Annotated in this window: 40 protein-coding genes, 1 tRNA gene and 1 pseudogene; 26 read left to right on the forward strand and 16 right to left on the reverse strand. The window is 73.7% G+C overall.

Annotated features, from left to right (window positions below; all coding sequences use genetic code 11):
• Positions 1-51 precede the first annotated feature (51 nt).
• From GJV82_RS11940 to GJV82_RS11950, 3 genes are all read right to left on the reverse strand, one after another.
• On the reverse strand, positions 52-1,377 hold the full coding sequence (locus tag GJV82_RS11940; RefSeq protein ID WP_155099394.1) for a glycosyltransferase: 1,326 nt from the start codon (positions 1,375-1,377) through the stop codon (positions 52-54).
• Entirely contained in the window at positions 1,374-3,617 is a 2,244-nt protein-coding gene (locus GJV82_RS11945; protein WP_318657576.1) for a glycoside hydrolase domain-containing protein, read from the reverse strand. The genes GJV82_RS11940 and GJV82_RS11945 overlap by 4 nt, the downstream gene beginning before the upstream one ends.
• A gap of 160 nt (positions 3,618-3,777) precedes the next feature.
• Positions 3,778-3,851, reverse strand: a tRNA-Leu gene (locus GJV82_RS11950).
• A 190-nt stretch (positions 3,852-4,041) separates the two neighbouring features.
• Here GJV82_RS11950 and GJV82_RS11955 point away from each other — a divergent pair.
• Together GJV82_RS11955 and GJV82_RS11960 are read left to right on the forward strand one after the other, a co-directional pair.
• Positions 4,042-4,662, forward strand: coding sequence for an ANTAR domain-containing response regulator (locus tag GJV82_RS11955; protein ID WP_051471549.1), 621 nt, complete (start codon positions 4,042-4,044; stop codon positions 4,660-4,662).
• A 231-nt stretch (positions 4,663-4,893) separates the two neighbouring features.
• The gene (locus tag GJV82_RS11960; protein ID WP_155099395.1) at positions 4,894-5,559 is read left to right on the forward strand and encodes a GNAT family N-acetyltransferase; all 666 of its coding nucleotides are present in this window, start codon (positions 4,894-4,896) and stop codon (positions 5,557-5,559) included.
• A gap of 31 nt (positions 5,560-5,590) precedes the next feature.
• Here GJV82_RS11960 and GJV82_RS11965 read toward each other — a convergent pair whose 3' ends face one another.
• Positions 5,591-5,974: a hotdog fold thioesterase gene (locus GJV82_RS11965; RefSeq protein ID WP_034604059.1), complete on the reverse strand. Its 384-nt coding sequence runs from the start codon at positions 5,972-5,974 to the stop codon at positions 5,591-5,593.
• Positions 5,975-6,071: 97 nt separating this feature from the next.
• Between GJV82_RS11965 and polA the strand changes: the two genes are divergently transcribed.
• On the forward strand, positions 6,072-8,777 hold the full coding sequence (gene polA, locus GJV82_RS11970; protein WP_155099396.1) for a DNA polymerase I: 2,706 nt from the start codon (positions 6,072-6,074) through the stop codon (positions 8,775-8,777).
• A 10-nt stretch (positions 8,778-8,787) separates the two neighbouring features.
• Here the strand turns inward: polA and GJV82_RS11975 are convergent, their stop codons facing one another.
• Positions 8,788-9,675: a class I SAM-dependent methyltransferase gene (locus GJV82_RS11975; protein WP_024840211.1), complete on the reverse strand. Its 888-nt coding sequence runs from the start codon at positions 9,673-9,675 to the stop codon at positions 8,788-8,790.
• Between the two features lie 227 nt (positions 9,676-9,902).
• Between GJV82_RS11975 and GJV82_RS11980 the strand changes: the two genes are divergently transcribed.
• Entirely contained in the window at positions 9,903-10,925 is a 1,023-nt protein-coding gene (locus tag GJV82_RS11980; RefSeq protein ID WP_024840212.1) for a 6-phosphofructokinase, read from the forward strand.
• Positions 10,926-11,134: 209 nt separating this feature from the next.
• Positions 11,135-12,613 carry a 30S ribosomal protein S1 gene (gene rpsA, locus GJV82_RS11985; RefSeq protein ID WP_155099397.1) on the forward strand — a complete coding sequence of 493 codons (1,479 nt, stop codon included), beginning with the start codon at positions 11,135-11,137 and terminating at the stop codon, positions 12,611-12,613.
• A gap of 185 nt (positions 12,614-12,798) precedes the next feature.
• Here the strand turns inward: rpsA and GJV82_RS11990 are convergent, their stop codons facing one another.
• Positions 12,799-14,706: an ABC transporter ATP-binding protein gene (locus GJV82_RS11990; RefSeq protein WP_155099398.1), complete on the reverse strand. Its 1,908-nt coding sequence runs from the start codon at positions 14,704-14,706 to the stop codon at positions 12,799-12,801.
• Positions 14,707-14,861: 155 nt separating this feature from the next.
• Between GJV82_RS11990 and GJV82_RS11995 the strand changes: the two genes are divergently transcribed.
• From GJV82_RS11995 to GJV82_RS12005, 3 genes are all read left to right on the forward strand, one after another.
• The gene (locus GJV82_RS11995) at positions 14,862-15,434 is read left to right on the forward strand and encodes a MarR family winged helix-turn-helix transcriptional regulator (RefSeq protein ID WP_318657577.1); all 573 of its coding nucleotides are present in this window, start codon (positions 14,862-14,864) and stop codon (positions 15,432-15,434) included.
• A gap of 171 nt (positions 15,435-15,605) precedes the next feature.
• A complete protein-coding gene (gene coaE / locus GJV82_RS12000) occupies positions 15,606-16,247 on the forward strand; it encodes a dephospho-CoA kinase (RefSeq protein ID WP_024840216.1) in 642 nt (213 codons plus the stop codon).
• The gene (locus GJV82_RS12005) at positions 16,244-16,861 is read left to right on the forward strand and encodes a pyroglutamyl-peptidase I (protein ID WP_024840217.1); all 618 of its coding nucleotides are present in this window, start codon (positions 16,244-16,246) and stop codon (positions 16,859-16,861) included. Before coaE ends, GJV82_RS12005 begins: the two co-directional genes overlap by 4 nt.
• A gap of 84 nt (positions 16,862-16,945) precedes the next feature.
• On the opposite strand, the gene GJV82_RS12010 is transcribed toward GJV82_RS12005, so the two are convergent.
• A complete protein-coding gene (locus GJV82_RS12010; RefSeq protein ID WP_155099401.1) occupies positions 16,946-18,283 on the reverse strand; it encodes a choice-of-anchor A family protein in 1,338 nt (445 codons plus the stop codon).
• Positions 18,284-18,547: 264 nt separating this feature from the next.
• Here GJV82_RS12010 and uvrB point away from each other — a divergent pair, with 264 nt between their 5' ends.
• The 3 genes from uvrB (at position 18,548) to GJV82_RS12025 (ending at position 23,108) form a co-directional block, all read left to right on the forward strand.
• Complete coding sequence (gene uvrB / locus GJV82_RS12015) at positions 18,548-20,656, forward strand: excinuclease ABC subunit UvrB (RefSeq protein WP_024840219.1); 2,109 nt, start codon at positions 18,548-18,550, stop codon at positions 20,654-20,656.
• Positions 20,657-20,952: 296 nt separating this feature from the next.
• Complete coding sequence (locus tag GJV82_RS12020; protein WP_024840220.1) at positions 20,953-21,957, forward strand: TerC family protein; 1,005 nt, start codon at positions 20,953-20,955, stop codon at positions 21,955-21,957.
• Positions 21,957-23,108, forward strand: coding sequence for a TerC family protein (locus tag GJV82_RS12025; RefSeq protein WP_115942618.1), 1,152 nt, complete (start codon positions 21,957-21,959; stop codon positions 23,106-23,108). Before GJV82_RS12020 ends, GJV82_RS12025 begins: the two co-directional genes overlap by 1 nt.
• A 65-nt stretch (positions 23,109-23,173) precedes the next feature.
• On the opposite strand, the gene GJV82_RS12030 is transcribed toward GJV82_RS12025, so the two are convergent.
• Both GJV82_RS12030 and GJV82_RS12035 read right to left on the reverse strand, forming a co-directional pair.
• On the reverse strand, positions 23,174-23,473 hold the full coding sequence (locus tag GJV82_RS12030) for a YciI family protein (RefSeq protein WP_024840222.1): 300 nt from the start codon (positions 23,471-23,473) through the stop codon (positions 23,174-23,176).
• An 85-nt stretch (positions 23,474-23,558) separates the two neighbouring features.
• Positions 23,559-24,266: an MBL fold metallo-hydrolase gene (locus tag GJV82_RS12035; protein ID WP_155099402.1), complete on the reverse strand. Its 708-nt coding sequence runs from the start codon at positions 24,264-24,266 to the stop codon at positions 23,559-23,561.
• Between the two features lie 132 nt (positions 24,267-24,398).
• Between GJV82_RS12035 and uvrA the strand changes: the two genes are divergently transcribed.
• A complete protein-coding gene (uvrA, locus tag GJV82_RS12040) occupies positions 24,399-27,389 on the forward strand; it encodes an excinuclease ABC subunit UvrA (protein ID WP_024840224.1) in 2,991 nt (996 codons plus the stop codon).
• A gap of 46 nt (positions 27,390-27,435) precedes the next feature.
• Here uvrA and GJV82_RS12045 read toward each other — a convergent pair whose 3' ends face one another.
• A complete protein-coding gene (locus tag GJV82_RS12045; protein WP_024840225.1) occupies positions 27,436-27,921 on the reverse strand; it encodes an OsmC family protein in 486 nt (161 codons plus the stop codon).
• A gap of 119 nt (positions 27,922-28,040) precedes the next feature.
• Here GJV82_RS12045 and uvrC point away from each other — a divergent pair, with 119 nt between their 5' ends.
• From uvrC to GJV82_RS12090, 9 genes are all read left to right on the forward strand, one after another.
• Positions 28,041-30,170, forward strand: a complete 2,130-nt coding sequence (uvrC, locus tag GJV82_RS12050) for an excinuclease ABC subunit UvrC (RefSeq protein ID WP_115942615.1) — start codon at positions 28,041-28,043, stop codon at positions 30,168-30,170.
• Positions 30,171-30,190: 20 nt separating this feature from the next.
• Complete coding sequence (rapZ, locus tag GJV82_RS12055; protein ID WP_051471551.1) at positions 30,191-31,177, forward strand: RNase adapter RapZ; 987 nt, start codon at positions 30,191-30,193, stop codon at positions 31,175-31,177.
• The gene (locus GJV82_RS12060) at positions 31,174-32,148 is read left to right on the forward strand and encodes a gluconeogenesis factor YvcK family protein (RefSeq protein WP_024840228.1); all 975 of its coding nucleotides are present in this window, start codon (positions 31,174-31,176) and stop codon (positions 32,146-32,148) included. Before rapZ ends, GJV82_RS12060 begins: the two co-directional genes overlap by 4 nt.
• Positions 32,149-32,232: 84 nt before the next feature.
• Complete coding sequence (gene whiA / locus GJV82_RS12065) at positions 32,233-33,213, forward strand: DNA-binding protein WhiA (protein ID WP_024840229.1); 981 nt, start codon at positions 32,233-32,235, stop codon at positions 33,211-33,213.
• A gap of 386 nt (positions 33,214-33,599) precedes the next feature.
• Positions 33,600-34,604, forward strand: a complete 1,005-nt coding sequence (gene gap, locus GJV82_RS12070; RefSeq protein ID WP_024840230.1) for a type I glyceraldehyde-3-phosphate dehydrogenase — start codon at positions 33,600-33,602, stop codon at positions 34,602-34,604.
• Positions 34,605-34,760: 156 nt separating this feature from the next.
• The gene (locus tag GJV82_RS12075; protein WP_024840231.1) at positions 34,761-35,960 is read left to right on the forward strand and encodes a phosphoglycerate kinase; all 1,200 of its coding nucleotides are present in this window, start codon (positions 34,761-34,763) and stop codon (positions 35,958-35,960) included.
• A gap of 74 nt (positions 35,961-36,034) precedes the next feature.
• Entirely contained in the window at positions 36,035-36,832 is a 798-nt protein-coding gene (gene tpiA, locus GJV82_RS12080; protein ID WP_318657578.1) for a triose-phosphate isomerase, read from the forward strand.
• 207 nt (positions 36,833-37,039) lie between these two features.
• A complete protein-coding gene (secG, locus tag GJV82_RS12085) occupies positions 37,040-37,282 on the forward strand; it encodes a preprotein translocase subunit SecG (RefSeq protein WP_024840233.1) in 243 nt (80 codons plus the stop codon).
• Positions 37,283-37,400: 118 nt separating this feature from the next.
• A complete protein-coding gene (locus GJV82_RS12090; protein WP_024840234.1) occupies positions 37,401-37,748 on the forward strand; it encodes an RNA polymerase-binding protein RbpA in 348 nt (115 codons plus the stop codon).
• Between the two features lie 97 nt (positions 37,749-37,845).
• Here the strand turns inward: GJV82_RS12090 and GJV82_RS12095 are convergent, their stop codons facing one another.
• The 6 genes from GJV82_RS12095 to tkt form a co-directional block, all read right to left on the reverse strand.
• On the reverse strand, positions 37,846-38,553 hold the full coding sequence (locus GJV82_RS12095) for an O-methyltransferase (RefSeq protein WP_155099404.1): 708 nt from the start codon (positions 38,551-38,553) through the stop codon (positions 37,846-37,848).
• Entirely contained in the window at positions 38,550-39,341 is a 792-nt protein-coding gene (pgl, locus tag GJV82_RS12100) for a 6-phosphogluconolactonase (protein WP_024840236.1), read from the reverse strand. Before pgl ends, GJV82_RS12095 begins: the two co-directional genes overlap by 4 nt.
• A complete protein-coding gene (gene opcA / locus GJV82_RS12105) occupies positions 39,338-40,255 on the reverse strand; it encodes a glucose-6-phosphate dehydrogenase assembly protein OpcA (protein WP_155099405.1) in 918 nt (305 codons plus the stop codon). The genes pgl and opcA overlap by 4 nt, the downstream gene beginning before the upstream one ends.
• 109 nt (positions 40,256-40,364) lie before the next feature.
• Entirely contained in the window at positions 40,365-41,906 is a 1,542-nt protein-coding gene (zwf, locus tag GJV82_RS12110) for a glucose-6-phosphate dehydrogenase (RefSeq protein WP_318657579.1), read from the reverse strand.
• A 144-nt stretch (positions 41,907-42,050) separates the two neighbouring features.
• Entirely contained in the window at positions 42,051-43,190 is a 1,140-nt protein-coding gene (gene tal, locus GJV82_RS12115) for a transaldolase (protein WP_155099406.1), read from the reverse strand.
• A 115-nt stretch (positions 43,191-43,305) separates the two neighbouring features.
• Positions 43,306-45,468 carry a transketolase gene (tkt, locus tag GJV82_RS12120; protein ID WP_162288807.1) on the reverse strand — a complete coding sequence of 721 codons (2,163 nt, stop codon included), beginning with the start codon at positions 45,466-45,468 and terminating at the stop codon, positions 43,306-43,308.
• A 403-nt stretch (positions 45,469-45,871) separates the two neighbouring features.
• Between tkt and GJV82_RS12125 the strand changes: the two genes are divergently transcribed.
• The 5 genes and pseudogenes from GJV82_RS12125 to scpB form a co-directional block, all read left to right on the forward strand.
• Entirely contained in the window at positions 45,872-46,834 is a 963-nt protein-coding gene (locus tag GJV82_RS12125) for a heme o synthase (RefSeq protein WP_081772283.1), read from the forward strand.
• Positions 46,835-46,864: 30 nt separating this feature from the next.
• The gene (xerD, locus tag GJV82_RS12130; RefSeq protein ID WP_155099407.1) at positions 46,865-47,818 is read left to right on the forward strand and encodes a site-specific tyrosine recombinase XerD; all 954 of its coding nucleotides are present in this window, start codon (positions 46,865-46,867) and stop codon (positions 47,816-47,818) included.
• A gap of 184 nt (positions 47,819-48,002) precedes the next feature.
• Complete coding sequence (locus GJV82_RS12135; RefSeq protein WP_318657580.1) at positions 48,003-48,998, forward strand: ParA family protein; 996 nt, start codon at positions 48,003-48,005, stop codon at positions 48,996-48,998.
• Complete coding sequence (locus GJV82_RS12140; protein WP_318657581.1) at positions 48,982-49,908, forward strand: segregation and condensation protein A; 927 nt, start codon at positions 48,982-48,984, stop codon at positions 49,906-49,908. The genes GJV82_RS12135 and GJV82_RS12140 overlap by 17 nt, the downstream gene beginning before the upstream one ends.
• 80 nt (positions 49,909-49,988) lie before the next feature.
• Positions 49,989-50,555, forward strand: a pseudogene (scpB, locus tag GJV82_RS12145) (SMC-Scp complex subunit ScpB); the annotation flags it as partial.
• Between the last annotated feature and the right edge of the window lie 319 nt (positions 50,556-50,874).

A 50,874-nucleotide genomic window follows, 5' to 3' on the forward strand; every position in this document is an offset into this window, starting at 1 on the left:
TCGCGCGGTACGGCCCGGCCGCGCCGCGGGCCGGCACGGCCCGGGGCGCGCTCACGCCCGCACGGGGCGCAGGTCGCTGACCCACCGCGGGGCCGTGGGCGCGGTGGCGAGGCGCGCGAGCATCGCGTCGAGCACGGCGGTCCGGTCGAACTGCAGCGCGTAGGCGCGGGCCGCGGCGGCGCGGGACCGCCGGGCGTCGTCGTCGAGCGCGAGGACGTCGTCGAGCGCGCGGGCGATCGCGGCGGGGGAGCGCGGCGGGACGATCGTCGCGTGCGGCCCGACGGCCTCGCCGATGCCACCCGTGTCGGTCGTGACGACCGGTCCGCCGCCCGCGAGCATCGCCTCCGCGAGCGCGATGCCGAAGGTCTCGACGAACTCGGGGCGCGGCTTGCTCGGCAGGACGAACGCGGCGCTGCCGGCCATGAGGTGCGGCTTCGTGGCGTCGTCGACGTCGTCGAGGAAGACGACGCGGTTGGCGGCCGTGCTCGCGGCGGCGCGGGCGCGGAGCTGGGCCTCGGCCGGACCGCGCCCCGCGACGACGAGCCGGGCACCGCTCGCGGCCGACGAGCGGGCGAAGCCGTCGACGAGGTCGTCGACGCCCTTCGCCGCGGCCAGACGCGAGAGGAAGAGCACGTAGGGCCGGTCGTCGAGCCCGCGCCGCGCGAGCACGTCGTGCGTGACCGCCGGGTCGAGGTCGGTGTACGCGCTCGTGTCGATCGCGGGGTAGGACACCTGGACGCGCTCCGCGCACTGCTCGGCGAAGAACGTGCCGTGCCGGTCGTCGACCTGGCGCGCGCACGCGACGAGGAGGTCGCGCGTGTACCGCGAGACGGCGACGCACAGGTCGTTCGCGAGGTAGCCCGCGAGGACGTGCGCGGCGGCGCCGAACCGCCCCTCCGCGACGCACGAGCGGACGACGTTCGTCACGTCGGAGCCGACCGCCTCCGCGACGGTCGCGACCTCGACGGGCAGCCCGGTGCTCCGGGCGACGCGGACGGCGTCGGTCACGGCGGTCGTGTGGGGGCTGAGGTAGAGCGACAGGCAGACGGTGGGCACGCCGTCCGTGAACAGCTCGACGAGGCGGCCGGTGAGCCCGGCGAGGTACCGGCCGTCGGGCACCTTGTCGTCCCCGACGGGCTCCGGCCGCTCGACCTCGATGCCGGGGCTGTAGGGCAGCACCGAGTCGAGGGGCTTGAGCGGGAGGCCGGCGGTCGCGAGGCGCTCGACGGGCCAGGTGACGATCCGGACCTCGGTGAAGCCCTGGCGCAGGGCGGCCTCGGCGAGGTTGCGCGCCTCCCCGGAGTGGCCGCAGATCACGGGGTCGGCGCGCACGACGACGACGAGGCGGCGCGGGGCGGCGTGGGGCGTGAGGGTCATGGCGTCTCCGAGGTCGGGTCGGTCGGGTGGGGTGCTGCGGTCCCGTCGGGGTACGACGGCGGTCGGTGCTCGGGCGCGGTTCCCCACCCGGCGGGTTCGGGGCCGAGCTCGAGGAGCAGGCGTCCGCCGCGGCGCACGCGCGCGGCGGGGAGCCAGGTCCGGTCGAGGGGCTGCCCGTCGAGCCACGCGGCGCGGACGTACCGGGGCGAGGTGCCGGGTCCGGGCTCGGCGAAGCCGGTGGTCTCGACCGTCAGCACGCCGCCCGGCACGTGCAGGTGGGACTCGGCGAAGGACGGTGCGTTGACGAGGAAGAGGGACTGCCCGGCGACGGGGAACAGCCCGAGGGACGCCCAGACGTACCAGGAGCTGAGCGCGCCGGAGTCGTCGTTGCCCGGCAGACCGCCCGGCCCGGTGCCGAAGCGCTGGTGCACCACGCCGTGCACGACCTCCGCCGTCCGGTCGGGCCGGCCCGCGTAGTGGTAGGCCCAGGGCGCGTCCATGTCGGGCTCGTTGTTCAGGCCCTCGAAGCGGTCGAGTGCATACCCGGCGGCCATCTCGGCCGCGTCCGGCCGCTCGCCCGGCTGGACCACCGGCGCCGCGCCGAACCCGAAGAAGCGGTCGAGCAGCGCGACGAACGCCTCGTCGCCGCCCGCGAGCGCGATCCGCCCCGCCATGTCGTGCACGAGCCGGAACGAGTAGTTCCACCGCCCGCCCTCGTAGAACGTCGAGTCGCGCAGGAGCCCGGTCGCGGGGTCGAACGCGGCGGTCCAGCCGCGCGCGTACCGCGCGAGCTCGTCGGCGAGCGCGTGGTCGCCCACGCGGCGCGCGACGCGCCCGGTGCACCAGTAGCCGAACGCGAGGTCGAGCGTGTGGCTGACCGGGTGCGCCACGCCGTGCAGGAGGTAGTCCTCGCCGTAGGTGCGCCGCAGGTCGTTGTGCATGTGCACGAGCGCCCAGTCCCAGTCGACGCCGGGCGCGTCGAGCGCGCACAGGTCCGCGAGGAACGTCTGGGCGAGCGCGCTCGCCTGGCGCGAGAACCGGTCGGCGCCCCGCGCCATCCGGTACCCGATCGGGAAGTTCCCCTCCTCCTCGCAGACGTGCAGCAGGGCCGTCGCGAGCTCGACGGCGCGGTCCGGCCAGAACGTCGTGAGCAGCGGGAGCTGCGTGCGGTAGACGTCCCACATCGTCGACAGGTCGAACGCGAACGGGGTGTCGCCGGGCCAGAACGGGCTCTCGCCGGGCGCGAGGCACGGCTTGAGCAACGCGTGGTAGAGCGCCGTCGCGAACACCGAGCGGCGCGCCGGGTCCGGGCACTCGACCTCGATCCGGCCGAGGTGCTCGTCCCACGCCCGGGTCGTGGCCGCGTGCCGCGCGTCGAAAGACGCCGGGCCAGGGCCGCAGTCGGCGGCGAGGTTGGTGCGCGCCTGGCCGGGCCCGCGCAGCGAGAAGCCGAGCCGGACCTCGACGACCTGGCCCGCCGTCGTCGGGCCGGCCCACAGCAGCCCGAACGGCCGGAGCGTCGTGGGCCGGATGCCCCCGAGGTCGAGGCGCGTGCTGCCCGGCATGAGGCGGCGGTCGTACCAGAGCATCTGCCGCCAGCGGTGCGCGTCGCACTCGACATGGACGGCGAGGGGCGCTCCCTCCACGACGACCTCGCCCGCCGCGGTCCCCGGGCCGAGCGTCGCGAGGTGGGCCCGCAGCGGGACCGTGGCGCCGTGCGCGATCGCGAGCCCCCCGAGCGACAGGTCGACGACGAGCCGCGCGTCCGCGTGCGCAGGGAACGTGTAGCGGTGCACCGCGCTCTTGGGACCGACGGTGATCTCGCACCGCACGCCGTTGCCCAGCGTCGCCGCGTACCGGCCGGGGGACGCCTCCTCGTCGAGCAGGTCCCACCGCGCCCCGAGCGCGTCGAGCGGCTCGAGCATGGGCGTGACGCGCACGTAGTTGTAGTACTTGCGGATCGCGCCCGTGCCGGACTGCTGGAAGTGCGTGAACCCGGACGCGACGGGATTGTCGAAGAGCGTCGAGGGCACGCCCTCGGTGCTGAGGTCGTAGCGGCCGTACCCCGTCGGGTAGGCGCCCGAGTAGGCGCACGCGGAGACCATGCCCAGCGGGTAGGTCGCCCCCGGGTGCGTGTTGCCGACGAGGGGCTTGGGCGACCACCACGTGGCCGCGAGCCCGGTCGGCGGCGGGAGGTCGGTCGCGGCCGTGCCGACGAACGGGTCCACGTCCTCGAGCACCGTCACCTCCCGGCGGGCGTCCGGGCGCGCCCCTGCTCGGGACGCTAGGCGCGGGGTGTGTCGTCCGTGTTTCCGCCCGCTTCCGGGTGCGTGACGGTCCGGGCGGTGCTCGACGGCGGCCGTGCGCGAGCCGCGCGACCGACGGCCGGGTGACGAGGGGTGCCCCGGGTGGGATTCGAACCCACACTGGATCGGGTTTGAGCCGAACGCCTCTGCCGGTTGGGCTACCGGGGCCGCGCGCGAGGACGTCGTCCGACGGGTCCGTCGCGCGTGCACCATCGAACCACACGCCCGCGCCTTCACGAGAATCACACTCCTCGGAGGGCGAAACGCGGGGCGGCGCCCGGTGCGGCGCACTACGATGAGTCCCGTGAGTGACCAGACAGCGCAGCCCGAGGACAAGCAGCCGCTCGACCTGCCCCCGATGATCGAGCCCGAGCCCGCAGCGACCCCCGCACCGTCGGGCCGTCCCGCGCGCCGCGCCGTCGTCGCGGAGGACGAGGCCCTGATCCGTCTCGACGTCGTCGAGACGCTGCGGGACGCGGGCTTCGAGGTCGTCGGCGAGGCCGGCGACGGCGCGACGGCGGTGAAGCTGGCGCTCGAGCTCAAGCCGGACGTCGTCGTCATGGACGTGAAGATGCCCGAGCTCGACGGCATCTCCGCGGCCGAGCAGATCGGCAAGGCGCACGCCGCGCCGGTCGTCCTGCTCACCGCGTTCTCGCAGGCCGAGCTCGTCGAGCGGGCGCGCGACGCGGGGGCGATGGCCTACGTGGTCAAGCCGTTCACGCCGGCGGACCTGCTGCCCGCGGTCGAGATCGCGATCTCGCGCTACTCGCAGATCACGGCGCTCGAGTCCGAGGTCGCGGACCTCGCGGAGCGCTTCGAGACGCGCAAGCGGGTCGACCGCGCGAAGGGTCTGCTCATGACGAAGATGGGCCTGTCGGAGCCGGAGTCGTTCCGCTGGATCCAGAAGACGTCGATGGACCGCCGCCTCACCATGCGCGAGGTCGCGGACGCCGTCATCGAGCAGGTCGGCGGCGCCTGAGCCGCCCCGGCGCGCCCGGTGCGTCGCGCGAGGTCCTGAGCAGGACCTTTGTCACGCCGCTCCGGGCGGGCTATCGTCTTGGACTGGCGTCCAGTCGTTCCGGGGCGGTGAACACGGTCGCCACGTAGTGCTCAGTCGACGGCCGACGGCGCTGTCCGAGCGACGTGGACCACATCACGCCCCACGTCCCTCGGTGCCGCCGGTCCCACGGTGCGAACGAGGAGGAGCGCAGTGCGCCCAGCAGTGGAGGTCAGGCCAGCGGTCGGTGACGACCTGCCGGGTATCGCCGTGCTGTGCTCGGAGGCACGGCGCGAGTCGGCGTCCGGGGCGCAGATCTGCGCGCCCGACGAGGACCGCCTCGTCCGGCACCTGTCGGTCCTGCTCACGCTCCCCGGGGGCAACGTGCTCGTCGCCCTGCACGACGGCCGTCCCGTCGGCTTCGTCCTCGCGCGCGTGCTCGAGCCGCACCTGTTCGCCGACGAGCCCAGCCTCTACGTCGAGGCCGTCTACGTGGGCGAGGACGCGCGCCGGCGCGGCGTGGGCCACGCGCTGCTCAGCGCGACGGCCGACCTCGCCGCCTCCTCCGGGGCGACGCACGTCTACTCCGTCCCGATCCCCGGGTCGCGTGGGGTGCAGCGCTTCCTCGCGCGGCTCGGCTTCGGCCCCGTGGCCGGGCACCGCGTCGTCTCGACCGCGGTGCTGCAGCGCCGCCTCGCGGCCGACCTCGCGCCCGCGCGCCGCGGTGCGCGCTCGCTCGAGGACCTCATCGCCCGCCGCCGCCGCGCCCGGACCGAGACCATGTCCGGGCCGGTCGACCTGCGCGACTTCCAGGCCGAGTACAGCCGTCGCGCGGGCGTGGTGACGCCGGCCGAGACGCGCGAGACGCTGCCCGGCTGAGCAGGCCCGCCCGCCGGCCGGCGCCCTCCGGTCAGCCCGTGGCGAGGATCATGCACGTGAGGCGCGCCGTGCACACGCGCCGGCCCGCGTCGTCGGACACGACGATCTCGTAGCTCGCGGTGGTGCGCCCGCGGTGGACCGCGACCGCCTCCCCGTGCACCCACCCGTCGCGCACGCCCCGGTGGTGCGTCGCGTTGACCTCGATGCCCACCGCGGCGCGGCCGGGTCCGCCGTGCAGCTGCGCGGCGATCGAGCCGAGCGTCTCCGCGAGCACGACCGACGCGCCGCCGTGCAGCAGTCCCGCCGGCTGCGTGTTGCCCGCGACGGGCATCCGCGCCGTGACGCGCTCCGCGCCCACCTCCTCCAGCTCGATCCCCATGCGCTCGATGAGGGTGCCCTCGGTGCGCAGGCCCATGGCCTCGTAGGCGTGGCGGGGGACGTCGGGGCTGGGCGGGGCGTCGGCGGCGGGCCCGGCGGGCCGGGCCTCGGGGTCGAGGCCGTGCGTGTCGGTCATGGGCGATAGGTTGGCACCCGTGACGACCTCCGCGCGACCCCGCCTCCTGCTCATCGACGGACACTCCATGGCCTACCGCGCGTTCTTCGCGCTCCCGGCGGAGAACTTCTCGACGACGACGGGGCAGCACACCAACGCGGTCTACGGCTTCACGTCGATGCTCATCAACCTGCTGCGCGACGAGGAGCCGACGCACGTCGCGGTCGCGTTCGACGCCGGGCGCCAGTCCTTCCGCACCGAGATCCTCCCGAGCTACAAGGGCACGCGCGAGTCCACTCCCGAGCCGTTCCGCGGCCAGGTGCCGCTCATCAAGGAGATCCTCGAGACGCTGAACATCCCCACGCTCGAGCGCGAGGGCTACGAGGCCGACGACATCTTCGCGACGCTCGCCACGCAGGGCGCGGCCGCGGGGATGGAGGTGCTCGTCTGCTCGGGCGACCGCGACTCGTTCCAGCTCGTGGGCCCGGACGTGACGGTGCTCTACCCCAAGAAGGGCGTGTCGGAGCTCGCGCGCATGGACGCCGCGGCCGTCGTCGAGAAGTACGGGGTGCCGCCCGAGCGCTACCCCGACCTCGCCGCGCTCGTGGGCGAGACGTCGGACAACCTGCCGGGCATCCCGGGGGTCGGCCCCAAGACGGCGGCCAAGTGGATCAACGCCTACGGCGACCTCGACGGCCTGCTCGACCACGCCGACGAGATCAAGGGCAAGGCGGGGGAGAACCTGCGCGCGCACCTCGAGCAGGTGCGTCTCAACCGGCAGCTCAACGCGCTCCTGCGCGACCTCGAGCTCCCCGTCGGGCCCGACGACCTCGCCGCGCGCCCGTGGGACCGCGAGGCCGTCCACCGGGTCCTCGACGCGCTCGAGTTCCGCGTCCTGCGCGACCGCCTCTTCGCGATCGCGCCCGAGGGCGAGGTCGAGGCGGAGGCCGGGTTCGACGTCGACGTCGCCGACGTCCTGCCGGGCGGGCTCGGCGCGTGGCTCGCCGAGCACGGCGACCGGCGCCTGGGCGTCGAGGTCGCCGGCAAGGCCGTCCGCGGCGGCGGCGACGCGTGGGGCCTCGCCCTGTCCGACGACGCGGGTGCGGCCGTCGCCCTCGAGCTCGCGGAGGTCGCGGGCGCCGACGACGAGGCGCTCGCCGCGTGGCTCGCGGATCCCGCGCGGCCCAAGGTCGTGCACGGCGCGAAGGCGGCGTGGCACGAGCTCGCCGCGCGCGGGTACGACCTCGCGGGCGTCACGTTCGACACCGAGCTCGCGGCGTACCTGTGCCACCCGGACCAGCGCGGCTACGACCTCGGCGACCTCGTCGTGCGGCACCTGCACCGCGAGCTGCGCCCGGACACCGAGTCGGGCAGCGACGCGCAGGGCGCGCTCGACCTCTCGCTCGACGGGGGCGGCGAGCAGGAGCGCGACGCCGTGCGCGCGCTCGCGGTCGCGCAGCTCGGGGACGTCCTCGCGGGCGAGCTCGAGGACCGCGGCGCCACGACGCTCCTCACCGACCTCGAGCTCCCGCTGTCCGGGGTGCTCGCGCGCATGGAGCAGCGCGGCATCGCGGCCGACGTCGAGTACCTGCGCGAGCTCGAGCAGCACTTCGGGGACCTCGTCGCCACGGCGGCGGGCGAGGCGTACGCCGTGATCGGGCGGGAGGTGAACCTGGGTTCGCCGAAGCAGCTCCAGGAGGTCCTGTTCGACCAGCTCGGCATGCCGAAGACGAAGAAGATCAAGACGGGGTACACGACGGACGCCGCGGCGCTCGCGGACCTGTTCGCCAAGACGCAGCACCCGTTCCTCGAGCACCTGCTCGCGCACCGTGACGCGTCGCGCCTGCGCCAGACGGTCGAGGGCCTGCTCAAGTCGGTCGCCGACGACGGCCGGATCCACACGACCTTCCAGCAGACGATCGCGGCGACGGGCCGCCTCAGCTCGACGGACCCCAACCTGCAGAACATCCCGATCCGCACGGAGGCGGGGCGCCGGATCCGGCGCGCGTTCGTCGTGGGCGAGGGCTACGAGACGCTCATGACGGCGGACTACAGCCAGATCGAGATGCGCATCATGGCGCACCTCTCCGGCGACGAGGGCCTCATCGAGGCGTTCCGCTCGGGCGAGGACCTGCACTCCTACGTCGGCTCGCGCGTCTTCGAGGTCCCCGCGGCCGAGGTCACGCCCGCGATGCGCTCGAAGATCAAGGCGATGTCCTACGGACTCGCGTACGGGCTGTCGGCGTTCGGGCTCTCGCAGCAGCTCACCATCGAGGTGGGCGAGGCGCAGAAGCTCATGGACGACTACTTCGAGCGCTTCGGCGGCGTGCGGGACTACCTCACCGGTGTCGTCGACGAGGCGCGCGCGACCGGGTACACCGCGACGATCCTCGGCCGCCGGCGCTACCTGCCCGACCTCACGAGCGACAACCGCCAGCGACGCCAGATGGCCGAGCGCATGGCGCTCAACGCCCCCATCCAGGGCAGCGCGGCGGACATCATCAAGGTCGCGATGCTCAACGTGCAGCGCGCGGTCGACGAGCGCGGGCTGCGGTCGCGGCTCCTGCTGCAGGTGCACGACGAGCTCGTGGTCGAGGTCGCGCCGGGCGAGCGCGACGCGGTCGAGGAGGTGCTGCGCACGCAGATGGGCGCCGCCGCGGACCTCGACGTGCCGCTCGACGTGTCGGTGGGCGTCGGCGCCACGTGGCACGACGCCGGCCACTGACGCCCGGGGGTCAGCCCGGCAGGCGCGTGCGGAAGATCGCCGTGCCGGGCAGGTAGGCGCCGCGCACGGGGCCCCACCCGCCCCACACCTCGGTGTTGCCCGCAGGCCACTCCGGCTCGACGACGTCGTGCAGCTCCAGGCCCGCGGCGACGACCTCGCGCACGTGGTCGCCCAGCGTGCGGTGGTACTCGGCGTACACGACACGTCCCGCGGCGTCGGTCTCGACGTACGGGCGCCTGTCGTAGTACGAGCGGTTCGCGGTGAGCCCGTGCTCGCTCGGGTCGTCGGGGAACGCCCACCGGGTCGGGTGCGTCACCGAGAACGTCCACGTGCCGCCCGGGCGCAGCACGCGCGCGACCTCGCGGTGGACGGCGTCGGCGTCGGGCACGAACGGGATCGCGCCGAACGACGTGAACGCGACGTCGAACGTCGCGTCCGCGAAGGGGAGCCTCCGGGCGTCGGCCTGCACCATCGGCACCCGGACGCCGGTCGCCCGGTCGAGCGCCGCCCCGGCCGCGAGCATCCCGCCGGACACGTCCGTGGCCACCACGCGGGCTCCCTGCGTCGCGAGCCACCGCGAGCACTGGGCCGCGCCCGCCCCGACCTCGAGCACGCGACGCCCGGCGACGTCGCCGAGCAGGCGCGCGTCGCGCTCGCGCAGGCCCTCCGGGCACCAGCAGAAGTCGGCGGCGCCGAGGAACGCCCCGTGCTCGTCGAGGTACTCGTGGGCGTTGGCGTCCCACCACGCGCGGCCCGCGCGCCCACCCTCGGTGGCCGGGACGTCCCGGTAGCCCGCGTCCGCCGTCGGCCCCGGCGCGGTCGCGTGGGGTCCGGGCTCGTGCCCTGCCGCACCGGGCGCGGCCGGCTCGTGCGGTGCTGGCGAGGAGGGTGCGCTCATGCGGCCATTGTCCCGGTCGCGCGGGCGCGGCAGGTCCCGTGCGCGCCGCACGGCCCCCAGGACCGGGACCTTGGTCGTCGGCCTGCCCGAGGACCGGGACGGACGATGACCTGCGTCGCGGCGATGACTAGGGTTGACGCTGACGCGGCGCCGCGGAGGTCGGTGCCTCCGTCGACGCCGGGCGCGTGCGCGAGGACGCGCGACGACGACGAGACGGAGGAACATCGGTGCGCATCGGACTTCTCACCGGCGGAGGCGACTGCCCCGGGCTGAACGCGGCGATCCGGGCCGTGGTCAAGCAGGGGACGGGGGAGTACGGGCACACGATCATCGGCTTCCGCAACGGGTGGCGCGGCGTCGTCGACGGCGACGTGCACCCGCTCGGTCGCCAGGACATCCGCAACGTCCTGCCGGTCGGCGGCACGCTCCTCGGGACGGCGCGGTTCCACCCGCGACAGGAGGACGGCAGCATGGACGCCGTCCTCGCGACGGTCGAGGCGGAGCGTCTCGACGCGCTCATCTGCATCGGCGGGGACGGCACGCTCCACGCCGCGAGCCGCGTCGCGGAGGCGGGCGTGAAGATCGTCGCGATCCCCAAGACCATCGACAACGACGTCGAGGGCACGGACCTGTCCATCGGGTTCCACACGGCCGTGAACATCGCGACCGAGGCGCTCGACCGCGTGCACACGACGGCGGAGAGCCACAACCGCGTCATGGTCGTCGAGGTCATGGGCCGCCACGCGGGCTGGATCGCCGTCAACGCGGGCATCGCCGGCGGCGCCGAGGTCGTGCTCGCGCCGGAGGAGCCGTTCGACATCGACCAGGTCGTCAAGTTCCTGCGCCACCGCCACCGCGCGCACGCGAACTTCTCGATCGTCGTGGTCGCGGAGGGCGCCGTGCCGCGCGAGGGGTCGATGGAGTTCACGCAGCAGCTCGGGCGGTTCGGGGAGATCGTCGCCGGGTCGGTCGGCGAGCGCGTGAGCGCCGAGATCGCGGAGCGCACCGGGTTCGACACGCGCCTCACCGTGCTCGGCCACGTGCAGCGCGGCGGCGAGCCGACGCCCACCGACCGCATCCTCGGGAGCCGGTTCGGGGTGGCGGCCGTCGACGCCGTGAGCGCGGGGACGTCGGGGGTCATGACGGCGCTGCGCGGGGAGCGCGTCGAGCTCGTCCCTCTCGCGGAGGTCGCGGGCCGCCCCAAGCGGGTCCCGGAGGAGCTGCTGCGCGTCGCGCGCGTGCTCGCCTGACGCCCTGCCGCGTGCGCCGGCCGCGGCGCACGCGGCCGCGTTGACCCGCGGGGTGACACGCGGATAAGGTGGACGCCGGTGCATTGCGCCTGCCTTCATCCCGGACCACGACGACCACCAGGACGTCGCCGCACCGGGGCGTCGGGGGGCGGTGCGCCGAGAACCCTACCCGCTCGACTACACCTGTCCGCATCGGAGCATCGAACTCAATGACCATCTCTACCCCCGCGAAGTCCGCACCCCAGGTTGCCGTCAACGACATCGGCACCGAGGAGGACTTCCTCGCCGCCGTTGACGCGACCATCAAGTACTTCAACGACGGCGACATCGTCGAAGGCACGATCGTCAAGGTGGACCGCGACGAGGTCCTCCTCGACATCGGCTACAAGACCGAGGGCGTCATCCCCTCCCGCGAGCTGTCCATCAAGCACGACGTGGACCCCGGTGAGGTCGTCAACGTCGGCGACGCGGTCGAGGCCCTCGTCCTCCAGAAGGAGGACAAGGAAGGCCGTCTGATCCTGTCCAAGAAGCGCGCCCAGTACGAGCGCGCCTGGGGCACGATCGAGAAGATCAAGGAGGAGGACGGCGTCGTCACCGGCACCGTCATCGAGGTCGTCAAGGGTGGTCTCATCCTCGACATCGGCCTCCGTGGCTTCCTCCCGGCCTCCCTGGTGGAGATGCGTCGCGTCCGCGACCTCCAGCCGTACGTCGGCAAGGAGATCGAGGCGAAGATCATCGAGCTCGACAAGAACCGCAACAACGTCGTCCTCTCGCGCCGTGCGTGGCTCGAGCAGACGCAGTCCGAGGTCCGCTCCACCTTCCTGCAGACGCTGCAGAAGGGCCAGGTGCGCCCCGGTGTCGTCTCCTCGATCGTCAACTTCGGTGCGTTCGTGGACCTCGGCGGCGTCGACGGTCTCGTGCACGTCTCCGAGCTGTCCTGGAAGCACATCGACCACCCGTCCGAGGTCGTCGAGGTCGGCCAGGAGGTCACGGTCGAGGTCCTGGACGTCGACTTCGACCGCGAGCGCGTCTCGCTGTCGCTCAAGGCGACGCAGGAGGACCCGTGGCAGACGTTCGCCCGGACCCACGCGATCGGTCAGGTCGTGCCGGGCAAGGTCACCAAGCTCGTCCCGTTCGGTGCGTTCGTGCGCGTCGAGGACGGCATCGAGGGTCTCGTGCACATCTCCGAGCTCGCCGTCCGCCACGTCGAGCTGCCGGAGCAGGTCGTCAACGTCGGTGACGAGGTGTTCGTCAAGGTCATCGACATCGACCTCGAGCGTCGCCGCATCTCGCTCTCGCTCAAGCAGGCCAACGAGGGCGTGGACCCGGAGTCGGACGACTTCGACCCCGCGCTGTACGGCATGGCCGCCGAGTACGACGAGCAGGGGAACTACAAGTACCCCGAGGGCTTCGACCCGGAGACCAACGAGTGGCTCGAGGGCTTCGAGGCGCAGCGCGAGGCGTGGGAGGCGGAGTACGCCAAGGCCCACGAGCGCTGGGAGGCGCACCGCAAGCAGGTCGCCGAGGCCGTCAAGGCCGACTTCGACGCCGCGTCGGGCGACTCGGGCTCCTCGAGCTCGTCGTCCTCGAGCACGTCCTACTCGTCGGCCCCGGCCACCGAGGCCACGGGCACGCTCGCGTCGGACGAGGCGCTCGCCGCGCTCCGCGAGAAGCTCACCGGCAACTGATCTCCTGACGCTCCGCCGCCTGGCGGAACCGTCGCAGGTCGCACGAAGGCCCGCCACCCCTCGGGGTGGCGGGCCTTCGCCGTGTCATGACGCCCCCCGCTCCGCCGAGCATGTGGTTGCCTCCCGCCACGAGCCCGTGACGGGAGGCAACCACATGCTCGGCGGGAGGTAACCGCATGCTCGCGTCAGGCGACGGGCACGGGGGACTCGGCGAACTGGGTCCGGTAGAGGTCGGCGTAGCGGCCGCCGCGGGCGAGCAGCTCGGTGTGCGTGCCCGTCTCGACGACCTCGCCCGCGTCGAGCACGACGATGAGGTCGGCCTCGCGGACCGTCGAGAGCCGGTGCGCGATGACGAGCGACGTGCGACCGCGCAGCGCCTCCGCGAGCGCGGCCTGGACGGCCGCCTCGGAGCCGGAGTCGAGGTGCGCCGTCGCCTCGTCGAGCACGACGAGCTGCGGCGCCTTGAGGAACACGCGGGCGATGGCGAGGCGCTGGCGCTCGCCGCCGGACATCCGGTAGCCGCGGTCGCCGACGACGGTGTCCATCCCGGACGGGAGGGCCGCGACGACGTCCCACACGTGCGCGCGCCGCAGCGCTGCCTCGAGCTCGGCGTCGCTCGCGTCGGGCTTCGCGTACCGGAGGTTCTCGGCGATCGAGTCGTGGAAGAGGTGGGCCTCCTGCGTGACGACGCCGACGGCGTCGTGCAGGCTCTCCTGCGTGACCTCGCGCAGGTCGCGGCCGGCGATGCGCACGTGGCCCGCCGTGGGGTCGTACATGCGCGTGACGAGCTGGGACACGGTGGTCTTGCCCGCACCGGACGACCCGACGAGCGCGACCATCGCGCCGGCGGGCACGGAGAACGACACGCCGCGCAGGGTGTCCGTGGTCGGGTCGGTGCCCTCGACCGCGACGGACTCGAGCGACGCGAGCGACACCTCCGACGCGCTCGGGTAGCGGAACGTCACGCCGTCGAGCTCGAGGCTCGCGCCCCGCCGCTCGATGTCGTCGGCGAGGTCGGTCGCGTCGGGCGCGTCGGTGACGGTCGGCTCGAGGTCGAGCACCTCGAGCACGCGCTCGAAGCTCACGAGCGCGGTCATGACGTCGACCTGCACGTTGGACATCGCGGTGAGGGGTCCGTAGAGGCGCCCGAGGTAGGCGGTGAGTGCGACCACGGTGCCGACGGTGAGCGTGCCGGAGATGGCCATGACGCCGCCGAGGCCGTAGACGATCGCGACCGCGACGGACGCGACGACCGTGAGTCCGACGCGGAACACCGTGCCGTACATCGCCTGCTTGACGCCGATGTCCCGCACGCGGCGGGCCTGCGCGGCGAAGCGGGACGACTCGCGACCCGGGTCGCCGAAGACCTTGACGAGGTGGGCCCCGGCGACGTTGAACCGCTCGTTCATGGTCTGCGCCGCCTCGGCGTTGAGCTCGTAGCTCTCGCGCGTGATCGCGGCGAGGCGCTTGCCCACCCACCGGGCGGGGAGGACGAACGCGGGCAGGAGCGTGAGCGCGAGCAGCGTGAGCTGCCACGACATGGACAGCATCGCCGCGAGCACGAACACGACCGTGAGCAGGTTGGAGAAGACGTTCGACAGGGTCGACGTGAAGGCCTGCTGCGCGCCGAGCACGTCGCCGTTGAGGCGCTGCACGAGCGCGCCGGTGCGGGTGCGGCTGAAGAACGCGAGGGGCATGCGCTGCACGTGGTCGAACACGGCGGTGCGCAGGTCCACGATGAGGCCCTCGCCGATGCGCGAGGAGAACCAGCGCTGCGCGACGCCGAGGCCGCCCGAGAGGACGGCGAGGCCTGCGGCGACGAGCGAGAGCGCGACGACGACGCCGACGTCGCCGGCCGCGATGCCGTCGTCGATGATCCGCTGGAACAGCAGCGGCGTCACGGCGCCGGCGGCCGCGTCGATCGAGATGAGCACGAGGAACGCCGCGAGCGCGCGGCGGTAGGGACGGGCGAACGCGAGGACGCGGCGGATCGTGCCGCGGTGCAGGCGTCGCGAGGTGACGGTGGAGTCCTGGCGGAACGAGCGCATGCCGCGCCCGCCGCCGGAGCCGGGGAAGGATGAGGGGAAAGACATGGGGCCTCCTGAGTGGGGGAGGGGCGCGTCGTCCGCGGGGGCCGTGAGCCTGCCGGCGGGCGCGGTCTCGTGGACCGCTCGCGCGACTACGATAGTGAGTCTACCTCACAATGAGCCAATACCACAAGTCCCGGATTCCCCGGTACGCTCGCCTCGTGACGAGCGATGCGAGCCAGCGTGCCACGACCCGAGCGCGCACGGCGGACGAGACGGCCCCGTCCGACGAGGCGGGGGAGTTCCTCACGCTCCTGCACGCGGCGCTGCGCAGCGTGCGGCGCGAGGCGAGCGAGCGGCTTGAGCCCGCCGGGACCACGCCCGGGCAGTTCCGCATGCTGCGCTTCCTCGCCCGGTGCGACGGCCCGTGCCGGCTCGGCGCGGTCGCGTCGGCGCTCGACGTCGCCCCGCGCTCGGTGACGTCCAAGGTCGACGACGCGGAGCGCGCCGGCCTCGTCCGGCGCACCCCCGACCCGCACGACCGCCGCGCCACGCTCGTCGAGCTGACCCCGCAGGGCCGCGACGTGGTGGAGCAGGTGGGGGCCGAGCGCTCGTCCAGCGCGGGCACCCTCCTCGCACGTCTCGACGCCACCGAACGCGCAGAGCTCCTGCGCCTCCTGCGCGTCGTCGCGGGCGAGGGCGCCGACGGCGACCGCGGCGCCGGACCGGGCGCGCCGCCGGGCGGCCGCCCGGAGGGCGAGAAGGGTGCGGCTGCGGCCGACGCGCGCGGCTGAGCAGCCCGACGGGCGCGAGGCTGGGCCGCTCGCCGGGCGCGCGTGAGGCAGGGCTGCCCGCCCGCTCGACGCGCTCGTGCCGAGGAGGGTGCTCCGAGCGGGACCGAGGTGCAGCGGGTCGAGCCGGGCACCCCGGCGCGAGGTCGTCCGCCGGCTGGCAGGATGGAGCGCATGTTTCGCATCGGCCTGACCGGAGGGATCGCGGCGGGCAAGTCCGTCGCGCTGGCGCGCTTCGCCGAGCTCGGCGCCGTCGTCATCGACTACGACACGCTCGCGCGCGACGCCGTCGCGCCCGGCACGGTCGGTCTGGACGAGGTCGTCGAGGCCTTCGGGCCCGGCGTGCTCGGGCCGGACGGCACCCTCGACCGCGCGGCGCTCGGCCGGCTCGTCTTCGGCGACGACGCCGCGCGCGAGCGCCTCAACGCGATCGTCCACCCGGAGGTGCGCCGGCTCGCGGCCGAGCGCGAGGCCGCGGCGGGCGCGGCCGACCCCCGGGCCGTCGTGGTGCACGACATCCCGCTCCTCGTCGAGACCGGCGACCCGGCGCGCTTCCACTGCGTCGTGGTCGTGCACACGCCCGCGGACGTGCGCGTGCGGCGCCTCGTCGAGGGTCGCGGCCTGGACGAGGGTGAGGCCCGTGCGCGCCTCGCGGCGCAGGCCGACGACGACGCGCGCCTCGCGGCGGCCGACGTCACCCTCGACGGGTCCGGGACGCCGGAGTCCCTCCGGGCGCAGGTCGACGCGCTCTGGGAGCGCGTGCGCGCGGAGGTCGACGCCGAGGTCCGCGCGGAGATCGAGGAGCACGAGGCGTGACGGTCGTCGTGAGCGGGTTCGAGCCCTTCGACGGGGCGGCGACGAACCCCTCGTGGGAGACCGCGGCCCGGCTCGCGGAGCGTGGCGAGGAGCTCGTCGGCGAGCGCGTCGTCGCCGTCCGGCTCCCGGTGACGTTCGACGGCGCGTGGCCGGCGCTCGAGGGCGCGATCCGCGAGCACGACCCCGACGTCGTCGTCGCGCTCGGGCTCGCGGGCGGGTCCGCGCGCGTGCGACTCGAGCGCGTGGCGGTCAACGTGCGCGACGCGCGGATCCCCGACAACGCGGGCGCGCAGCCCGTCGACGTCCCGGTCGTGCCGGGCGGCCCGGTCGGCTACTTCTCGACGCTCCCGCTCAAGGCGTCGCTCGCCGCGGTCCGCGAGGCGGGCGTGCCCGTCGAGGTGTCGAGCACCGCTGGCACCTACGTCTGCAACGACGTCTTCTACGCGCTCCAGCACGGCTGGGGCGCCGCGCCCGGGCGGCGCGCCGGGTTCGTGCACGTCCCCGACGCCGGCGCCGTGCCGGTCGAGGACCAGGTCGCGGCGGTCGCGGCCGTCGTGCGCCAGGCGCTCCGGGGCGCCGCCGAGCCCGTCCTCGCGGCGGGCACCGAGAGCTGAGGCCCGCGCGGCGGGTCCAGCAGGGTACGGCCCGACGGGGCCTGGCAGGTGCGGCCCGCCGGGCCCCCGCGCGTGCGCCCGTCGTCAGGCCGCCGCGCGTCGGCGTGCGACCACGAGGATCGTGGCGCCCGCCGCGAGCAGCAGGGCCGCCACCACCGCGAGCACGGCGACCGACGCGCCGGTCGTCGCGAGGCCGCCGTCCGACGCCACGCCGGTGGGCACCGCCGTCGGCGTCGCGGCCGCGGTGGGCGTCGCGCCGGTCGCGGCGGCGGGCGTCGCCTCCGCCGTGGGCGCACCGGGCTCCTCGGCGGGCGGGTTCTCCGCGGTCGTCGTCGGCGGCACGGTCACGCCCTCGCCCGGGTTCGGCCCCTCCGGGGACGGCTCGGGCTTCGGCTCCTCGACGAGCGGGGTGGCCTCGCACGGCCCGGCGAACGGGTAGTTGTGGTGCTCGATGCCCGCACCGCCGGTGTAGGCGACGGCGCCGTTCGCGAAAACGCGGCCGTTCGTCGACGTCGCGACCGTGAGCGTCGAGTCCTCGCGCGGCACCACGACGGTCCCGGGGAACTGGTCGTTCGTGCCGAGCCGCACGTGCGTCGCGTCGGGGAAGCTCCACAGGAAGTGCGCCGCGAGGTGCTGCGTCGCCTGGTAGACCCGCACGCCGTCGTACGCGACGTACGTCAGGCCGGGGACGCTCACGTCCTCGCCGGTCACCGTGAGCAGCACCGGGCCGGTGCCGGTGACGTGCAGCTCGCGCAGGGTGGCGGCGGCGTCCGCGGTGAGCACGTAGCGCTCCCCGGCCTCGACGGTCAGCGCACCGCCCGTCGGCGTCGCCGCGACCGCGCCGTCCGCCGCGTCCGCCGCGATCCCGGCGGCGAGCGCGGGGAGGTCCGCGTACGGGGCGAGCGCCGTCGCGCGGCCCACGCCCTGCGTCACGGTCCCGCTCGGGCCGTGCACGCTCTCGGTGCTCGGCGCCGGACCCGTGACCGCCCCGCCGACCACGACGTTGCCCCCGCGCGACGCGTGGAGGCCCACCTGGGTGCTCGCCGCCGTCGCGAGGTCGCCGCCGACGACGAGCATGTCGGTCCCGCCCGCGGGCGTGATTGCGGAGCCCCCGCCGCCGGCGGTCCCGACGTTGAGCGTGCCTGCGCCCGAGAGGTCCGCGTCGCCGCCGACCACGACGCGACCCTCGAGCTCCGTCGCCGTCGTGACCGTGAGGCCGCCGCCCGCCCAGATCCCGACGCCGTTGTCCTCCACGGCGGTGAGCTCGTACACGCCGACGGGACGCGTGGTGGGGTCGGTGGCGCAGACGTCGTCCGCGCCGACGGTGGTCGTGGCGCTCGCGGGAGCGGCGAGCCCGACCGTCGTCAGAGCGACGGCGGCGAGCAGGGCGGTTCCGCGGGGGCGCGCGGGGTGCAGGCGCATGGTGTGGGCTCCAGGTCGAGTGCTTCGTCGGTTCGCTAGCGGTGCTGACTAACTCGCCGCAGACGTCGTCGCCTGCGCCGCGGTCGTCGTGCCGTGCTCCGCGGACGTCGAGGAGCACGGCTGGTCGAGGCCAACCTAGAGGTTCGGCACCACGCCTTCCAAATCGCCTCCTGGTCCCTGGTGACGGCGGGCGTCGTCCGTCGGTCGCGCGGGCACCGACCGGCCCACGACGTTCGTGTGGGCGCCGCGACGTACCGTGGAGACATGCGTCCCGTGACCGATCTCCAGCGCGCCACCGCCCCGTTCGAGGTCATCTCCGAGTACGAGCCGTCGGGCGACCAGCCCACGGCGATCGCGGACCTCGCCCGCCGCGTCCGGGCGGGGGAGAAGGACGTCGTCCTGCTCGGCGCCACCGGTACCGGCAAGTCCGCGACGACCGCATGGCTGATCGAGGAGCTCCAGCGCCCGACGCTCGTCATGGCACCCAACAAGACCCTCGCAGCGCAGCTCGCCACCGAGTTCCGCGAGCTGCTGCCGAACAACGCGGTCGAGTACTTCGTCTCGTACTACGACTACTACCAGCCCGAGGCGTACATCGCGCAGACGGACACCTACATCGAGAAGGACTCGTCGATCAACGACGAGGTCGAGCGCCTGCGGCACTCGGCGACGAGCTCCCTGCTCACGCGGCGCGACGTCGTCGTGGTCGCGTCCGTGTCGTGCATCTACGGCCTCGGCACACCGCAGGAGTACGTGGACCGCATGGTGCGGCTCGACGTCGGCATGCAGGTCGAGCGTGACGACCTGCTGCGCCAGTTCGTCACGATGCAGTACACGCGCAACGACATGGCGTTCACGCGCGGCACGTTCCGCGTGCGGGGCGACACGGTCGAGATCATCCCCGTGTACGAGGAGCTCGCGGTCCGCATCGAGTTCTTCGGCGACGAGATCGAGAGCATCCAGACGCTGCACCCGCTGACGGGTGAGGTCATCCGCTCCGAGCCGAGCATCCACGTGTTCCCCGCGACGCACTACGTCGCCGGGCCCGAGCGCATGGAGCGCGCGATCTCGTCGATCGAGGCCGAGCTCGCGGAGCGGCTCGACGAGCTCGAGCGCCAGAACAAGCTCCTCGAGGCGCAGCGCCTGCGCATGCGCACCACCTACGACATCGAGATGATGCGCCAGATCGGCACGTGCTCGGGCATCGAGAACTACTCGCGGCACATCGACGGCCGCGAGTCGGGCTCGCCGCCGAACACCCTGCTCGACTACTTCCCCGAGGACTTCCTCCTCGTGATCGACGAGTCGCACGTCACCGTGCCGCAGATCGGCGCGATGTTCGAGGGCGACATGTCGCGCAAGCGCAGCCTCGTCGACCACGGCTTCCGGCTCCCGAGTGCGATGGACAACCGTCCGCTGCGCTGGGAGGAGTTCGTCGAGCGGATCGGCCAGACGGTCTACCTGTCGGCGACCCCCGGCGACTACGAGCTCTCGATGGCGGACGGCGTCGTCGAGCAGATCATCCGCCCGACGGGCCTCGTCGACCCGGAGGTCATCGTCAAGCCGACCACCGGGCAGATCGACGACCTTCTGCACGAGATCCGCGAGCGCGTCGAGCGCGACGAGCGCGTGCTCGTCACGACCCTGACCAAGAAGATGGCCGAGGACCTCACGGACTACCTGCTCGAGAAGGACGTGCGGGTCCGGTACCTGCACTCGGAGGTCGACACGCTGCGCCGCGTCGAGCTCCTGCGCGAGCTGCGCCTCGGCGAGTACGACGTGCTCGTCGGCATCAACCTCCTGCGCGAGGGTCTCGACCTGCCCGAGGTCTCGCTCGTCGCGATCCTCGACGCGGACAAGGAGGGCTTCCTGCGCTCGCCCAAGTCGCTCATCCAGACGATCGGCCGCGCGGCCCGCAACGTGTCCGGCGAGGTGCACATGTACGCGGACAAGATCACGCCCGCGATGGCCGCGGCGATCGAGGAGACCGAGCGTCGCCGCGAGAAGCAGATCGCGTACAACACCGAGCACGGGATCGACCCGACGCCGCTGCGCAAGCGCATCTCCGACGTGACGGACATGCTCGCGCGCGAGGACGTCGACACGGCCGAGCTCCTCGCGGGCGGGTACCGCCAGCCGGGCAAGGCGGCGAAGGGCAAGGCCCCGGTACCGGGCTCGCCCAAGGAGGGCGCGTCGTCGGGCAACCGCCTCGCGGGCGCGGCGGCGAGCGACCTCGCAGAGCTCATCCAGGAGCTCAGCGACCAGATGCACGCCGCCGCGGGCGAGCTCCAGTTCGAGCTCGCGGCGCGGCTGCGCGACGAGATCTCCGGGCTCAAGAAGGAGCTGCGCCAGATGCAGGCGGCCACGGCCTGAGGCCCGCCCGCCCCTGAGGGCGGCGCACGGGGTCCCCGGGCGGGGACGCGGCGGGGCGTCGTGGTGTCCGAGCGCGCCGCGCGGTGTCGAGCGCGAGGACCATGGCCTATGCTGGCTCCTCGTGTGAAGGGGAGTATTCCTCGTGCGGTGATGTCGTCATCACGGCCGGCGCAGTCGTCGGCCCGGTGTCACCGGTCCCACAACCATCAGCCCGCGTCCCGTGCGGGTGCGGGTGGCGGTGCGTGGCGGAAGAGACCTTCGGTACATCGTGCTCCCCACGTACCGGAGGAATCTTCATGGACGTACCCGTCTGGGTCTGGCTCGTCACCGTCGGCGTCATCCTCGCGATGCTCGCCGTGGACTACGTGGGGCACGTGCGCACACCGCACGCCCCGAGCCTGCGCGAGGCCACGTGGTGGTCCGCGGGTTACGTCGCCGTCGCGGTGCTCTTCGGCGCGATCGTCTGGGCCGTGTGGGGGTCGACGTACGGCGGCGAGTACTTCGCCGGCTACATCACCGAGAAGAGCCTGTCGGTCGACAACCTCTTCGTCTTCGTCCTCATCATGACGAGCTTCCGCGTCCCGCGGCTGTACCAGCAGAAGGTGCTGCTCATCGGCATCACGATCGCGCTGGTGCTGCGCACGATCTTCATCTTCCTCGGCGCCGCGCTCATCGAGAACTTCAGCTGGGTCTTCTACGTCTTCGGCGCGTTCCTGCTCTACACGGCGTGGACGCAGGTCAAGGCCGGCTCCGGGCACGACGAGGAGTTCCACGAGAACGCCGCGCTGCGGCTGACGCGCCGCCTGTTCCCGACGACCGAGTCGTACGTCGAGGACCGGATGACGACGAAGGTCGACGGCAAGCGGTACATCACCCCGATGCTCATCGTGATGATCGCGATCGGCAGCGCCGACCTGCTGTTCGCGGTCGACTCGATCCCCGCGATCTTCGGCCTCACGCAGGAGACCTACCTCGTCTTCGCGGCGAACGCCTTCTCGCTCCTGGGCCTGCGCCAGCTCTACTTCCTCATCGACGGCCTCCTCGACCGTCTGGTGTACCTCGCGTACGGCCTCGCCGCGATCCTCGGGTTCATCGGCGTCAAGCTCGTGATCCACGCGCTGCACACCAACGAGGTGCCGTTCGTCAACGGCGGTGAGCACATCACCGTCGTCCCGGAGATCCCGACCGCGCTGTCGCTCGGGTTCATCGTCGTCGTGCTCGCGATCACCACGGTCGCGAGCCTGGCCAAGGACCGCGCCGACCGCCGGCGCTCCGTCGAGAGCTCGGAGGGCTCGCACTGATGGTTCACGAGCTCCCGCTCTGGTTCGAGTGGGCGGCGCTGTCCGCGCTCGCCGTCCTGCTCCTCGTCGACCTGCTCGTCGTGGGGCGTCGTCCGCACGTCCCCTCGATGCGCGAGAGCGCGCTGTGGGTCGGCTTCTACGTCGCGCTCGCGCTGGTGTTCGGGGCGATCGTGGGTGCGGTCGGGGGAGCGGCACCGGCGGGCGAGTTCTACGCCGGGTGGCTGACCGAGTACAGCCTGTCCGTGGACAACCTCTTCGTGTTCGTCATCATCATGGCGAGGTTCGCGGTGCCGCGGGACCAGCAGCAGCGCGTGCTCATGGTCGGCATCATCGTCGCGCTCGTCCTGCGCGGCGGGTTCATCCTCGCGGGCGCGGCGATCATCGCGCAGTTCGTCTGGGTGTTCTACCTGTTCGGCGCGTTCCTCATCTACACCGCGGTCAAGCTCGTCGCGGGCGGGGACGAGCCCGAGGAGTACCGCGAGAACGGCGCGGTGCGCGCCCTGCGGCGCGTCCTGCCGCTCGGGACGCAGTACGACGGCGGCCGGCTGCGCACGGTCGAGGACGGCAAACGCGTGTTCACGCCGCTCGTGGTGGTGTTCCTCGCGATCGGGAGCACGGACCTGCTGTTCGCGTTCGACTCGATCCCGGCGATCTTCGGTCTCACGCAGGACCCCTTCATCGTGTTCACGACGAACGTGTTCGCGCTCATGGGCCTGCGCCAGCTCTACTTCCTGCTGGGCGGGCTGCTCGAGCGGCTCGTCTACCTCCCGATCGGGCTGGCGGTGATCCTCGGGTTCATCGGGGTGAAGCTCATCCTCGAGGCGCTGCACGAGAACACGCTGCCGTTCCTCAACGGCGGCGAGCACCTCGACGCGGTCCCGACGGTGCCGATCTGGCTGTCGCTCGTCGTCATCGTCGGGGCGCTGGCGGTGACCACGGTCGCGAGCCTCCTGCGCACGCGCGCGGCCCACGCGCGGGACGAGCAGGACCCTCCGGCGGACGCTCCCGTCGCGTCGTCCGCGGCGGACGCCGCGGACGGCTCGGGCGACGCGTCGGACGACGAGCCGGTCGAGGTGCCGCACGACGACCCGGGCACCGGCGAGGTGACGCCGACCTGGGGCTCGCGTCCGCAGGACGACGGGGCGCGCTGACGACGGACCGCGCGGACCGCGGCGGGCTGACGGCGGGCGTGCCGACGGCGGGCGCCGGCGACGCGTCAGGCGCGGTCGGCCCAGTCGCCGATGACCGGCGACCACGGCCGGACCGCGCGCTCGGCCACGAGCCCGGCGCGCGCGAACGGGTCCTCGTCGAGCACCGCAGCGACCGCGGCGGGCGTCTCGCCGTCCAGCACGAGCAGCGCCCCCGCGGGCGCGCCCTCGTGGGCGGGCAGCGGGCCGGACGCGAGCAGCGTGCCCCGCTCGTGCAGGCCACGCAGGAACGCGCGGTGCTCGGGGCGCAGCGCGTCGAGGTCGGCGGCGCGGTCGGCGTAGACGTAGGTGACGGCGTGGATCGGCATGAGGGTCAGTGAACCAGCCCGGCCCGGCCCGCGGTCGCCGGGTCCGCGCCTCGGTCGTCCGGACGGCCCACCCTCGGTGCTGCGGCTACCAGCCGCGCTCGCGCCACGCGCCGACGTGGGGCCGCTCGGCGCCGAGGGTCGTGTCGTCGCCGTGGCCCGGGTAGACCCACGTCGCGTCGTCGAACCGGTCGAAGACGCGCTGGGTCACGTCGGTGAGCAGACGGTGGAAGCGCGCCGGGTCGCGGTCGGTGTTGCCGACGCCTCCGGGGAACAGCGAGTCGCCGGTGAAGAGGTGCACGCGCCCCGCGACGGCCTCCGGCTCGCGCACCGCGCCCGGCTCGCGGTAGGCGAGCGCGACGGAGCCCGGCGTGTGGCCGCGCAGGGCGACCACCTCGAGCGTGAGGTCGCCGAGCTGCAGGACGTCGCCGTGCCCGAGCCGGCGCGCGACGTGCACGCCGGTCGCGGCCGCCACGGCGTCGGCGTCGGGGTCGCCGACCGCGACCGCCGCACCCGTGCCGGCGACGACCGCGGCGAGCGCACGGGAGTGGTCGGCATGGCGGTGCGTCGTGACGAGGAGGTCGAGGCGCGCCGACGGCGAGCCCTCGCGCACGAGCGCGAGCACGTCGTCGGGCGAGTCCGCGGCGTCGACGAGGACCTGGGCGCCCGTGCGGCGGCACGTGAGGAGGCAGACGTCGTTCGCGAGCGGCCCGACCGCGAGCTTGCGGATCTCGACGGCGTCGAGGCGCCGCAGGTCGCTCGGGCCGCCCACGACGACTCGTCCGGTGTACGTCATGGCGTCAGTGTGCCGCGTCCGGCGACGGCCCGAGGACCCGACGTGCGCCTGCGGTGAGCGTTCGCCGGGGGAGCGGCGAAGGTGACGTCGAACACCTGTGCGAATGTCGGTGGTCGGTCGTACGATGCTTCGGTGAGCAATCGCCTCGTCATCTCCGGTGCCCGCGAGCACAACCTGCGCAACGTCGACCTCGACCTCCCGCGGGACCGGCTCATCGTCTTCACGGGGCTCTCCGGCTCGGGCAAGTCGTCGCTCGCGTTCGACACCATCTTCGCGGAGGGCCAGCGCCGCTACGTCGAGTCGCTGTCCGCGTACGCGCGCCAGTTCCTCGGCCAGATGGACAAGCCCGACGTGGACTTCATCGAGGGCCTGTCGCCCGCGGTGTCGATCGACCAGAAGTCGACGAACCGCAACCCGCGGTCGACCGTCGGCACCATCACCGAGGTGTACGACTACCTGCGCCTGCTGTTCTCGCGCGCGGGCACGCAGCACTGCCCGGTGTGCGGCGAGCGCGTCACCGCGCAGACGCCGCAGCAGATCGTCGACCGCCTGCTCGAGCTGCCCGAGGGCACGCGCTACCAGGTGCTCGCGCCGGTCGTGCGCGGGCGCAAGGGCGAGTACTCCGAGCTCTTCAAGGAGCTGCAGACCAAGGGCTTCGCGCGCGCCCGCGTCGACGGCGAGGTGCGCACGCTCACGGACGTGCCCGCGCTCGAGAAGAAGCTCAAGCACGACATCGAGGTCGTCGTCGACCGCCTCGTCGCGCGCGAGGGCGTGCAGCGCCGCCTGACCGACTCGGTCGAGACCGCGCTCGGCCTCGCCGGCGGCCTGGTCGTCGTCGAGCTCGTCGACGCCGACCCGGACGACCCGGCGCGCGAGCGCCGCTTCTCCGAGAAGCGCGCGTGCCCCAACGACCACGAGCTCGCGCTCGACGAGATCGAGCCGCGCACGTTCTCGTTCAACGCTCCCTACGGGGCGTGCCCCGAGTGCACGGGCATCGGCTTCCGCCTCGAGGTCGACCCGGACCTCGTGATCCCCGACGAGGAGAAGTCGCTGCGCGAGGGCGCGGTCGCGCCGTGGGCGCAGATCTCCTCGGAGTACTTCGAGCGCGTGCTCACGGCGCTCGCGGACGACCTCGGGTTCTCGATGGACACGCCGTGGCGTGCGCTGCCCGAGCGGGCCAAGAAGGCCGTGCTGCACGGGCAGAACCACCAGGTGCACGTGCGGTACAAGAACCGCTGGGGCCGCGAGCGGCAGTACTCGACGGGCTTCGAGGGCGTCATCACGTTCCTCGAGCGCCGCCACACGGAGACCGAGTCCGAGTGGTCGAAGGAGAAGTACGAGGCCTTCATGCGCGAGGTCCCGTGCCCCGTGTGCCAGGGTGCGCGCCTCAAGCCCGAGGTGCTCGCGGTCAAGGTCGGCGGCAAGTCCATCTGGGACGTGTGCCGCCTGCCGCTGCGCGAGGCCGCGGCGTTCCTCGGCTCGCTCGAGCTCGGGGCGCGCGAGCGCGCGATCGCGACCGAGGTGCTCAAGGAGATCCACGCGCGGCTGGGCTTCCTCCTCGACGTCGGGCTCGACTACCTGTCGCTCGAGCGTCCCGCGGCGACGCTGTCCGGCGGCGAGGCGCAGCGCATCCGGCTCGCGACGCAGATCGGCTCCGGCCTCGTCGGCGTGCTCTACGTGCTCGACGAGCCGAGCATCGGGCTCCACCAGCGCGACAACCGCCGTCTCATCGAGACGCTCACGCGCCTGCGAGACCTGGGGAACACGCTCATCGTCGTCGAGCACGACGAGGACACCATCCGCACGGCGGACTGGGTCGTGGACATCGGCCCGGGCGCGGGCGAGCACGGCGGCCGCGTCGTGCACTCGGGCGACTACGCGGGCCTCCTGGAGGCCCCCGAGTCGGTGACGGGCGCGTACCTCTCGGGCCGGCGCAGCATCCCGCTGCCGGCGCAGCGCCGCCCCGTCGACCCGGCGCGCCAGGTGAAGGTCGTCGGCGCGCGCGAGCACAACCTCACGGGCATCGACGTGAGCTTCCCGCTCGGCACGTTCACCGCCGTCACGGGAGTGTCCGGCTCCGGCAAGTCCACGCTCGTGAACTCGATCCTCTACACCGTGCTCGCCAACGAGCTCAACGGCGCGCGCCAGGTGGCCGGCCGGCACACGCGCGTCACGGGGCTCGAGCACCTCGACAAGGTCGTGCACGTCGACCAGGGGCCGATCGGACGCACGCCGCGGTCGAACCCCGCGACGTACACGGGCGTGTGGGACCACGTGCGCAAGCTCTTCGCGGAGACGACCGAGGCCAAGGTCCGCGGGTACACGCCGGGCCGCTTCTCGTTCAACGTCAAGGGCGGCCGCTGCGAGGCGTGCTCGGGCGACGGCACGCTGAAGATCGAGATGAACTTCCTGCCCGACGTCTACGTCCCGTGCGAGGTGTGCCACGGCGCGCGCTACAACCGCGAGACGCTCGAGGTGCACTTCAAGGGCAAGACCGTCGCCGACGTGCTCGACATGCCGATCGAGGAGGCCGCGGAGTTCTTCGCCGCGGTGCCGGCGATCTCGCGGCACCTCAAGACGCTCGTCGAGGTCGGTCTCGGGTACGTCCGCCTCGGTCAGCCGGCGCCGACGCTCTCGGGCGGCGAGGCGCAGCGCGTCAAGCTCGCGAGCGAGCTGCAGAAGCGCTCGACGGGCCGCACGATCTACGTGCTCGACGAGCCGACGACGGGCCTGCACTTCGAGGACATCCGCAAGCTGCTCGGCGTGCTCCAGTCGCTCGTCGACAAGGGCAACAGCGTCCTCGTGATCGAGCACAACCTCGACGTCATCAAGAGCGCGGACTGGGTCGTGGACATGGGCCCCGAGGGAGGCTCTGGCGGTGGCACGGTCGTCGCGGAGGGCACGCCCGAGCAGGTCGCGCGCGTCGAGGCCAGCCACACGGGGCGCTTCCTCGCGGAGATCCTCGACCAGCACGACCCCGTGCCGGTCGGGACCGCCCCGGCGGCGTCCGCGCCGGCTCCCGCGGCGAAGGGCGCGAAGGGCAAGGGCCGCTCCGCGGCGGCACGCCGGGCGACGGACGAGAAGCCGAAGGCCGGCGCGCGGCGCAAGGCCTCGGCGGCGTAGCGTCCCCGGCCGCCGTCGAGCTGGCGTCCGGGGCCGCCGGAGCGCGTCAGGCGGCGGCGCGTCGCGCGGGCGCCGGCTCCACGAGCACGCGGAAGTTCACCGAGCGTGCGATGAAGCAGTGGTCGTGCGCGCGCTGGTGCAGCGTGGCGAGCGACTCCTCGTCCGTCCCGGGGCCGTCGTCGACCACGACGCGCGGGTGGAGCGTGACGTCGGTGAACTGCCCCTCGCCGCCCGACTCGACGCGCATCGTGCCGGTGGCGTCGTCGACGTACTCGCGCACGACGACGCCCGCGGCCGCCGCGAGGTGGAGGAACCAGAGCATGTGGCACTGGGAGAGGCTGACGACGAACAGCTCCTCGGGGCTGAAGCGCTCCGGGTCGCCCCGGAACGCGGGGTCGGACGACCCGGGCAGCGGGGGCCGACCCGGCAGGAGGACGTCGTGGTCGCGGCTGTACGACGTGTAGGCGGCAGTGCCCTTGTCGCCCGCGCCGGTCCAGCGGACGGTGGCGGTGTACCCGTGCTGTGCGCTCATGGCCGTCACCCTAACGGGCGGTGACGCCCGTCACACCGAAATTCGCCCGTGCCCGCGGACCCGGTTCCGGGGCTCGACCCACCGCCGCGACGTCGGTGGCCTGACCTAGGCTGGAGACCATGGCTGACCCCGCGACGTACCGCCCTGCGCCGGGGGAGATCCCCACCTCGCCGGGCGTCTACCGGTTCCGTGACGCGCACGGTCGCGTGATCTACGTCGGCAAGGCCAAGAACCTGCGGGCGCGCCTGTCGAGCTACTTCCAGGACGTCGCGAACCTGCACCACCGCACGCAGACCATGGTGACGACCGCGGCCTCGGTCGAGTGGACGGTCGTCGGGACCGAGGTCGAGGCGCTGGCCCTCGAGTACACGTGGATCAAGGAGTTCGACCCGCGGTTCAACGTCAAGTACCGCGACGACAAGTCCTACCCGTACCTCGCCGTGACGATGGGGGAGGAGTTCCCGCGCGCCCAGGTGATGCGCGGGGCCAAGCGCCCCGGCACCCGGTACTTCGGCCCGTACGGCCACGCGTGGGCGATCCGCGAGACGCTCGACCTGCTGCTGCGCGTCTTCCCCGTGCGCACGTGCTCGGCCGGCGTGTTCAAGCGCGCGCACCAGACGGGCCGGCCCTGTCTGCTCGGCTACATCGACAAGTGCTCCGCGCCGTGCGTCGGGCGGATCACGCCCGAGGACCACCGGGCGCTCGCGGAGGACTTCTGCGACTTCATGGCGGGGGACACCCAGCGCTTCGTGCGCCGGCTCGAGCGCAAGATGAACGAGGCGGCCGCGGCGATGGAGTACGAGGCCGCGGCGCGCCTGCGCGACGACATCGCGGCGCTCCAGCGCGCGACCGAGAAGAACGCGGTCGTCCTCGCGGACGGCACGGACGCGGACGTGTTCGCGCTCGTCGGCGACGAGCTGGAGGCCGCCGTGCAGGTGTTCCACGTGCGCGGCGGGCGCATCCGCGGCCAGCGCGGCTGGATCGTCGAGAAGGTCGAGGACGTCACGGACGCGGAGCTCGTCGAGCACCTGCTCCAGCAGGTGTACGGCGCGGCCGAGGAGGCGATCGCGGCGGACGCCGGCGCGCGCTCCGGCCGTGCGGGCGCGCGCGACGCCGTGCCGCGCGAGGTGCTCGTCCCGGTCCTGCCGCCCGACACCGACCAGGTGACCACGTGGCTCTCGGGCCTGCGCGGCGCGCGCGTCGACGTGCGCGTGCCCCAGCGGGGCGACAAGAAGGAGCTCGCCGCGACGGTCCGCGCCAACGCGGAGCACGCGCTCGCGCTGCACCGCACGCGCCGCGCGGGCGACCTCACGACCCGCAGCCAGGCGCTGCGCGAGATCCAGGAGGCCCTCGACCTCGAGTCGGCGCCGCTGCGGATCGAGTGCTACGACGTCTCGCACAACCAGGGCACGTACCAGGTCGCGTCGATGGTGGTCTTCGAGGACGGCCTCGCGCGCAAGAGCGAGTACCGGCACTTCACGGTGCGCGGCCCGGACGGCGACGGCGCGGCGGACGACACCGCGGCGATGTACGAGGTCATCACGCGCCGGTTCAAGCGCTACCTGGCCGACCGGTCGCGCTCGGGCGAGGTCGAGCTCGACCTCGAGGCGGACGACGTCGCCGACGCCTCCGACGCCGCGGGGCGCCGGGCCGAGCGCGCCGCCGAGGCCGCGGGCTACGTCCCGCGCAGCGGCGAGGTCGACGCCGACGCGCCCACCGACCGGCGTGCGCGGTTCGCGTACCCGCCGAACCTCGTCGTCGTGGACGGCGGCCCGCCCCAGGTGGCCGCCGCCGCCCGCGCGCTCGAGGACCTCGGGATCGACGACGTCGCGCTGTGCGGTCTCGCCAAGCGCCTCGAGGAGGTCTGGGTGCCCGGGGAGGAGTACCCGGTCATCCTGCGCCGCTCGTCCGAGGGGCTGTACCTGCTCCAGCGCGTGCGCGACGAGGCGCACCGGTTCGCGATCGCGCAGCACCGCAGGCAGCGCAGCAAGGGCATGACGGCGTCGGCGCTCGACGACGTCCCCGGGCTCGGCCCGGCGCGCAGGACGGCGCTGCTCAAGCACTTCGGGTCGCTCAAGCGGCTGCGCGCCGCGAGCGTCGACGAGATCGCGAGCGTGCGGGGCATGGGCGAGCGCACGGCGCAGGCCGTGGTCGCCGCGCTGGGCGGCGCGGCCGAGCAGGCCGCGCCCGACGCGTCCGGTGCCGCCCAGGACACTCCGGCGGGCGACGGGGCCACGGCCCGCGCGTGAGCGGCTGGCATGCTGGTGCCATGACCTCGGAGCCGACCCCGGACCTCAGCCCGCAGGCGTCCTCCGCCCGCGTGCCGGAGCCCTCCCCGATCACCGTCCCCAGCGGCATCCCCGCCATCGAGGCCGCGACGCCCGCGCCCGAGTCCCGCGACCCGGAGGTGCTCATCATCACGGGCATGTCCGGCGCCGGGCGCACGCGCGCGGCGGCGGTGCTCGAGGACCTCGACTGGTACGTCGTCGACAACCTGCCGCCGCGCATGATCGTCCCGCTCGTCGACCTCATGACGCGCTCCGGGTCGGCGCTCGAGCGGATCGCGGCCGTCGTCGACGTGCGCGGGCGCGAGTTCTTCACCGACCTCGTCGAGGTGCTCGACCACCTGCGCCAGATCGGCGTCTTCTACCGGATCCTGTTCCTCGACGCGTCCGACGAGGTGCTCGTGCGCCGGTACGAGCAGGTGCGGCGCCCGCACCCGCTCCAGGGGGAGGGGCGGATCCTCGACGGGCTCGGGGAGGAGCGCCGCCTCCTCGCGAGCCTCGAGGAGCGCTCCGACGTCGTCATCGACACCTCGGAGCTCACCGTGCACGACCTCGCGCGCGAGGTGCGCGCCGCGGTCGCCGACGGCACGCCCGAGACGCTGCGGATCAACGTCGTCTCGTTCGGGTTCAAGTACGGGCTCCCGCTCGACGCGGACCACGTCGTCGACGTCCGGTTCCTCGCCAACCCGTACTGGATCACCGAGCTGCGCCACCTCACCGGTCGCGACGCCCCGGTGCGCGACTACGTGCTCGGCCGGCCCGGGGCCCTCGAGTTCGTCGACCGGTACGTCAGCGCGCTCGAGCCGGTGCTGGCCGGCTACCTGGGGGAGGAGAAGCGCTACGTGACCATCGCCGTGGGCTGCACGGGCGGCAAGCACCGCTCCGTCGCGATCAGCGAGGCCATCGCCGCCCGCCTGCGCGCGCAGGGCCAGCGCGTCATCGTCACGGCACGGGACCTCGGCAAGGAGTGAGCGACGTGGTCGCCAAGCGCAACCCCGCGGTCGTCGCCCTCGGCGGCGGGCACGGGCTGTCGGCGAGCCTCTCGGCGCTGCGCCTCATGTCCGACCGTCTCACCGCGGTCGTCACGGTCGCCGACGACGGCGGCTCGTCGGGGCGGCTGCGCGCCGAGCTCGGCGTCCTGCCGCCCGGCGACCTGCGCATGGCGCTCGCGGCCTTGTGCGACGACTCGGAGTGGGGCCGCACCTGGAGCTCGCTGCTCCAGCACCGGTTCACGTCCGAGGGCGACCTCGACAACCACGCCGTGGGGAACCTGCTCATCGTCGCGCTGTGGGAGCTGCTCGACGACCCGGTCGCCGGGCTCGACTGGGTCGGCAAGCTCCTGGGCGCGCGGGGGCGCGTGCTCCCGATGGCGTCCGTGCCGCTGCGCATCGAGGCCGACGTGCGCACGGGCGACGCCCTGGAGACGGTCGTCGGGCAGAGCCGCGTCGCGGTCACCCACGGGCGGATCGAGCAGCTGCGCCTCGTGCCCGCCGACCCGCCCGCGTGCCCCGAGGCCGTGCAGGCCGTCGAGGACGCGGACTGGGTCGTGCTCGGCCCGGGCTCCTGGTTCTCGTCCGTCATGCCGCACCTGCTCGTGCCCGAGCTCGCGCGCGCCCTGCACGAGACGCCGGCGCGGCGCTGCGTCACGCTCAACCTGTCGAGCGAGACGGGGGAGACGTACGGGCTGTCCGCGACGGACCACCTCGAGGCGCTGCACAAGCACGCGCCGGGACTGCGGATCGACGCCGTCGTCGCGGACCCGTCGGCGGTGGAGGACACCGAGCAGCTCGCCGACGCCGCGGCGCGCATGGGCGCGCGCCTGCTCCTGCGCCAGGTCCGGCGCGGTGACGGCACCCCGCGGCACGACGCGCTGCGGCTCGCCGCGGCGTACCGCGACGTGTTCGACGACTTCCTCGGCGACGTCGGCTCGCGCGCGCGCTGAGCCGTCCGACAGGGCACGACGGGGCCCGCGGCGGTGGTCGGTCCGCCGCCGCGGTGCGCCGTCATCGGTGGCAGGATGTCCCGCATGGCGCTCACGGCACAGGTGAAGGACGAGCTGGCTCGGCTGCGGGTGGACAAGACGTCGTGCCGCAAGGCGGAGGTCTCCGCGATGCTCCGCTTCTCGGGCGGGTTGCACCTCATCTCGGGCCGCGTCGTCATCGAGGCGGAGCTCGACACCGCGATCGCCGCGCGCCGCCTGCGCGAGACCATCGCGGACGTCTACGGGCACACGAGCGAGCTCATCGTGGTGTCCGCCGGCGGGCTGCGCAAGAGCAGCCGGTACGTCGTGCGCGTCGTGCGCGACGGCGAGTCCCTCGCCCGCCAGACGGGTCTGCTCGACCAGCGTGGCCGGCCCGTCCGCGGGCTGCCGCCGCAGGTCGTCTCGGGCGGCGTCGAGGAGGCCGAGGCCGCCTGGCGCGGCGCGTTCCTCGCGCACGGCTCGCTCACCGAGCCGGGACGCTCGTCCGCGCTCGAGATCACGTGCCCGGGCCCCGAGGCGGCGCTCGCGCTCGTGGGCGCGGCGCGCCGCCTGGGCGTCTCGGCGAAGTCCCGCGAGGTGCGCGGCGTCGACCGCGTCGTCATCCGCGACGGGGACGCGATCAGCGCGCTCCTCACGCGGCTCGGCGCGCACGAGGCGGTGCTCGTGTGGGAGGAGCGTCGCGCGCGGCGCGAGGTCCGCGGGACCGCGAACCGGCTCGCCAACTTCGACGACGCGAACCTGCGCCGCTCGGCGCGCGCCGCGGTCGCCGCGGGCGCGCGGGTCGAGCGGGCGTTCGAGATCCTCGGCCCCGACCTGCCCGACCACCTCCGCCAGGCGGGCGAGCTGCGGCTCGCCCACAAGCAGGCGTCGCTCGAGGAGCTGGGCCAGCTCGCCGACCCGCCGCTGACCAAGGACGCCGTCGCCGGCCGCATCCGGCGACTGCTCTCGACGGCGGACAAGCGCGCCGCCGAGCTCGGGATCCCCGACACGGAGGCGGGCCTGAGCCCCGAGCTGCTCGACCTGTGACGGTCGGGGCCCGCGCCCGCACCCGCCCGAGCGGCACGCGCCACGCTCGACCCGTTCCGGCGCGTCCCCGTGCCGCTCCGATGCCTGGACGTCACGCACCGGCGGGACGATGGTCCCGAGGCGTGGGATCCAGGTCACATGCTGGCGTGGTGTTGGTATAGGCTCGGATGCGTCAGGTGACAACGACGTGCTCCTTCGCTGACACCCCTCGTGGGCGTGGGTGGTCCCGGCTGTCGCCGTGACGATCCCGCGGGCACGGAGGGTGCTGTGCCGGGATCCGGGCAGCGGGGCACGAACGCCATCACCACCTGCGTACGACGGCGTACGTGATCGTTCGGCATCAACCGTGTGCGTCGGGACAACCGGCGCGCCCTGAGGAGGGCATTGTGACCATCCGCGTCGGTATCAACGGCTTCGGTCGTATCGGACGGAACTTCTACCGCGCCATCGTCGAGTCGGGCGCCGACATCGAGATCGTGGGCGTCAACGACCTCACGGACAACAAGACGCTCGCGCACCTGCTCAAGTACGACACGGTGCTGGGCCGCTTCCCCAAGAGCGTGGACTTCGACGACGAGAACATCATCGTCGACGGCGTCAAGATCCGTGCCCTCGCCGAGCGCGACCCCGCGAACCTCCCCTGGGGCGAGCTGGGCGCCGACATCGTCATCGAGTCGACCGGCTTCTTCACCGACGCGACCAAGGCCAAGGCGCACATCGACGCCGGTGCCAAGAAGGTCATCATCTCGGCCCCGGCCAAGAACGAGGACGCCACGTTCGTCATGGGCGTGAACTCGGACCAGTACGACCCGGCCGCGCACCACATCATCTCGAACGCGTCGTGCACCACGAACTGCCTCGCGCCGCTGGCGAAGGCGCTCAACGACTCGATCGGCATCGAGCGTGGTCTCATGACCACGATCCACGCCTACACGGGCGACCAGAACCTGCAGGACGGCCCGCACCGCGACCTGCGTCGCGCCCGCGCCGCCGCGCAGAACATCGTGCCGACGTCGACGGGTGCCGCCAAGGCCGTGTCGCTCGTGCTCCCGGAGCTCAAGGGCAAGCTCGACGGCTACGCGCTCCGCGTGCCGGTCATCACGGGCTCGGCGACGGACCTCACCTTCACCGCCTCGCGCGAGGTCACGGTCGAGGAGGTCAACGCCGCGCTCAAGGCCGCCGCCGAGGGCCCGCTCAAGGGCATCCTCGAGTACGTCGACGACGAGATCGTCTCGAGCGACATCGTCACGAACCCGCACCAGAGCATCTTCGACTCGAAGCTCACCAAGGTGATCGGCGACCAGGTCAAGGTCGTCTCCTGGTACGACAACGAGTGGGGCTACTCGAACAGCCTCGTCGCGCTCACGCAGCTCGTCGGCGACAAGCTCTGAGACACCCGCTGACGCAGCCCGACCCTGCGTAGCACCATGCGTCCGCGTGCGCGTCCCGGCACCGCCCGGTGACGCGCACGCGGACGTCCTCATGTGCGGGCACGGCCGGCCCCCGGCACGGGCCCGCACGACGGCGACCGAACCGTAGGAGACCGCATGAAGACCATCGACTCCCTGGGCGACCTGCGCGGCAAGCGCGTCCTGGTCCGCTCCGACTTCAACGTCCCGCTCGACGGGACGACCATCACGGACGACGGGCGCATCCGCGCCGCGCTGCCCACGCTGAAGAAGCTCACCGACGCCGGTGCGAAGGTCGTCGTCACCGCGCACCTCGGTCGCCCCAAGGGCGAGCCGGACGCGAAGTACTCGCTCGCGCCCGTCGCCGCGCGCCTCGGGGAGCTGCTCGGCGTCCCCGTGCACCTCGCGCAGGACGTCGTGGGCGAGTCCGCGCGCGAGACCGTCGCCGCGCTCGGCGAGGGCGAGGTCGCGCTGCTGGAGAACATCCGCTTCGACGCGCGCGAGACCTCCAAGGACGACGCCGAGCGTCAGGCGCTCGCGCACGACCTCGCGGAGCTCGCCGACGTGTTCGTCTCCGACGGCTTCGGCGTCGTGCACCGCAAGCAGGCGTCGGTCTACGACGTCGCGCAGGTGCTGCCCGCCGCGGTCGGCGAGCTCGTCCTCAAGGAGGTCGACTCGCTGCGCAAGGCGACCGAGGACCCGGAGCGCCCGTACGTCGTCGTGCTCGGCGGCTCGAAGGTGTCCGACAAGCTCGGCGTCATCGCGAACCTGCTCACCAAGGCGGACCGCCTGCTCATCGGCGGCGGCATGGTCTTCACGTTCCTCGCGGCCAAGGGCTACGGCGTCGGCAAGTCCCTCCTCGAGGAGGACCAGATCGACACCGTCAAGGGCTACCTCGCCGACGCCGAGAAGAACGGCGTCGAGATCGTGCTGCCGACGGACGTCGTGGCCGCCGACTCGTTCGCCGCGGACTCCCCGCACGAGGTCGTCGCCGCGGACGCCATCCCGGCGGACAAGATCGGCCTCGACATCGGCCCCGAGTCGGCCCAGCTCTTCGCGAGCAAGATCGCGGACGCGAAGACCGTCGTCTGGAACGGCCCGGCGGGCGTGTTCGAGTTCGACGCGTTCTCGGGCGGCACGCGCGCCGTCGCGCAGGCCCTCGTGGACGCGACGGCGAACGGCGCGTTCACCATCGTCGGCGGCGGCGACTCGGCCGCGGCCGTGCGCATCCTCGGCTTCGACGAGGCCGGGTTCAGCCACATCTCGACCGGCGGCGGCGCGAGCCTCGAGTTCCTGGAGGGCAAGGACCTGCCCGGGATCTCCGTCCTCGAGGGCTGACGCCCCTCCCGTACCCCTCCCGCTCCGCCCCGCTCCTGCGGGGCGGGGCGGGCCCCACAGAGAGAAGAAGGACCGTGGCGAACACCCGCACCCCGCTCATGGCGGGCAACTGGAAGATGAACCTGGACCACCACCAGGCGACCCACACCGTGCAGAAGCTCGCGTGGACCCTCAAGGACGCGAAGCACGACTACGCGGCCGTCGAGGTGGCCGTGCTGCCCCCGTTCACCGACCTGCGCTCCGTGCAGACCCTCGTGGACGCGGACAAGCTCGAGCTGAAGTACGGCGCGCAGGACGTCTCGGCGCACGCCGAGGGCGCGTACACCGGCGAGATCTCGGCGACGATGCTCGCCAAGCTCGGCGCGAGCTACGTCGCGATCGGCCACTCCGAGCGCCGCCAGTACCACGGCGAGACGGACGCGCTGGTCAACGAGAAGATCGTCGCCGCCGTGGGTCAGGGCATCGCCCCGATCGTCTGCGTGGGCGAGGGTCTGGACGTCCGCAAGGCGGGCGAGCAGATCCCCTACACGCTCGCGCAGGTCGAGGGCGCGCTCGCGGGTCTCCCCGCCGCGCAGCTCGCGACGCTCGTCATCGCCTACGAGCCCGTGTGGGCCATCGGCACGGGCGAGGTCGCGACGCCCGAGGACGCGCAGGAGGTCTGCGGCGCGATCCGCGGCGCCCTGGGCGACCTCTACGACGCGGACCTCGCGAACGCGACCCGCATCCTCTACGGCGGCTCGGTGAAGTCCTCGAACGTCGCCGCGATCATGGCGCAGCCCGACGTCGACGGCGCGCTCGTCGGCGGCGCGAGCCTCGACCCGGAGGAGTTCGCCCGCATCGCGCGCTACCAGTCGCACGCGACCGGGGCCTGACCTCCGCGGACGCGTCGCCCGACGGCTCCGGGGAGCAGATCCCGGGGCCGTCGGGGCCGGACGTGAGACGCCGGCGGCCGGGGTTGGCCGCGGCGGCCTCGCGTCGCCTACTCTTGTCCCCTGTGCAGCGGGTCACGCCCGCTCACCACAACCGTGCGGTCGCGCTCGACATCGGTCGGGCCGGCCCTGAGCCTCAAGGACGTACTCGTGGACGTGCTGCGCATCATCCTCCAGATCCTGCTGGTGCTGACCAGCGCCTTCCTCACCCTGCTCGTGCTCATGCACAAGGGGAAGGGCGGCGGTCTGTCCGACATGTTCGGCGGCGGGATCTCGAGCTCGGTGGGCAGCTCCGGCGTCGCCGAGCGCAACCTCAACCGGATCACCGTGGCCTTCGCCCTCGTCTGGGCGGTCGTCATCGTGCTCCTGGGTCTTCTCCAGAAGGTGAGCTGACCCGCACGCCCTGACGGGGCGTCGGGAGGGCTCGAGGAAGTCGCAGGGGGGCAGCCGCGCGACCCAGCGCGGTACGGGCAGAGCGAGTGCCGACGACGGCACGGACGGGGGAGAGCACGTGGCAGGTGGTAACGCGATCCGCGGGTCGCGCGTCGGGGCGGGACCGCTCGGGGAGTCCGAGCGCGGCGAGATCGCGCCGCGCTTCTGGGTGTCCTACTGGTGCGCGAACGGTCACGAGACGCGGCCGAGCTTCTCCTCGGAGGCGGACATCGAGGCTCCGGAGACCTGGGACTGCCCGCGGTGCGGCTTCCCGGCCGGCCAGGACCGCGAGAACCCGCCGACGCCGCTGCGCAACGAGCCGTACAAGACGCACCTCGCGTACGTGAAGGAGCGCCGCAGCGACGAGGACGGCGTGGCCATCCTCGACGAGGCGCTCGCCGCGCTGCGCGCCCGTCGCGGCGTCTGACCGCCCCTCACCGACGACGGGGCCGCCGCTCACCGGCGAGGGCAGTCCCGGGGCGCGCCGCACCCGGAAGGCGTGACTCGCGCTGTTCCGTCGCGGCTCAGCCGCGCACGCGCGCGAGGACGAACCCGTCGTAGCCCTTGGAGCCGACGGTCTGCACGGCCGTGGCGTCGAGGCGCGGGTCGTCGACGATGCGCGCGACCATCTCCCGGACCCCGAGGACGTTGGGGTCGGTGCTCCGCGGGTCCGCGACCGCCCCGCCGCGGACGGTGTTGTCCACGACGACGAGCGTGCCGGGCCGCGAGAGCCGGACCGCGAGGTCGAGGTACACGGGGTTCGACGGCTTGTCCGCGTCCACGAACACGAGGTCGAACGGCTCCGTGCCCTCGTCGACGAGCCGGCGCAGCGTGTCCGCCGCGGGACCCACGACGACGTCCACGACCGCGGAGAGCCCGGCCGCGGCGAGCGACTCGCGTGCCACGGCCGCGTGCGCCGGGTCGATCTCGCACGTGACGAGGGTGCCGCCGTCCGGCGGGAGCGCGCGGGCGAGCCAGATCGTCGAGTACCCGCCGAGCGTGCCGACCTCCAGGACGCGTCGCGCGCCCGTGGCGAGCGCGAGGAGCTGCAGGAGACGGCCCTGCGCGGCCGAGACCTGGATCTCGGGGAGACCGGCCGCCCGTGCGCGCTCCGACGCGGCGGCGAGCACGTCGTCCTCGCCCACGAGCGGGCCGAAGTAGGCGTCGACCGCGTCCCACGTCGCTGCGGGGTCGGTCGGGCCGGCGAGGTCGTCGGGCGCGCCGGTCGTCATGCGGGATCAGCCTCCGCGCGGTCGCCCGCGGCCGCCACGTCGACGAGCCACAGGGTGCGCTCGGTGCCGGCGACCGCCGCGGCGGGCGTCTCGCGGGCCGGTGCTCCGCCGAGCGCGGCGGCGACGGCGGGCGCCTTCTCGGCGCCGGCCGCGACGACCCAGACCTGCCGTGCCCGGGCGATCGCCTCGAACGTCAGCGTCACGCGCTCGGGCGGCGGCTTGGGGGAGCCGTGGACGCCCGCGGTCGGCACGCCCTGCACGTCGAGGCCGGGGTGCCCGGGAAAGAGCGACGCGACGTGGCCGTCCGGCCCCATGCCGAGCAGGAGGACGTCGAACTCGGGCACGGCGGCGCCGGCGGGCGCGTGCTCGGCGAGCGTCGCGGCGTACGCCGCGGCGGACTCCTCGGGCGTGGCCGCGGCGTCGGCCGACGGCATCGGGTGCACGTTCTCGGCCGGGAGCTGCGGCAGGTGGTCGAGCAGCGCGTCGCGCGCCTGGGTCTCGTTGCGCTCGCCGTCGCCCGACGCGAGGAACCGCTCGTCGCCCCACCACAGGTGCACGCCGGTCCAGTCGACCGCGTCGCGCGCGGGGTGGCGAGCCAGCGCGGCGAGGCTCGCGATGCCGACGGTGCCGCCCGTGAGCACGACGTGCACCGGGCGGCGCACCGACTGCACGTCGAGGAGCCGCGTCACGAGGCGCGACGCGACCGCCTCGGCGAGGACCCCCGCGTCGGGGTGCACGACGACGAGGCGCGCGTGGGCGGCGTGGGCCTCGGGCTGCGTGGCGCTCATGCGCCCACCTTCTGCAGGCCCTTGGTGAGCACCTCGCCGTAGATCTCGTCCGGGTCGAGGCGGCGCAGCTCCTCGATGAGGGCCTCGCTCAGGGTGCGGATGGGGAGGGCGACGCGGCGGTCGGGCTTGCCGGGCTGGCTGATCGTCACGATGCGGCCGTCGGGGCGGTCGAGGACGATCGGGCCGCTCTTGCGCTCGAGCGTGACGCGCGTGATCGCCTCGGCGCCACGCCGTCGCACGACCTGCGCCGGGCACCGCAGCCGCGACCCGAGCCACGCGGCGAGCAGGTCGAGCGACGTGTGCTTCGCCTGGCCCTCGACGACGACGCTCGTCACCGGCTCGTACGGCGGCTGGTCGAGCGCGGCGGCGATGAGGCCGCGCCACAGCGTGACGCGCGCCCACGCGAGGTCCGAGTCGCCCGGGCCGTACGTCGTCGCGAGCTGCGCGAGCGTCGCCTCGGGGTCCTTGGCGGTGATGGAGTCCGTGATGCGCCGCTGCGCCATCACGCCGACCGGGTCGTCGTCGGGCGACGCGGGCGGCTGCCCCGGCCACCACACGACGATCGGGGCGTCGGGCAGCAGCAGGGGCATGACGAGCGTGTCGGCGTGCTCGAGCAGCGGGCCCGCCGTGCGCAGCACGACGACCTCGGACGCGCCGGCGTCGCCGCCGACGCGGATCTGGGCGTCGAGGTGCGGGGTCGTGCTCCGCCCGGACGGTGCGACGACGATGACGCGGCACGGGTGCTCGCGGCTCGCGTCGTTCGCCGCCTCGATCGAGGTCTCGACGTCGGACTCGCGGGCGATGACGACGAGCGTCAGGACGCGGCCGAGCGCGATCGCGCCGCCCTCGTCGCGCAGGCGCACGAGGCGCTTGTTCACCGCGTTCGTCGTCGTGTCGGGCATGTCGATGATCATCGCGGGGTCCTCGCCGGTCGGAGGGTCGTGCCGCGCCGGCGCGCACGACGGGGTCGGGGGGTGTCGGGCAGGAGCGCCGCGCTCCGCGAGGGCGGCGCCCCGAGAGCGGTCACGGGCGCCGCCACGAGCGGCCGTCGCGCGCGAGCATCGCGTCGGCGGACTCCGGTCCCCACGTGCCGGAGCGGTACGGCTCGGGCGCGCCCTTCGCCTCCCAGTGCGCCGTGATGGGGTCGAGGATCTTCCAGGAGAGCTCGACCTCCTCGCGGGTGGGGAACAGCGGCGGGTCGCCGAGGAGCACGTCGAGGATGAGCCGCTCGTACGCCTCCGGGGAGGACTCCGTGAACGCGTGCCCGTACCCGAAGTCCATCGTGACGTCGCGGACCTCCATCGCGGTGCCCGGGACCTTGGCGCCGAAGCGCATCGTCACGCCCTCGTCGGGCTGGACGCGGATGACGAGCGCGTTGTTGCCGAGGTCGGACGCCTGCGACGTCTCGAACGGCAGGTGCGGAGCCTTCTTGAACACGACCGCGACCTCGGTGACGCGACGCCCGAGGCGCTTGCCCGTGCGCAGGTAGAACGGCACGCCCGCCCAGCGGCGGTTGTCGATGTCCACGCGGATCGCCGCGTACGTCTCGGTCCTCGAGTCCGCGGGGATGCCGTCCTCGTCGAGGAAGCCGATGACCTCCTCGCCGCCCTGCCAGCCCGCGGCGTACTGCCCGCGCGCGGTGTGCCGCGACAGCTCGTGGGGGAGCCGGACGGCGGAGAGCGCCTTGATCTTCTCGGCGCGCAGCGACGGCGCGTCGAACGACACGGGCTCCTCCATCGCGACGAGCGCGAGGAGCTGGAGCAGGTGGTTCTGGATGACGTCGCGCGCGGCGCCGATGCCGTCGTAGTAGCCGGCGCGGCCCCCGATGCCGATGTCCTCGGCCATCGTGATCTGCACGTGGTCGACGTAGTTCGCGTTCCAGATGGGCTCGAACATCTGGTTCGCGAAGCGCAGGGCGAGGAGGTTCTGGACCGTCTCCTTGCCGAGGTAGTGGTCGATGCGGAAGACCGAGTCGGGCGGGAAGACCTCCGACACGACGGCGTCGAGCTCGCGCGCGCTCGCGAGGTCGTGGCCGAACGGCTTCTCGATGACCACGCGCCGCCACGCGTCCTCCGCCGAGCGGGACAGCCCCGACTCGGCGAGCTGGCGGCACACGACGGGGAACGCGCTCGGCGGGACCGAGAGGTAGAACGCGTGGTTGCCGCCCGTGCCGCGCTCGGCGTCGAGCGTCTCGACCGTCTCGCGCAGGCGCTCGAACGCCTCGTCGTCGTCGAACGAGCCCTGGACGAACCGGATGCCCTCGGAGAGCTGGCGCCACGTCGCCTCGCGGAACGGCGTGCGCGCGTGCTCCTTGACGGCGTCGTGCACGACCTGCGCGAAGTCCTGGTCCTCCCAGTCGCGGCGCGCGAAGCCCGTGAGCGCGAAGCCCGGCGGCAGCAGGCCGCGGTTGGCGAGGTCGTAGACCGCGGGCATGAGCTTCTTGCGGGCGAGGTCGCCCGTGACGCCGAAGATGACGAGCCCGCACGGGCCCGCGATCCGGGGCAGGCGCAGGTCGAGGGGGTCGCGCAGAGGGTTGTGCTCTGGCGTGATCTTGGCCGGTCTCACCTGGTGGCACCGTTCCGTTCGGGGAGGGGTCGGAGGACTGCAGAAGGACTGGGGCGTCTGCGGATCATAGGGGCGTCGCCACGGGGTGCGCCGCCGTTCCCGCAGGTCGGACGCGCGGCCGGGACGCCGGCCGCGCACCGGAGGTCAGGAGGAGGCGAGGCGGCGGAGGTTGTCGCGCGTCGTGGCGAGGAGCTCGGTCCAGCTGTCCTCGAACTTGCGCACGCCCTCGGCCTCGAGGCGGTCGGTGACCTCGACGAGCGACACGCCGAACGACTCGACGGTCTCGATCGTGCGGCGGGACGCGGCGGCGGTGCCCGTGACGGTGTCGCCCGTCACGACGCCGTGGTCCGCGAACGCCTGGAGCGTCGACTCGGGCATGGTGTTCACGACGCCGTCCGTGACGAGCTCGTCGACGTAGAGGGTGTCGCGGTACTCCGGGTTCTTCACGCCCGTGGACGCCCACAAAGGCCGCTGCGGGTGCGCGCCGGCGGCGGCGAGCGAGCGCCACCGGTCGGTCTGGCGGAACTCCTCGTACGCCTCGAACGCGAGCCGGGCGTTGGCGACCGCGGCCTGGCCGCGCAGGTCGAGCGCCTCCGGCGTGCCGACCTTCTCCAGCGCCGCGTCCACCGCGGTGTCGACGCGCGAGACGAAGAACGACGCGACGGAGCCGATCGGCGCGAGGTCGGTCCCGGCCGCGCGGGCCTGCTCCAGGCCGGCGGCGAAGGCGTCCATGACCGCGCGGTAGCGCGCGAGCGAGAAGATGAGCGTGACGTTGACGCTGATGCCCTGCGCGAGGGTGCGCGTGATCGCGTCGAGGCCCTCGACGGTCGCGGGGATCTTGATGAAGACGTTGGGCCGGTCGATCGTGCGCCACAGGCGCTCGGCGGTCTCCACGGTCGCGTCCGCGTCGTGCGCGAGGCGCGGGTCCACCTCGATCGACACGCGCCCGTCGACGCCGTCCGTGGCGTCGTACACGGGGCGCAGGAGGTCGGCGGCGGCCCGCACGTCGTCCGTCGTGATGCTCTCGACGGCGGCCTCGACGGCCGCGTCGTCGGTGCCCGCGGCCGCGAGGTCGGCGAGCTGCGCGTCGTACGCGTCGCCCTTCGCGACGGCCGCGGCGAAGATCGTGGGGTTCGTCGTGACGCCGACGACGCCGCGCGTCGCGACGAGCTCGGCGAGGTTGCCCGAGCGCAGCCGTTCTCGGGAGAGGTCGTCGAGCCAGATCGACACGCCCGCTCCCGTGAGCTGCTCGATGGGGCCGGGGACCGCGGTGGACTGCGTCATCGGACTTCCTCTCGGTGGTGCTCTCGCTGCGGACGTGCTGCCCGGGCCGTGCGACCCGACCCGGACCGTCCCGAGGTGGGGCCGCACGCGGCCCCACCTCGGAATCTACGAAGGGTCAGAGCTGGTCGCCAGTGCCGCCCTCCGACGGGGAGGCCGCGGCGCCCGGGGCGTCGCCGCCACGGGCGGCCGCGATCGACTCGCGCGCCGCCGCCGCAACGGCCTCGGACGTGATGCCGAACTCGCGGTACAGCACCTGGTAGTCGGCCGACGCACCGTAGTGCTCGAGGCTCACCGTGCGGCCGGCGTCGCCGACGAGCTCGCGCCAGCCCTGCGCGACGCCCGCCTCGACGGACACGCGCGCACGGACGCCGGACGGCAGGACGGACTCGCGGTATGCGTCGTCCTGCCCGTCGAACCACTCGCGGCTCGGCAGGGACACGACGCGCGCCTGCACGCCCTCGGCGGCGAGGATCTCGCGCGCCTCGACGGCGAGCTGCACCTCGGAGCCCGTGCCGATGAGGATGACGTCGGGCGTGCCCTCCGTGTCGAGGAGCACGTACCCGCCGCGCGCGGTGCCGGACGCGTCGGCGTAGCCGTCGGTCCCGCGCGGGAACGTCGGGACGTTCTGGCGCGTGAGGACGATGCCGGCGGGGCGCTCGGTGTTCTCGAGCACCGTGCGCCAGGCCCACGCGGTCTCGTTGGCGTCGGCCGGTCGGACGACGTCGAGACCCGGGATGGCGCGCAGCGCCGCGAGGTGCTCGACCGGCTGGTGGGTCGGGCCGTCCTCGCCGAGGCCGATCGAGTCGTGCGTCCACACGAACGTCGTCGGGATCTCCATGAGGGCCGCGAGGCGCACCGCGGGGCGCATGTAGTCGCTGAACTGCAGGAACGTGCCGCCGTAGGCGCGCGTGCCGCCGTGCAGCACGATCCCGTTGAGGATCGCGCCCATCGCGTGCTCGCGGATGCCGAAGTGCAGCGTGCGGCCGTACTCGTGGCCGGGGAACTTCTTCGTGGCGTGCTCGACGGGCACGAACGACGGCTCGCCGTCCATCGTCGTGTTGTTGGAGCCCGCGAGGTCGGCGGAGCCGCCCCAGAGCTCGGGCAGCACGTCCTTGAGGGCCGTGAGCACCTTGCCGGACGCGGAGCGGGTCGCGACGGCCTTGCCCGGCTCGAACGTGGGGAGGGCGTCCTCCCAGCCCGCGGGGAGCTCGCGCTTCTCGAGGCGCGAGAGGAGCTCGGCGCCGGACGGGTTGGCGGTCCTCCACGCCTCGAACGCGGTGTCCCACGCGGCGCGGGCCACGCCCTGGCGCTCGCCGACGGCGCGCGTGTACGCGAGCACGTCGTCGTCGATCGCGAAGGTCGCGTCGGGGTCGAGACCGAGCTCGATCTTCAGGCCGCGGATCTCCTCGGCGCCCATCGCGGAGCCGTGGATGCCGCCCGTGTTCTGCTTGGTGGGCGACGGGTAGCCGATGATCGTGCGCAGGGCGATGATCGACGGCTTGCCGGTCTCGGCCTTGGCGGCCTCGACGGCGGCGTGCAGCGCGTCGACGTCCTCGGCGTACCCGGTGCCGCCGTTCGTCCAGTCGACCCGCTGGGTGTGCCAGCCGTACGCCGCGTAGCGCGCGAGGACGTCCTCGGTGAACGCGATGTCCGTGTCGTCCTCGATGGAGATCTTGTTGTCGTCCCAGATGACGACGAGGTTGCCGAGCTGCTGGTGGCCGGCGAGCGAGGACGCCTCGCTCGTCACGCCCTCCTGCAGGTCGCCGTCGGACGCGATGACGAAGACGTGGTGGTCGAACGGCGACTCGCCCGGGGCGGTCGACGGGTCGAGCAGGCCGCGCTCGCGGCGGGCCGCGAAGGCCATGCCGACCGCGGACGCGAGGCCCTGGCCGAGCGGGCCGGTCGTGATCTCGACGCCGCGGGTGTGCTTGTACTCGGGGTGGCCCGGGGTCTTGGAGCCCCAGGTGCGCAGCGCCGCGATGTCCTCCATCTCCAGGCCGTACCCGGCCAGGAAGAGCTGGAGGTAGATCGTCAGCGACGAGTGACCCGCGGAGAGCACGAACCGGTCGCGGCCGACCCACTGGTCGTCCGACGGGTCGTGGCGCATGACCTTCTGGAACAGCAGGTAGGCGGCCGGCGCCAGCGAGATCGCGGTGCCCGGGTGGCCGTTGCCCACCTTCTCCACGGCGTCGGCGGCGAGCGCCTTGATCGTCTTGACGGCCCGGTCGTCCAGGTCCGTCCAGTCCAGGGGCGTGTGAGCAGGGGACAACGCGTTCACCGAACCTCATTCCCGTCCGGAGCGCGCGCCCCGGATCCTCGCGACAACTCGAAGCAACCGTTGAACTATTCCCGGGCTCGCGCCGCAGCGGCGTCGGGCCGGGGCCGGTCGCGTCGCCCGGCGCCCAACGGCACGACAGGCGGAACGACGCGGGGACGGCTGCACACCCAGCCTATACGGGGTCGCCGTTCTCGCCCGGGGGGTGCCCACGTGCTGGATTTCGGTCGGATGTCACACAATCGCCCGGCCGGTCGGGTCGGCCCCGGCGCAGGTGGGGACGTACGATGAGCGAGGACGACCGGCGGTCCGTCCCAGCTCGCCCCCACCTCAGAACGGAACACCGAAGCGCGTGCACACCACGAGCCAGGCACCGATCGACGGGACCGGAAGCCCGTCGAGCGCCGTGCCGACCCCCCAGGACGCCCCCGCGACCGGCGCCGCGCCCGCGCGTGAGGCCGCGCGCGCGACCGTCGCCCTGCGCGAGCGGGTGGGTGCCTACGTCGCCCTGACCAAGCCGCGCATCATCGAGCTCCTGCTCGTCACGACGGTGCCGACGATGATCCTGGCGCAGGGCGGGCTGCCGGGCCTCGGGCTCATCCTCGCGACGCTCGTGGGCGGGACGCTCGCCGCCGCGTCGGCCAACGTCTACAACTGCTACCTCGACCGCGACATCGACCAGGTCATGAACCGCACCAAGCGGCGCCCGCTCGTCACGGGCGAGGTGTCGCCGCGGGCCGCGCTCGTGTTCGCGACCGTCCTCGGCGTCGTGTCCCTCGTGTGGTTCGCGCTGCTCGTCAACGTCGTGTCGGCGTGGCTGACGTTCGCCGCGATCGCGATCTACGTCGTCGGCTACACGATGATCCTCAAGCGCCGCACGCCGCAGAACATCGTGTGGGGCGGCATCGCGGGCTGCATGCCGGTGCTCATCGGCTGGTCGGCGGTCACGGGCTCCCTGAGCTGGGCGGCGCTCGCCCTGTTCCTCGTCATCTTCTTCTGGACGCCGCCGCACTACTGGCCGCTGTCGATGAAGTTCAAGCGCGACTACGCCAACGCGGGCGTGCCGATGCTGCCCGTCGTCGCCGACGACCGCCGGGTGGCGGTCGAGATGGTCGTGTACAGCGTCGCGATGATCGCGTCGTCGCTCGCGCTGTGGCCGCTCGCCCAGATGACGTGGGTGTACGGCGTCGTCGCGACGGCGCTGGGCGCGTGGTTCCTCGCGTCGTGCCTGACGATGCTGCGCCGCGCGCGCGTCAAGGCGGACGGCAACGGCGGCAAGGTGGGGGAGATGAAGGTCTTCCACGCGTCGATCACGTACCTCACGCTGCTGTTCGTCGCCGTGGCGGTCGACGTCTTCCTGCCCCTGTGAGCCCCGTGGTGCCGGGAGGGCAGTGAGGCGATGAGCGGCGGCGAGGCGCACGTGCCCGAGGCGCTGGACCGCGCCGCGCGCGAGTACCTCGCGCACCTCGCGGTCGAGCGCGGGCTGTCCGCCAACACGGTCGCGGCCTACCGTCGCGACCTCGCGCGCTACGTCGCGTTCCTCGCGTCGCGCGGGAACCACGCCGTGCGCGACGTCGAGCCGGACGACGTCGCCGACTACGTCGCCGCGCTGCGCACGGGCGCCGACGGCGGGGCGAGCCTGTCGCCGTCGTCCACCGCGCGCTCGGTCGCCGCCGTGCGCGGCTGGCACCGCTTCTGCGCGGCCGAGGGCCTCGCCGACGGCGACGTCTCGGCCGACGTGCGCCCCCCGGCCCAGGGCCGGCGCCTGCCGAAGGCGATCTCCACGGACGAGGTCGCGCGCATCCTCGACGCCGCCGGGCTCGGCGACGGTCCCGCGCCCCTGCGCGACCGCGCGCTCCTCGAGCTCGTGTACTCGACCGGCGCGCGCATCAGCGAGGCCGTGAGCCTCGACGTCGACGACCTCGACCTCGAGGGCGGTGCCGTCCGTCTGCTCGGCAAGGGCAGCAAGGAGCGCGTCGTGCCGGTCGGGTCGTTCGCGCGCCGCGCGCTCGACGCCTACCTCGTGCGCGGGCGTCCCGGGCTCGCGGCGCAGGGCCGCGGCACGCCCGCCGTGTTCCTCAACACGCGCGGGGCCCGGCTGTCCCGGCAGAGCGCGTGGGCGGTGCTGCGCACCGCGGCGGAGCGCGCGGGGATCGAGCACCCGGAGCGGATCTCACCGCACACGCTGCGGCACTCGTTCGCGACGCACCTGCTCGCGGGCGGGGCGGACGTGCGCGTGGTCCAGGAGCTGCTGGGCCACGCCTCGGTCACGACGACTCAGATCTACACGCTCGTCACGCCGGACACCCTGCGCGAGGTCTACGCGGCCGCGCACCCCCGCGCGCTGGGCTGACGACGGCGGTCGGCCGCAGCCGTCGCGGGCCGCAGCCGTCGCGAGCCGCCGTCGCGGGCGACGACGGAGCTCGGCCGCATGCCCGACGGCGACCTGACGGCGACCCGGAGGGCTCCGGGCGGGAACGCGGCGCGCGGGCGCGTGCGCACGAGCGGCGACGAGGTCCTGCGATACCGTGGCGGACGTGAGCAGCCAGGCCGAGACCCAGCCCGAGATGCGCGGCGCGCCCAGCTCGCACGGCGACGCCGTCCGTCCCCTCGTCCCCGAGACGCCCCGACCGGGCGACGGCGCGACCCCCGGGAGCGCGTCGAACGGCGCGAGCCACGAGGCCGCGCCGGCTCGCGTGGACGTCGTCGGCCGCCCGCTGCCCGAGTTCCCCGACCCCGCGCCGCTCGTGGTGCACGGCCCGGGCCGCATCATCGCGATGTGCAACCAGAAGGGCGGCGTCGGCAAGACGACGACGACGATCAACCTCGGCGCCGCGCTCGCCGAGTACGGCCGCAAGGTGCTGCTCGTCGACTTCGACCCGCAGGGGGCGGCGTCCGTCGGTCTCGGCGTCAACCCGCACGAGCTCGACCGCACGGTCTACAACCTGCTCATGGAGCGCGGGGCGGACATCCACGACGTCCTCGTCCCCACGGACGTGGAGAACCTCGACCTGCTGCCGGCCAACATCGACCTGTCGGCGGCGGAGGTCCAGCTCGTCGGCGAGGTCGCGCGCGAGTCCGTGCTGTCGCGCGTGCTGCGTCCCGTCGTCGACGACTACGACGTGATCCTCGTCGACTGCCAGCCGTCGCTCGGCCTGCTCACGGTCAACGCCCTGACCGCCGCGCACGGCGTGCTCATCCCGCTCGAGTGCGAGTTCTTCGCGCTGCGCGGCGTCGCGCTGCTCGTCGAGACGATCGAGAAGGTGCGCGACCGGCTCAACCCGCGCCTCGACGTCGACGGCATCCTCGCGACGATGTTCGACTCGCGCACGCTCCACTCGCGCGAGGTCGTGGCGCGCGTGCACGAGGCGTTCGGCGACAAGCTGCTGCAGACCGTGATCGGGCGCACCGTGAAGTTCCCGGACGCGTCCGTCGCGGCCGAGCCCATCACCGTCTACGCGCCGACCCACCCCGGCGCCGTCGCGTACCGGCAGCTCGCGCGGGAGCTGGTCGCCCGTGGCGACGCCGCCTGAGCCGCCGCCACCCACGGAGCCGCCCGCGCGGACCGGGTTCGAGGTCCGGCTCGACAACTTCAGCGGCCCGTTCGACCTGCTGCTGTCGCTCATCACCAAGCACAAGCTCGACATCACCGAGGTCGCGCTCGCGCGCGTGACGGACGACTTCATCGCGTACATCCGCGAGGCGGAGCGCGCCGCAGCCGCGGCGCGGGCCGCGGGGGAGGACCACCCCGGGTGGGACCTCGGGACGGCGAGCGAGTTCCTCGTCGTCGCCGCGACGCTCCTCGACCTCAAGGCCGCGCGCCTGCTGCCCACGGGCAGCGTCGAGGACGACGAGGACCTCGCGCTGCTGGAGGCGCGCGACCTGCTGTTCGCCCGGCTGCTCCAGTACCGCGCGTACAAGGACGTCTCGGGCGTCCTCGCGGAGCGGTTCGAGAGCGCGGGGCGCCGCTTCCCGCGCGTCGTGCAGCTCGAGCCGCACCTCGCCGCGCTGCTGCCCGAGCTCGTGTGGACCATGGGTCCCGACCAGCTCGCGGCGCTCGCCGCACGCGCGCTCGCCCCGAAGGCGCCCCCGCCCGGCGTCTCGCTCGACCACCTGCACGCGCCCGCGGTGAGCGTGCGCGAGCAGGCGGGCATCGTCGTCGACCGCGTGCGCAGCCACGGTACGACGACGTTCCGCGCCCTCGTCGCGGACGCGGGGGAGACCGCGGTGGTCGTCGCGCGCTTCCTCGCGCTGCTCGAGCTGTTCCGCCAGGCGCTCGTCGCGTTCGACCAGGTGGCGCCGCTCGGCGAGCTCACGGTGCGGTGGTCGGGCGACGACGACGCGCCCGAGCCGGCGCTCGCGGACGTCGGCACCGAGTTCGACGAGGGCGCCGACGTCGCGCCGGGCGCCCTCGAGCCCACCGACCAGGAGGTCCCCGCGTGACGCAGCCCGACGCCCCGACCGGCGCCCCGACCCTCGCCGGGCCGGGCGGTGCCGAGCCCGGCGCGAGCCCCGAGGCCGCCGTGCCCGACGTGCACGACCTGCCGGGCGGCCTGCCGTCCGCGCTCGAGGCCGTGCTCATGGTCGCGGACGAGCCCGTCCCGGCGGTCGAGCTCGCCGCGGCCCTCGCCGTCCCGGTCGACGCGGTGCTCGATGCGCTGCACGACCTCGCCGCGGAGTACCGGGGCGACGACGGCGGCCGTCCCCGCGGGTTCGAGCTGCGCGAGGCGGGCGGCGGGTGGCGCGTGTACTCCGCGCCCGCGCACGCCGAGCTCGTCGGGCGGTTCGTCCAGGGCGGCCAGACGGCGCGGCTCACGCAGGCGGCGTTGGAGACTCTGGCCGTCATCGCGTACCGTCAACCGGTCAGCCGCGGCCAGGTGTCGGCGGTGCGAGGGGTCAACGTGGACGGCGTGGTGCGCACTCTCGTGGCGCGCGGGCTCGTGGCCGAGGTCGGTCAGGACCCGCACACCGGCGCCGGCCTGTTCGGCACCACGGGCTACTTCCTCGAGCGCATGGGCTTCACGTCGCTCGACGAGCTGCCCCCGCTCGCGCCGCACCTGCCGGACATGGACGACCTCGAGGGCCTGGACGGGCTCGCCGACCTGCGCGCACCCGTGCGCCGGGACGGCCCCGCCGCGCCCCCGACGGGCACCTCCCAGGACGCGGCCGACGACGAGGGCGGCGCACCGGCGCTGGCCCCGCTGCTGCACGACGTGGCGTCCGACGCCACGCACGAACCGACGGACGAAGGACACGCATGAGCTCGAGAGACGGACGCCAGCCTGGTGACGGGGGGCGCGGGCGCGCCCCGCGGGACGGGTCGGGCGACGCGCGTCGCGGCGGGCCCCGTGGCGGGGGCGCAGGCCGCGGTGGCTCCGGCGCAGCGGGCGGTTCCGCGGGCCGTGGGGC

This window comes from Cellulosimicrobium composti, from assembly GCF_009711085.1.
Taxonomy (GTDB): domain Bacteria; phylum Actinomycetota; class Actinomycetes; order Actinomycetales; family Cellulomonadaceae; genus Cellulosimicrobium; species Cellulosimicrobium composti.

Coding starts and splice junctions, on each gene's coding strand:
- GJV82_RS11965 (WP_034604059.1), bottom strand. CDS start 5,974: ATGGGCCTGCGCACCGAGGGCACCCTCATCGAGCGCATGGGGATCGAG.
- polA (WP_155099396.1), top strand. CDS start 6,072: ATGGGCGATAGGTTGGCACCCGTGACGACCTCCGCGCGACCCCGCCTC.
- GJV82_RS12045 (WP_024840225.1), bottom strand. CDS start 27,921: ATGAGCGCACAGCACGGGTACACCGCCACCGTCCGCTGGACCGGCGCG.
- whiA (WP_024840229.1), top strand. CDS start 32,233: ATGGCGCTCACGGCACAGGTGAAGGACGAGCTGGCTCGGCTGCGGGTG.
- GJV82_RS11955 (WP_051471549.1), top strand. CDS start 4,042: ATGATCGAGCCCGAGCCCGCAGCGACCCCCGCACCGTCGGGCCGTCCC.
- GJV82_RS12035 (WP_155099402.1), bottom strand. CDS start 24,266: ATGACGTACACCGGACGAGTCGTCGTGGGCGGCCCGAGCGACCTGCGG.
- uvrB (WP_024840219.1), top strand. CDS start 18,548: ATGCGTCCCGTGACCGATCTCCAGCGCGCCACCGCCCCGTTCGAGGTC.
- GJV82_RS11940 (WP_155099394.1), bottom strand. CDS start 1,377: ATGACCCTCACGCCCCACGCCGCCCCGCGCCGCCTCGTCGTCGTCGTG.
- GJV82_RS11975 (WP_024840211.1), bottom strand. CDS start 9,675: ATGAGCGCACCCTCCTCGCCAGCACCGCACGAGCCGGCCGCGCCCGGT.
- GJV82_RS12075 (WP_024840231.1), top strand. CDS start 34,761: ATGAAGACCATCGACTCCCTGGGCGACCTGCGCGGCAAGCGCGTCCTG.
- coaE (WP_024840216.1), top strand. CDS start 15,606: ATGTTTCGCATCGGCCTGACCGGAGGGATCGCGGCGGGCAAGTCCGTC.
- GJV82_RS12025 (WP_115942618.1), top strand. CDS start 21,957: ATGGTTCACGAGCTCCCGCTCTGGTTCGAGTGGGCGGCGCTGTCCGCG.
- pgl (WP_024840236.1), bottom strand. CDS start 39,341: ATGAGCGCCACGCAGCCCGAGGCCCACGCCGCCCACGCGCGCCTCGTC.
- GJV82_RS12020 (WP_024840220.1), top strand. CDS start 20,953: ATGGACGTACCCGTCTGGGTCTGGCTCGTCACCGTCGGCGTCATCCTC.
- GJV82_RS11990 (WP_155099398.1), bottom strand. CDS start 14,706: ATGTCTTTCCCCTCATCCTTCCCCGGCTCCGGCGGCGGGCGCGGCATG.
- GJV82_RS12095 (WP_155099404.1), bottom strand. CDS start 38,553: ATGACGACCGGCGCGCCCGACGACCTCGCCGGCCCGACCGACCCCGCA.
- tal (WP_155099406.1), bottom strand. CDS start 43,190: ATGACGCAGTCCACCGCGGTCCCCGGCCCCATCGAGCAGCTCACGGGA.
- rpsA (WP_155099397.1), top strand. CDS start 11,135: ATGACCATCTCTACCCCCGCGAAGTCCGCACCCCAGGTTGCCGTCAAC.
- uvrC (WP_115942615.1), top strand. CDS start 28,041: ATGGCTGACCCCGCGACGTACCGCCCTGCGCCGGGGGAGATCCCCACC.
- rapZ (WP_051471551.1), top strand. CDS start 30,191: ATGACCTCGGAGCCGACCCCGGACCTCAGCCCGCAGGCGTCCTCCGCC.
- GJV82_RS12010 (WP_155099401.1), bottom strand. CDS start 18,283: ATGCGCCTGCACCCCGCGCGCCCCCGCGGAACCGCCCTGCTCGCCGCC.
- opcA (WP_155099405.1), bottom strand. CDS start 40,255: ATGATCATCGACATGCCCGACACGACGACGAACGCGGTGAACAAGCGC.
- GJV82_RS12030 (WP_024840222.1), bottom strand. CDS start 23,473: ATGCCGATCCACGCCGTCACCTACGTCTACGCCGACCGCGCCGCCGAC.
- xerD (WP_155099407.1), top strand. CDS start 46,865: ATGAGCGGCGGCGAGGCGCACGTGCCCGAGGCGCTGGACCGCGCCGCG.